The organism is Desulfovirgula thermocuniculi DSM 16036, assembly GCF_000429345.1.
Taxonomy (GTDB): Bacteria; Bacillota; Desulfotomaculia; order Desulfotomaculales; family Desulfovirgulaceae; genus Desulfovirgula; species Desulfovirgula thermocuniculi.
Genome location: NZ_AUBR01000017.1, coordinates 1 through 55,484, shown reverse-complemented (window position 1 = coordinate 55,484; position 55,484 = coordinate 1). Strand labels below are relative to the sequence as shown.

The following is a 55,484-nucleotide window of genomic DNA, read 5'->3' as shown; positions in this document are numbered from 1 at the left end:
TTAAAGAATGAGCGGGCTGGTTTTCGGCTGCGGGGGCTGGTATTGAGGACGGCGATGCGTTATAACCGGCTTTTTCTTTTAATAGCGTACGCCTACTACTTACTGACCGTAGTGGGTGATTGGGCCGAAAAACGGCAACTGCACCGGCGGCTGATGGCGAACACAGAGCGAAAGCGGACTCTGGGGCTTTGGCGTGTGGGGTACTATATTTTTCATTCCTGGTTGAGCGGACGACGGGGCCGATGCCCCTGGGTATTCGATGCCTGGCCCGAGATAGCTTACAGCGGGATGTAGGCATAAAAGGTGGGGATACCTGAGCCCGCTGACCAGTTGACAACCCGTCTTTTTGCTGATAAAATGTTGGGCGGACAAAAAAATAACGGCAGTGCAGGGTACTCTTATCAAGAGTGGTGGAGGGACTGGCCCGATGAAACCCGGCAACCGCCCCGGTAAGCGGGCCTCAATTACCGGGGAATGGTGCCAATTCCTGCAGAAGTTTTAAAGACTTCTGGCAGATAAGAGGACCTTATGAAAATAAGGCCTCTTCTGTTTAGAAGGGGCCTTATTTTCTGCGCCGTTGAGGCCTTTTGTTTTCGCATGACGGTATAACTTTTTTAAGGAAAGGGTGGGTGAAATTGGAGAGGAGCTACCAGGAGATTAACGCCCGCATTAAGAGCGGCAAGGTGGTGGTGCTTACGGCAGAGGAATTCATCGACTTGGTAAAGGAAAAGGGGCTTACCCGCGCGGCGGCGGAGGTGGATGTGGTGACCACCGGCACCTTTGCCCCCATGTGTTCCTCCGGCGTCTTCTTAAACTTCGGTCACTCCGCCCCGCGCATCAAGATGCAGAAAGTATGGCTGAACAACGTGCCGGCCTATGCCGGCCTGGCGGCGGTGGACGCCTACCTGGGGGCCACGGAGCTGCCGGAGAACGACCCCCTGAATACCAGTTACCCCGGGGAATTCAGGTACGGCGGCGGGCACGTCATTGAGGACCTGGTGGCCGGCAGGCCGGTGAAGCTGCGGGCCGTAGCCTACGGCACCGACTGCTACCCGCGCCGGGAAATCGAGACGTACATCACCCTGCAGGACATCAACGAGGCCATCCTCTTTAACCCGCGCAATGCCTACCAGAACTATAACTGCGCCGTTAACCTTTCCAACCGTACCCTGTACACCTACATGGGCGTGCTGAAGCCCAACCTGGGTAATGCCAATTATTCCACTTCCGGGCAACTGAGTCCCCTGCTTAAGGACCCCTATTTCAAGACCATCGGCATTGGCACGCGCATCTTCCTGGGCGGGGGTATTGGCTATGTGGCCTGGCACGGGACCCAGCATTTCCCCTCCATGCAGACCGACGGCACCGGCAAGGAGCTGGGGCCTGCCGGGGGGACGCTGGCGGTTATCGGCGACCTGAAGCAGATGAGCCCGCGCTGGCTGGTGGGCACCAGCTTCCTGGGGTACGGTGCCACCTTAACCGTGGGCATTGGGGTGCCCATCCCCATTTTAAACGAGGAAGTGGCCCGCTACGCGGCAGCCGCCGACGAAGACCTCTACGCGCCAATTGTGGATTACGGCGAGGCTTACCCCAACAGGAAGCCGGGCAACCTGGGTTACGTCAGCTACGCCCAGCTCAAGTCGGGTAAGATTGTCGTGCTGGGCAAGGAGGTCCCCACCGCCCCCCTTTCCAGCTACCCGCGGGCGCGGGAAATTGCCGGCATCCTGAAAGAGTGGATAAAGAAAGGGGACTTCCTGCTCACCGAGCCGGTGCAACTCCTCCCCTCCCCGCAGGAGAAAAGGAAGGCCAACGTGCTGGAAGTCAGGAAGGAGGGCTAAAGTGTCTCCGCGGAAGATCGTCCTGCGCTTTGGGCCGGAAATTTCCGATAAGCCCATCATCTACCGCCTGGTTAAGGATTACGACCTGGTTATTAACATTTTAAAGGCCAACGTCAACCCTCAAAAAGAGGGCATTATGGTCCTGGAAATTACGGGGGAAAAATACGAGGAGGGGCTGAAGTACCTGCGGGAGCAGGGGGTTGCCGTGCAGGCGCTCACCCGTGAGGTGGTGCGCAACGAGGAGCGCTGCACCATGTGCGGCGCCTGCACGGTCCTCTGTCCCACCGGCGCCCTGTACATTGAGCGCCCGGGCATGGAGGTCCGCTTTGAAAGCGATAACTGCGTGGTCTGCCAGCTCTGCGTAAAGGTGTGCCCCGTGCGGGCCATGGAGGTTAAGCTGTAAGTTGGAGCGCTTTTACCGCCTGAGCCACCGCCAGGAAGACCTGGTGCACTTCCAGGTGGTGGTCAAGGAGACGGACCTCGATATCGGGGTGCGGCGGGAGCGTTTCTCCCCGGAGCTGGTCAGGCGCGCCGAGGAAATAGTGCGGGCCTGCCGGGCCCCCCTGGAAGAGTACGTTAAAAGGGACCCGGCCTTCCTCAGGAGCCTCGTCCCTTACGACCCCCTGCCGGGTGCTCCCGAGATGGTGGTGGAGATGGCCCGGGCGGCGCGCGCGGCTGGCGTGGGGCCCATGGCGGCGGTGGCTGGGGCCATTGCCGGGCGGGTTGGGCGGGCGCTGGCCCGCTTTTCCCGGGACGTGGTGGTGGAGAACGGGGGTGACATCTACATATGCGGCACCCGGACCCGCCGGGTGGGCGTGTATGCGGGGTCATCCCCCTTTTCCGGAAGGCTGGCCGTTGAAGTCCGCCCGCAGGACATGCCTTTGGGCATTTGCACCTCTTCCGGCACGGTGGGCCACTCGCTGAGCTTTGGCGTGGCCGACGCGGTGGTCGTGCTTTCCCCCAATGCGGCTCTGGCGGACGCGGTGGCCACGGCAGCCGGCAACCTGGTCAAAGGACCGGAGCAGGTGCAGGAGGCCGTAGATTTTGCCGCCTCCATCCCGGGCGTAACGGGAGTGCTGGTGATTTGCCGGGACCGGCTGGCCGTCTGGGGCCGCGTGAGGTTGCTTCCCGTTTAGGGAAGCACCTCTCTCCGGTGGCGCAGGTGGCGCACGCAGGCAACGATGATGAATACCACCAGCGCCGCCGTGGCCACCAGGAGAAGGCGGGAGTGCACCAGGGAGAGTATGTGTCCCCAGTTATGCCCGAAGAAAATGCCCACGCTTAGGTTAAAGAGGATCCACGCCGCGGCAAAAAGGGAATTATAAATGAAAAACTGGGGGAAGGAGAGGCGGCTTATGCCGGCCAGGTAGGGGGTCAGGTTGCTGATCATGGGGATAAAGCGCCCGAAAAGGATGAAGGCGGGCGCCGAATGGTACATCCAGAAGCGGGCCTTTTCCAGCTTGGAGGGCGTTACCCGCAGGTACCTGCCAAAGCGGAGTAGGAAGGGCTCGCCCACGAAACGCCCGATAAAGTAGGCGGCGGTGGCCCCGGTGTTAAAGCCCAGGAGGGCGGCGGCAAAAATGTGGTAAAAGTCGAGCCGCCCCTGGTTGACCAGAATGCCGGCCAGAAGGGTCATGAGGCCGCCCGGAAAGGGTATGCCCAGGGCTTCGATGATCAGCCCCAGGAAGAGGCCCCCGGCTCCCAGGGTTCCCAGGAACTCCAGAATCCACTCCCAGCTGGCCATGGGGATCACCCTTCCCTTCACGGGCCTTTTCCTGCTGGTTTTAATATGCCCCGGAAGGGCGATCCCTAAGAAGGTGGTTGGTGGGCCGAGGCGTGGGTTACCTACAGCACCCTGGCGGTGCCGCGGTAAATGAGGCCTCTCTGCCCGTCCACGGTGATTATTTCTCCGTCCGTGAGGATGGAGGTGGCCCCCTCCACCCCGACGATGACCGGGATGCCCAGCTCAAGGCCCACAATGGCCCCGTGGGAGGTCAGGCCCCCCGCTTCGGTGATGAGGCCGGCGGCCTTTTCTATGGCCGGCATGAAGTCCTTATCCGTGGCCGTGGTGACCAGGATGTCACCCGGCGCTACTTTTTCCAGGGCCTCCTTGAGCGTGCGGCAGATCCGCGCCCTGCCGGTAACGGCGCGCGTGCCCAGGCCCTGCCCGCGGGCCAGGATTTCCCCTACCGTATGCACCTTGAGCAGGTTTGTGGTTCCGTGCACGCCGGCAGGCACCCCGGCGGTGATGACCACCAGGTCGCCGGGCGAAATTAAACCCGCCGCCAGGGAGGCCTCAATGGCCGAGGCAATCATGCCGTCCGTGTCCCTGGTGTAGCCTACCAGAAGGGGCTGTACCCCCCACACCAGGGCCAGCTTGCGCAGCACCTTTGCTTTGGGCGTGGCGGCAATAATGGGTGCCCGGGGGCGGTACTTGCTGACCATGCGGGCGGTGTAGCCGGTTTCCGTGGAGGTGATGATGGCCGCGGCCTTCAGATCGCGGGCGGTGGTGCAGGTGGCGTGGCTGATGGCCTCGGTTACGGTGCGGGCCAGCGCCTGGCCCCGCTGGCGCAGGATGTCGTCGTAGGGAAGGGCCTCTTCGACCCGGCTGGCGATGCGCGCCATGGTTTTTACCGCTTCCACGGGGTACCTGCCCATGGCCGTTTCGCCGGAGAGCATGATGGCGTCCGTGCCGTCCAGGATGGCGTTGGCCACGTCGCTGGCCTCGGCGCGGGTGGGCCGCGGGTTATGGATCATCGACTCCAGCATCTGGGTGGCCGTGATGACCGGCTTGCCGGCCAGGTTGCACCTTTCGATGATCTTTTTCTGGATGAGGGGGACCTCTTCCACCGGCATGACCACGCCCAGGTCGCCCCTGGCCACCATGATGCCGTCGGCCACGCGGATGATTTCGTCGAGATTTTCCACCCCCTCGTGGGTTTCTATCTTGGCAATGATGTCTATGTCCGCGGCCCCCTTTTCTTCCAGGATCTGGCGTATGGCCAGCACGTCGGCGGCCCGGCGCACGAAAGAAGCGGCAATGAAGTCCACGCCGTGTTCAATGCCGAATTCGATATCCTTTACGTCCTGCGCCGTAACGGAGGGCAGGTTGACCCGCACGCCGGGGACGATCACTCCCTTCCTGCTGGTCAACTCGCCCCCGTGGACAACCATGCACTCCACTTCCCGTGCACCGGTGGAAAGGACCTTCAGCTCAATGCGCCCGTCGGCAATGAGGATGCTGTTGCCCGGGGATACGTCCTGGGGGAGCCCAGCGTAAGTTACGGGCAGCAACTCGGCTGTGCCTTCCACGTCCTCGGTGGTGAGGATCACGCGCTTGCCGGGCTCAAGCCAGACCGGCTCCTCTTTCAGGCGGCCCAGCCTGATTTCCGGCCCCCTGGTGTCCAGGAGGATGGCCACGTTCTTACCCACCCGCCCGGCTGCCTCCCTGACGTTGGCTATCCGCCGGGCATGCTCTTCGTGGGTGCCGTGGGAAAAGTTCAGCCGGGCCACGTTCATGCCCGCGCGCATCATCTCCGCCAGCACTTCTACGCTCTCGCAGGCCGGCCCTATGGTGCACACGATTTTGGTCCGCCGCAAGGCCGCACCCTCCCCTTTCATATGGCCAGTATTTCCGCCAGGCGGTAAAGCTCCAGGTCCACCGTTTTCCGCTTGGCCAGCGCTTCGTCCAGTTCCAGGTCCACTATTTTCCCCGCCTGCATACCCACCATTTTGCACCTGGCGCCCTGCCTCAAGAGGTCGACGGCCCTGGCGCCCAGCTGGCTGGCCAAGATGCGGTCAAAGGCCGTAGGGGTGCCGCCCCTCTGCAGGTGGCCCAGGATGGTCACCTTGGTGTCAAAGCCGGTGCGCTCTTTTATCTGCCGCCCGATTTCCAGGCCGCTTCCTGCCCCCTCGGCAACGACAATGATGCTGTGGAGCTTGCCCCGCCGGTAACCGCGGAGGAGCTTGTGGCAGATCTCGTCGAGGTCGTAGGGCTGCTCGGGGATGAGGATGGACTCGGCACCGCCTGCCAGCCCGGCAGCCACGGCAATGAAGCCCGTGTCGCGGCCCATGACCTCCACAATGAAGGTGCGCTCGTGGGAGGTGGCCGTATCGCGGATTTTGTTTATGGCGTCCACCGCCGTATTTACCGCCGTGTCAAAGCCAATGGCGTAGTCGGTGCCGTAGATGTCGTTGTCAATGGTGGCGGGGACGCAGACCACGGGCAGCCCGTACTCGCGGTGGAAGGTGCTGGCCCCGGCAAAGGAGCCGTTGCCGCCGATGATCACCAGCCCCTCCAGGCTGAAGCGGTCCACGTTTTCCCAGGCCTTGGCCCGTCCTTCCGGGGTCTTGAATTGCTCGGAGCGGGCCGCGTGCAGGATGGTTCCGCCCCTCTGGATGATGTCGGCCACGGAGCCCAGCCGCATGGGTTCCATGTCGCCTTCGATGAAGCCGTTAAAGCCCCTCTTGATGCCGATAACTTCCATGCCGTGGTATATCGCTTTGCGCACTACGGCGCGGATGGCGGCGTTCATGCCCGGCGCGTCGCCGCCGCTGGTAAGGACACCGATGCGTTGCAAGCAAAAACACCCCCGCAAAAGGCATGCTAGAGGAAGACCCGGGGAGACAGGCGGCGGAAGCGCTCCTGCCGGCGGGCCAGAAGTTCCCGGATGGGGAGGCCGGTGACTTCGTTCAGGTGGCGCTCGAGGGCCTCGCCCAGCAACCTGGCGGCCTCACCGGCGTTGCGGTGGGCGCCGCCCAGGGGCTCGGGGATGACCTCGTCAATGAGCCGGTAGGCCAGGAGGTCCTGGGCGGTAATTTTCATTTTTTCCGCCGCTTCCCGCCCCCTGGCAGGGTCCTGCCAGAGGATGCTGGCGTAGGCCTCCGGTGAAATCACCGAAAAGATGGCGTGCTCCTGCATGAGGATGCGGTCGGCGGCAGCAAAGGCCAGGGCGCCTCCGCTGCCGCCTTCGCCCAGGATGACGGAGATCACAGGTGTTTTGAGCTCGAGCATGCCCGCCAGGCACCGGGCAATGGCGCAGGCCTGGCCCCTCTCCTCTGCCCCGATGCCCGGATAGGCGCCGGGCGTATCGATGAAGGTGATCACCGGGCGGCAGAATTTTTCCGCCTGGCGCATGAGGCGCAGGGCCTTGCGGTAGCCTTCAGGGTGGGCCATGCCGAAATTGCAGGCCAGGTTTTCCCTCGTGTCGTGCCCCTTTAGATGGCCGATGACGGTGACCGGCCGGTTGCGGAAGCGGGCAATGCCCCCCAGGACGGCAGGGTCGTCACCGGCACACCTGTCCCCGTGGAGCTCGAAAAAGTCCGTGAAGAGCAGGCTTACGTAGTCCCGCAGGTTCGGGCGCGCGGGATGGCGGGCGATGAGCAATTTCTGCCAGGGAGAAAGCTGGCTGTATATTTTTTTCTTCAGCTCCTCTGCCCGCGCTTTCAGGTGATTGATTTCCTGGCTCAGGTCGATTTCCTTTTCCCGCGCAAAACTTTCCAGGGCGGCGATTCTTTCTTCCAGTTCCAGGATCGGCTGCTCGAAGTCGTAATTCATACGCGTGCCTCACCTGCGTGGAGGGCTAAGATGCGGGCCAGGACCGGCTTTAACTGGGAGCGGGGGACCACCTCGTCAATCATGCCGTGCTGGCGGAGGAACTCAGCCCTCTGGAACCCCTCCGGGAGCTTCTGGCGGATGGTTTGCTCGATTACCCGGGGCCCGGCAAAGCCTATTAGCGCTCCCGGCTCGGCGAGGATAATGTCTCCCAGGAAGGCAAAGCTGGCGCTGACCCCCCCGGTGGTGGGGTCGGTAAGCACCGAGATATAGAGGAGCCCTTCCCGGGCAAAGGCGTTAACGGCGGCGCAGGTTTTGGCCATTTGCATGAGAGAGAAAACCCCTTCCTGCATGCGGGCCCCGCCGGAAGCGCAGAAAACGACCAGCGGCAGCCTCTTTTCCGCCGCCCTTTCCAGGGCCCGGGTGATCTTCTCCCCTACCACCACTCCCATGCTGCCCATGATGAAGCGGGAGTCCATGGCCGCCACGGCCACCCGGTGGCCGCAGATCTCTCCCTCTCCCGTAATTACCGCCTCGCGCAGGCCGCTTTCCTTTTGGGCCAGGGCCAGCTTTTCCGCGTAGGCGGGGCACCCAAAGGGGTTTACCGGCTCCATGTCGCCGTCCCACTCGCAAAAGGAGCCTTCGTCGAGGGTGATTTGCAGCCGCTCCCTGGCCCCCAGGCGGTAATGGTAACCGCATTTAGGGCAGACCTTTAAAAACTTTTCCAGCTCGCCGTCCAGGCGGATCTCGCCGCAGCGGGGGCACTTGGACCACCCGCCGCCTTCCTGGCGCCCGGCAGGCGGGCTGACGGTGGCGTAGCGCGGTTTAACCCTTAGCATGTCCCCTCCGCAGGACCCTGCTCAAATGCTGCTGATGATTTCCAGGGCCTCATCTGCTTCTGCTTCTGGTACCAGTATTTCCACCGAGCGCTTTTTATTATTGGTCCCGCTCGCCGAAAGTTCCTTTATTTTTACCAGGATGCCCTCTCTGGTGAGAATTTCTTGAATGCGGGTAGCCTCTTTTTTATCGGGAGTGATGTAGACTACGGCCCACAAAATTCCCACCTCTTGAGCCGGGTGAAGTTATCCCAGGAGGTCGTCGTTACGGATGATGCCGAAGCGGGTGAGCACCTCAACCTTACCCCGGATCTTTATGGCCGAGGTGTGCTCCGTGAACTGGGCAATCATGATTTCTCCCTTGTCCAGCTTTTCCGAGTGGTGAAAGCGCGTATCCTTGCCGCGGGTGAGGCCAATGATGGTGACGCCGTTTTCCAGGGCCTTTACCGCCACGTAGTCGGCATTTACCCAGTTATCGGCCATTTCAAACCCCTCCCTGCTTTATTTTTCCGGAATTTTGACGCCGGGACTTTTTTACCCTTCTTTAACCCTGACGTTTTCCGCTCCCAGGAGGCCGGTCAGCTCGGCGACGACCGGGGAGGAGAGGTTGGTCCAGTATTCCCGGGATGCCCTGGCCAGCTTCCTTTCCAGGGGAAAGTAAAGGTAGACCGGAGAAGGCCCGGGGTAGCTGCGCAGGATTTCCTGCACCCTTTTTAAAAGCTGCGGCGTGGCCTTTTTAAACTGCAGGTAAAGGCTGGCGCCCTGCCTGGGTGCAAGCGGGGACACTTCCTCGGCCAGGATCTTTACCTCCTCCCCCGAGTTGCTTACCCGCCCCCGCACGAGCACCACACCCTCGGGCCTGATGAACCTGGCGTATTCCCGGTAGGTACGGGGAAAGAAGACCACTTCCATGCTGGCCGTGAGGTCTTCCAGGGTGCCAAAGGCCATGGGTTCCCCGCTGCGGGTGTAGATCTTTTTCAGCGCGGAGAGGATACCTCCCACCGTCACCTCCTGCTCCTGGCCGCTTTCCGCGAGTTCGGCCAGGGTGGCGGTGGTTTTTTCCGCCAGGGCCAGGCGGTATTCTTCCAGGGGGTGGCCGCTGATATACAGTCCCAGGACCTCCTTCTCCAGGGCCAACATTTCCGCGCGGGAGTACTCCCTGACCTGGGGCAGGGCCAGGTCTTCCGCGCGGCCCTCCCAGAAGTGGTCAAAGGTTAACTGGCCTGCCCGGCGCTGGAAGTGCTGGGCCAGCTGCAGCCCCAGGTCTATGCCGGCCATTAGCTGGGCCCGATGGTGGCCGAGGGAGTCCAGGGCCCCGCTCTTAATAAGGTTTTCCAGGACGCGGCGGTTGATAACCCGCGGGTCAAGGCGGCGGCAGAAGTCGGCAAAGCTTTTAAAGGGGCCCTCCTCCCGGCGTGACTTGATGATGGCCTTTACGGCACCCTCGCCCACGTTCTTAATGGCCGCCAGCCCGAAGCGGATCTTCCCGTGGGCGATGGCAAAGCTTTCCTGGCTTTCGTTTACGTCCGGGGGCAGCACCTCTATGCCCATACGGCGGCACTCTTCCACGTAGGCGGCCACCTTGGTGGTATTGTTTTGCACCGAGGTAAGCAGGGCCGTCATGTACTGCAGGGGGTAGTTGGCCTTCAGGTAGGCCGTCTGGTAGGCTACCAGGGCGTAGGCGGCGCTGTGGCTCTTGTTGAAGCCGTAGCCGGCAAAGTACTCCATGAGGTCGAAGATCTGGCCGGCGGTGGCGGCGTCAATGCCGTTTCTCACCGCCCCCTCAATGAACTGGTGGCGCAGGCCGGCAATGATCTCCGGCTTCTTCTTGCCCATGGCCCGGCGCAGGAGGTCCGCCTCGCCCATGGTGAAGCCGGCCAGCTCGCTGGCAATGCGCATTACCTGCTCCTGGTAGAGGATGACGCCGTAGGTGTCCTTCAGGATGGGTTCCAGCCGGGGGTGGAGGTAGGTGATTTCCTTTTCGCCGTGCTTGCTCTTGATGAAGTCCTCCACCATACCGCTGCCCAGAGGGCCGGGGCGGTAGAGGGCTACCAGGGCCACCAGGTCTTCAAAGGCCTCCGGGCGCAGCTCCCTTAAAAGCGCGCGCATGCCGCTGGACTCCAGCTGGAAAACCCCTACCCCTTCGCCGCGGCAGAGCAGGGCAAAGGTGCGCGGGTCATCAAGGGGTATTTCGTCAATATTTATTTCCTTCCCTTCCGTCTCCTTAATGAGCTTTACGGTATCGGCAATTACCGTCAGCGTGCGCAGGCCCAGGAGGTCCATTTTGAGGAGGCCCAGCTCTTCCACCTGGTCCTTGGCAAACTGCGTGGTGATGGGGCCGTCGGCGGCCTTGTACAGGGGGAGGTAGTGCGTGAGGGGCTCGCGGGTAATGACAATGCCCGCCGCGTGGGTGGAGGCGTGCCGCGGCATCCCCTCCAGCTGGGAAGCGGTGTCGATGACCTTCCTCACGCGGGGGTCCTTCTCGTAAAGCTCCTTTAGCTCGGGAGATTCCTGGAGGGCCCTTTCGATGGTCATGTGCGGGTCTGGGGGGACCAGCTTGGCGATGCGGTCCACCTCGCCGTAGGGCATGTTGAGGGCCCGACCTACGTCCCGGATAGCCGCTCGGGCGGCCATGGTGCCGAAGGTGGCAATCTGTGCCACCCGGTCGGCGCCGTATTTTTGCACGATGTAGTTTAAGACCTCCTGGCGGCGCTCAAAGCAAAAGTCCACGTCCACGTCGGGCATGGAAACCCGCTCCGGGTTGAGGAAGCGCTCAAAGAGAAGCCCGTACTTCAGAGGGTCCAAATTGGTGATGCCCAGGACGTAAGCAACCAGGCTGCCGGCTGCCGAGCCCCGGCCCGGGCCCACGGGGATGCCCTGCTGGCGGGCGAAGTGGATGAAGTCCCAGACGATGAGGAAGTAGGCTGAAAAGCCCATTTCGCGGATGACCTTCAGCTCGTACTCCAGGCGCCGGCGCACCGGCTCGGTTATTTCCCCAAAGCGGCGGCGCGCTCCTTCCCAGCACAGCTCTTCCAGGTATGAGTCGGCGGTGTGCCCCGGAGGCACCTGGTAGTGGGGGAGGTGGATCTGGCCGAAGGCGAGCTCTACCCGGCACCGCTCGGCAATCCGCAGCGTGTTTTGCAGGGCCTCCGGTAGCTCGCCGAAAAGGCGGGCCATTTCCTCCGCGCTTTTCAGGTACAGCTCCTGGGAATCGAACCTCATGCGGGAAGGGTCGTCCACGCTCTTCCCCGTCTGGATGCAGAGCAGGATGTCCTGGATCTCGGCCTGGGAGCGGTTTACATAATGCACGTCGTTGGTGGCCACGAGCGGTATGCCCATCTCCCGATGCAAGCGCACCAGTTCCCGGTTGACCGTCTTTTGCTCGGGGAAGCCGTGGTCCTGGAGCTCCAGGAAGAAATTGTCTTTGCCGAAGATGTCCAGGTAGGTGATGGCCGCTTCCCGGGCCTTTTCCCCTTCCCCCCGCAGGATGCGGTCGGCTATTTCCCCGGCCAGGCAGCCGCTTAAAGCAATTAGACCCTTGCTGTGCCGGGCCAAAAGTTCCTTGTCCACCCTGGGCTTATAATAAAAACCTTCTATGTAGGCCAGGGAAACCAGCTTGAGCAGGTTCTGGTAGCCTTCCTGGCTTTCGGCCAGCAGCACCAGGTGGTAAAGGTGGTCGTCCACCTTGGGGGTGCGGTCCCGGCGGCTGCGGGGCGCCACATAAACCTCGCAGCCCATGATGGGTTTAATTCCCTCCTGCTGGCAGGCTTTAAAAAAATCCACCGCCCCGAACATGGCCCCGTGATCGGTCATGGCCAGGGCGGGCATGCCCATTTCCCTTGCCCTGGCCGCCGCTTCCTTAATGCGGGCCGCGCCGTCCAGCAGGCTGTACTCGGTGTGCAGGTGCAGGTGTACGAACATGCGCCCTTTCACTCCCGCTCCCGTTTAAAAAACAAGGGGTGAAATTACCTCACCCCTGTGTTTTTGGTTCCTCCCTGCTTTTCTGGCATTCGCGGCAGTAGCCGTAAAATTCCAGGCGGTGCCTCGTTACCTTCATGCCCGAGAGGCGGGCGGCCTCTTCCTCTATGCCGCTCAAAACAGGCATTTCCACGTCGAAGACACGGCCACAGGCGTCGCAGACAAAGTGGTAGTGGTTGCAGGGGTTGCCGTCGTAGCGGCTAAACGTGCTGCCGTAATTGAGCTCCATTATTTCCCCTGCCTGCTTGAGCTGGTTTAGGTTGCGGTAAACGGTGCCCAGGCTGATGTCCGGGATGTGCTTACGGGCCTGGTGGTAAATCCAGTCGGCGGTGGGATGTATGTCCGTGCTGCGTAAGATTTCCAGGATCAGCCTTCTTTGCCTGGTCATCCGCGTGGCCTTGGCCAAATCAACCACTCCTGATATAAATATAGCCCTAAAGTTGTTCCCTCATCAAGGATTTATTTGGGCCAGGATCAGCTCCGCCACGCGCCGCCCGGAAAGGAGCATACCGCCGAAAACGGGGCCCATACGGTGGCCACCGCGCACGGCACTGGCCGCCATGCCGGCTACAAAGAGACCCGGGTAGACCTCGCCGGTGTTGTCGGCCACGAAGTCCTCGCCCCGCGCGGCCCACATGGGCTTTTCCCCTTCAATGCCGCCGCTGGGCGTTTTGAGCACCGGCCCCAGCTTCTTGACCACCACGCTGGCCACCTGGGCGTCGTGCCCGGTGCAGTCGATAACGTAAGAGCAGCTGACCGCCAGGGGGTCCACATGAAGCCCGGCCATCTCTACGGGGGTCCAGTTAATTACCAGACCGGTAATGCGGTTTTCCCTGACCATCACGTCTTCCACCGAGATGCAGTTAAAAATTCTCGCGCCTGCCCGCACGGCCCCCAGGGCAATGGCCGCCACGGCCTCGACGGCGCTGGCCGTGTAATAGCCCGCGGTAAAGGTTCGACAGTTTACGCCAAATTCCTGCAATATGGGCAGGGCCTGATCCTGGACGACAATGTGGTTGAACATCATGCCCCCGCCCCACATGCCGCCGCCGATGCTGAGCTTGCGCTCAAACAGGACCACCTTCTTGCCGGCCCGGGCGAGATAATAGGCGGCCACCAGGCCTGCCGGGCCGCCGCCCACCACGGCCACGTCCGACTCCAGGGCTTCCAGCAGTTCCCGGCTGTAGGTTTCAATGATGGCTCTGGAGATGACCACGTCTTCAAGGTGCATTTTCCCTTCCTCCTTTGGCGGTGATTTATTTTAATAAAAGCAAGGGGCGCACCCCCCAAAGAGATGCGCCCCAGAGATGCGGTTTTTGAGCTGATGGCGGCTTCCCTTCGCGGGCATTACCCCGGGCAGGTTCGGCGGGTCAGGTGCTCACTAGCCCTTTCTCAGCCCCAAACAGGAGCTCCCCGAGCCCATCTTGTTCTTTTCTTTTTTCCGGTAGATTTAATTCGCGCAGGACGCGCCCGTTTCCTTCTTTTTATTCACCGATCCCGTATTGTTTCATTTTTTTGTACAGCCATGCCCGGGAGATGCCCAGGGCCCTGGCCGCCTTCATTTTGTTGCCGCCGGCCTTGGCCAGGGCTTCCAGGAGGGCTTCCTTTTCCACCTCCTGGAGCAGGTTCGTCAGGTGGCAGGGGCCGGAGTTCTTCTTTTTCTGCCGCCCGCTTGCTTTTTGCAGGTAGGGGGGCAGGTGGCTTACCTCGATGACATGGCCCTCGACCAGGTTAAAGGCCCGCTCCAGCACGTTTTCCAGCTCCCTGACGTTGCCCGGCCAGTCGTGGCTGCCGAGTATTTCCCACGCCTCCCGGGAGAGGTCCCTCACCGCCAGGCCGAAGCGCTGGTTTAGTTTTTTAATAAAATGATGCACCAGACAGGGGAGATCTTCCAGGCGCTCCCGCAGGGGAGGTATGTGCAGGGAGACAACGTTTAAGCGATAGTAGAGGTCCTCCCGGAACTGGCCCTGGCGGACGAGCTCTTCCAGGTTGCGGTTGGTGGCGGCTACGACCCTCACGTCCACCGGGCGCGGACGGGAATCTCCCAGGCGCTCCACCTCCCTTTCCTGGAGCACCCGCAGTATCTTGGCCTGCATGGCTAAAGGCATATCGCCGATCTCGTCCAGGAAAATTGTCCCCCCGTGGGCCTGCTCGAACTTGCCCACCTGGCCGCCCCTCCTGGCGCCGGTAAAGGCTCCCTCCTGGTACCCAAAGAGCTCGGATTCCAGCAGGTTTTCCGGCACGGCGGCACAGTTGACCCTGACGAAGGGTCCCCGGCAGCGCGGCGAGGCGTTGTGCACGGCGTGGGCCACCAGCTCCTTGCCCGTGCCGCTCTCGCCCTGGATGAGGACGGTAGAGGGGCCCTGCGCCACCCGCCGGATGAGGGATTTTAGCTGCTGCATGGCGTGGCTTTCCCCCACCAGGTCCTCTAGGGTGTACCGCGCTCCCGGGTAGGTAGAGGACCTGACCCGCAATGACGCACCCTCGCGCTGGCAGGAGCTTAACCTTTCCGGCGAGTGGAGCAACTGGTCTACGTCCTGGAAGATGACCTTACTGATGGCCCCGGCAATTTTCCCCTGGTTGTAAAGGGGGGCCCTGATGACCACCACATCCTGGCCGCGTATGTGCACCATCTCGCCGTATTCCAGCTTGCCCTTCCAGAGGAGCAGCTGCAGCCTCTTGTCGGGGATGACCTCCGTGATGTGCCTGCCGCTGGCACTTTCCGGCGATATTTCCAGGAGCTCGGCCATGGGGCGGTTGAGCATGATGATGCGCCCCTCGTTGTTGACGGCCAGGTATCCTTCCTGGGTGCTCTGCACAATGCTTTGCAGGAAGTTGTTCATTTCCCTGGCTTCCCGCAGCTCCTGGCCCAGCTGGTGCAGCTCGGTTATTTCCTGGGCCACGCCGATGGCCCCGACGACCCTGTTCTCGCGCACGATGGGCGTGCGGTTGACGATAAAGAGGGTGTTGCCCACGACGAACTTACGCCCGATGTGCGGCTTGCCCGTCTGCAGCACTTTGAGGAGCCCGGTGTAGGGGATGACCTCTTTGATGGGCCGCCCGAGGGCCTTCTCGGCGGGGTAGTTAAATACCCTCTCGCTGGCGGGGTTGAAGATGATCACGCGCCCTTTGGCGTCCACGGCCACCACGACATTGTAGAGGGAATTAAAGATGTAAAATTCCTCGCGGAGGAGGTCGGTATTTTTTAAATGGCTGCTTAAGGCCATGGTCCTCACCTTTCCCACTGGCGGATGATGGCTTCCAGGTGGTACAGCGAGCGGCATTCCTTCATTTTTACGTGGGGGGCAAAGGCCGCTACCCCCGGCAGGTGGTCCCATAATTCCTTAGGCACGGGGTTGAGCCAGAGGATCTCCCGCACCTGCCGGCGGAGCTTGGCTACTTCCCGGGCGGCTTCTCGGGGCGCCAGCGTCTTGGTGTCGCTGACCACCACTACCGTCGTCTCGGGGCCGGCCAGGTGGCTGTAGTGGCGCTGGAAGGTCAGCAGGGCGGCGTAAAAGTTGGTGGTCTTGCCCCACTGGGAGCTCCGGTTCATGACTTCGGCCATCACGGAGGCAAAGTCGCCCCCGTTAAAATGCGGCGTGACCCGCTCCAGGTCCTCGGAGAAAATGAGCACCTCGAAGTTTTTTACGGCGCGGCCAAAGCCGTACATGAACTGCAGGATAAAGCGGGCGTAGCGGGCCATGGAGGCGGAGACGTCGCAGATCAGGAGCAGGCACGGCAGCTTGCGGCGCCGGGAGCGGTAGCGCAGCTCAAGGGGCGCCCCGCCGTGGGCCAGGTTCTGGCGGATGGTGCGGCGCATGTCCAGGAACTTTTTACGGCGGCTCCTCCGGTAGCGGTTGGACAGCCGCCGCGCCAGCCTTGCGGAGAGGCGCTGGATGAGCCTGGAGACGGCCTCCAGGTCCTCACCGGCCACTTCCTGCAGGTCCTGGTGGAGCAGCCTTTCCTGCGGGTCCCGGTAAAACTCCGCCGGGATGCCCTCCGGCCAGCCTCCTTCGCCGTCCAGCTCCGCTTCCAGCTCTTCCCTCCCCCTCGCGCCGCGGGTTTTCAGGAGGTGGTAGCGCCAGTAGTTGAGGGCCGACTGCATGACCTGGGCGATGAGCCGCCCGGGGTCGTTTACCGGGTTTCCCCTCATGCGCCCGATTATTTCCATGAGCCTGGCCCTTTCCTGCGGGGGCATGCGGGCAAAGGTGCGGATGCCTTCCGCATCCGGCATCCGGCCTGTTTGCCAGGGCGAAAGGGCCCGCGCCAGTTCCTCCCGGGCAAGGTCCAGCGCCCGCTCCTCCCTTTCCCGCCGCACGGCGGCGGCCTCTTCCCGGCGCCTTTTTTCTTCCGGCGGAGCGAAGAACTGTGCAAAGGCCGCCTTGAAGATCTCCTGCTCGCACGGACTTTTGGCCAGCACCGCCTTTAAGGCGGCCTCCACCTCCTCCCGCGCCAGGAGGTTGACTTCTTTTAAGGCGCAAAGGGCATCCAGGGCCTCCGCCGTGCCCACCTTTAAGCCGAGCCGGCGCAGGTAGTGGATGAAGCGGACCAGGTTTTCTTCCAGCGTTTCCGGCATGACCTTCAAGCTCCCCGCCGGTGGTGGGCACAGGAGCAAGCAAAAGCCCCCGCGCCTTCCTGGAGCTCCCGCACCATTTCGTCCAGCTTCCCTTTGAGCATTTCCTGATCTTCGCGGTTTTTGAGGAGCACGCCCATGGTTTCCCCGATGAGCTCCGGCGTGAGGTCCCGCGCGTGCAGGGCCACCAGGGCCCGGGCCCAGTCCAGGGTCTCGGCAATGGAAGGCTTCTTTTTCAAGTGCTGGTGGGTGCGGATGTAGTTCACCGCGCGGGCAATTTGCCGCGCCAGCTCTTCTCCCACCTCCGGCAGCCTGGCTCGTAAAATGCGGGCTTCCTTTTCCACACTCGGGTAGTCAAGGTAGAGGTAAAGGCAGCGGCGCTTCAGCCCATCGGAGAGTTCTCTTTCCGCATTGCTGGTCAGGACCACCACGGGTATGTGTCTGGCCTTGAGGGTGCCCAGCTCCGGGATGGAAACCTGAAATTCGGCCAGCAACTCAAAGAGAAAGGCTTCAAACTCCGGGTCGGTTTTGTCCACCTCGTCGATGAGCAGCACTACCTTTTTTTCTGCCCGGATGGCCTTTAAGAGGGGGCGCTCCAGGAGGTAGTCCGCATCAAAGAGGTCCTTTTCTAACAGCTGGGAATTGCTGCTCCCCCTGGCCAGCTCAATTTTCAAGAGCTGTTTCTGGTAGTTCCATTCGTAGAGGGCGCGCGTTTCATCGAGCCCCTCGTAGCACTGCAGGCGGATGAGCTCCAAATCCAGGGCCCCGGCCAGGGCCTTGGCCACCTCCGTCTTGCCTACGCCCGGCGGGCCCTCCACCAGGAGGGGCTTTTCCAGCCTCAGGGCCAGGTAAAAGGTGAGGACTTGTTCCCGGTCGCAAATGTAACCCTGCTCCTGCAATGCTTTCTCCAGTTTTTCCACGGTAAGCATGATCTTTTCCGGACCTTCTTTCCCTGCAGGTGTCACCCTGTCAACTAATGTATTCGCCTGCGGGCAGGGGAACTCCTCTTAAATTTTTTGAAATTTATACAAAAACCTTCAACGCAGCCCCGGAAAATTCTGCTGGCGCAGGGCTTCGTAAAGGACCAGGGCTACGGAATTGGCCAGATTCAGCGAGCGGGTGGTGCCGGGCCGCATGGGAATGCGCAAGACGTACTCCCGGTTGGGGGCCAGGAGTTCCTCCGGCAGACCCTGCGTTTCCTTGCCGAAAACCAGGAAGTCGTCCGGGCCGTAAGAGACGTCGGTGTACAGGCGGCTTCCCCGGGTGGAGAAGAAGTAAAAGCGGTGGTGCGGGTAGAGCTGCCTCAGCTCATAAAAGGAGTCGTGGTAGTGAATTTCCACCAGGTGCCAGTAGTCCAGCCCCGCGCGCTTTAGGTGCTTGTCGTCGGTGGAAAAGCCCAGGGGGCGCACCAGGTGCAGCACGGCGCCGGTGGCCGCGCAGGTGCGGGCGATGTTTCCGGTGTTGGCGGGGATTTCCGGCTCCACAAGCACGATGTGCATGAGGTGGGCGACCCCTCCAATATACATGTTAACAATGATATGCATGTAACTTCATTCTCCCGACAGGGCGCTCGGTCCTGCCTGTTACCGTTCAGGACCCTTTCCGTGCATTTAGATAGGCCAAAACAACCTTTTGGGCTAAAGATTGCGAATATTACCACATTTCTTGCTTTGCCTCAAAAACAAGGCAAAAGAAACGGGGGTAATGGGCGTTGAAGGAGCAAAGGGGCAAGTACGTGCTGGAGATTACCCGGGGGCAGCGGACTTACCGCCTGGTCTTTCGCACGGAAGAGGACATGCTTAACTGGGAGAAGGCCTACCGCAAGAGCCGGCTCTACATGCCGTATTTCCTGCTGGGCGTGGGGATCAACCTTCTCCTTTACAAGCTGGGCCTGGACCTTTCCAAAAACCTCCTCCTGGGGGGCTTTGTGGGCCTGGCCGTCCCCTTGGCCAGCATGTTTCTCTTTACCGAGCTCCATTACCGCCTGCGATACAGCCGCGGGGGAGGTGAGAGGGAGGGGAAGGATTAGGCGCTCTTTTAGGTAGGGAGGCGAAAATTTTCCAAAAAGGAGGTCTAAAGCACGTGTTTAAGGGCATGCACCCCGTATTCTGGGTTGGGCTGGCCATCATGTACGGGCTGACGGCTATTTTCATGCTCTGGGAGATAAACACGCCGCAGTCCACCTTCCAGGTGAAAATGCTTGGCGTGCCCGCCCCCTTTGTCTACCACGCCGTCTTCATGCTTCTCATCGTCAGCCTGTTCCTCAGCTGGCTGTGGTACTATGTGCCCGAACAAATAACCAAAAAGCGCGAGCAGGAAAGGAGGTCTTAGACCGTGGGAGCCAGCCCCATTGTCGTTTTATTTGCCGTGGCCTACTTTGCCGTGCTCTTTGGCATCGGCTACTTCACCCGCAAGGCGGGCCTTAGCGCCGCGGACTACATGGTGGCCGGGCGCAAGGTGGGCGCCTTTGTCAACGGCGCCGCCCTGGCCTCCACCTACCTCAGCGCGGCCAGCTTTCTCGGCCTGCCGGCCTTCATCTTCCTTCTGGGCTACCCCTTCTGGTGGGCTCTGACTTCCATCATCCTGGGCATGCCCATTGCCTCCATGCTGGCCGCCGCGCCCCTGCGCAAGTATGCGCCGGTTTCCTTCACGGACTACTATGCCGACCGCTACGACGACCAGGTGGGCATGCGGGTGGTCATTAGCCTACCGGTAATCGTCTCCGGCATCCTCTACATCACCCTCAACCTTATCGGCACGGCCATCTTCCTCATGGCCATCCTTAAGATCCCCTACGTTTGGTCCCTGGTCATTGCCGCCGGCGTGGTGCTCTTTTACGTCTACCTGGGCGGCATGGTGGCCACCACCTGGTCCAACGCCTTCCAGGGGGTGGTCATGGCCGTGGCCGCGGTTGTTGCCGGCCTGGCGGCCATCTCCTTCTTTGGCGGCTTGAACGAGCTGGGCAACGCCATCTACCAGAACAACCCCAAGTTCTGGAATCCCCCTCACTCGCCCCTGGGCACGGCCAGCCCCCTGATGGCCACCTGGACGGGCATGGTCAGCTTCTTCTTTGTCTGGCACTTCGGTTTTGCCACCATGCCCTACACGGTGGTGCGCTTCTTCACCACCATGGACATCAACACCGCCCGGCGCAGCATTTTCTGGGCCACCCTCCTGGGCGGCTGCATGTACTGGGGCCTGATGGTTATCGGCAGCGCGGCCAAGGTGCTCATTGAAAAGTTCCACCCGCTGGCGCAGCAAATTGGAGCCAAGAGCGCCGTAGACGTGCTCAAGGCCCTGCAGAAGATGTTTGCCACCACCGCGGCCACGGCCAACGACTACTCCATGATTGCCGCCGTGGAGGCTTTAAGGAACGACTGGCTGATGGGCATCCTGGTGGCCGGGGGCCTGAGCGTGGCCATGTCCACCGTGGCCGGCTGGCTGGTGGTCATGAACGTGATCCTCGGGCGCGACTGGATGACCAAGATTTTCAAGGTCAAGTGGGCGCAGGAAAACCCGGTGGCCGTATTGCGCATGTGGTCGGTTATCCTCACCGTGCTCTGCTTCCTTATTGCCCTTAACCCGCCGGGCATGGTTTTAGACCTCTCCGGCTGGGCTTTCGTGGTCATCATCGCCACCATCGGACCGCCGCTCATTCTGGGCATCTGGTGGGACCGGGCCACCCGGGCGGCCACTTACGCCAGCGTGTTCATCTTCCTGCCGCTTACCCTCTTTTCCTGGATCTACGCCAGGAACGTGCTCAAGAGCCCGCACTGGTTCTTCCTGAATAACGCCTTTGGCTGGAAGATTGCCACGGCCCACCAGGACTACTGGATCTTCATCTCCTTCATTGTCTTCATCATCATCTCCCTCCTCACCAAGCCGCCGAAGCCCGAGGTCATCCAGAAGTACAGCCTGGACCTGCGCCAGGATTAGGCCCGGGAAAAATGTAAGGCTCCCGCTGGAAGCAGCGGGAGCTTTTAGTTTTGGCGGCCGGGGCAGAGGTGGCTTAGTGAGCAGGTGCCGCAGCGGGGCCTTACGGCCTTGCAGACGGCCCGCCCGTGGGCAATTAAGCGGTGATGGGCGTCTCTTCGCTCTTCTTCCGGGATGACGGCCAGCAGCTCTTCCTCCACTTTCTGCGGGGTCTTGCCCCGCGCCAGGCCCAGGCGGCGGGCCACCCGCAGCACGTGGGTGTCCACCGGGAGGGCGGGCCGGCCAAAGGCCACGTTTAAGACCACGTTGGCCGTCTTGCGGCCCACGCCGGGCAGCCTTTGGAGCTCTTCCAGGCTCTCCGGGACCCGCGAGCCGTACTTCTCCACCAGGATGCGGCTGGCGGCAATGATGTGGCGGCTTTTGTTCTTGTACAGGCCACAGCCCCTGATCTCCCGCGCCAGCTCCTCGGGCGTGAGGCGGGCAAAGTCTTCCGGTTCCCGGTAGCGGGCAAAGAGTTGCCGCGTGATGCGGTTCACCTGCCGGTCGGTGGTCTGGGCGGAGAGGATGGCCGCCACCAGGAGCTGGAAGGGCGTTTCAAAAAGAAGGGCGGTGCGGGCCTCCGGGTAGGTGCGGGCCAGGATGTCCAGGATCTCTCTCACCCGCCGTGCTTCTCCTGCTTCCTTCAACAACCACTTCCCCCCAGCAGGCGCCGGTGTTCCACCATGAGGCAGCGGTCCATGATTACCGTGGCTCCCGCCTGCCGGGCGGCAAGGGCCGCCTCCTGGTGGACGACTCCCAGCTGGAGCCAGATCACCGGCAGAGGGCTGAGCTTTAAAGCCTTCTCCACCACTCCCGGGACTTCGGATGGCTGCCGGAAGACGTTGACGATGTCCACCGGGCAGGGGAGGGATTCCAGGTCGGGGTACGCTTTTTCTCCCAGCGCTTCGGCAATGGTGGGGTTAACCGGTATGATGCGGTAGCCGTGATCTTTCATGTACGCGGCCACCCGGTAGCTGTCCCGCGTCGGGTTGTTGGAAAGGCCCACCACGGCAATGACCCTGCTTTTTTGGAGGATTTCCTTTATGCGCTCGTCGTCAGGATTAACAAACAATTTTGTTAACCTCCCGGCAGTACGTTTAAAAAAATTTTATCCTGCGCTGGGGCCGGCAAACAATAACCCCTGCCGCTTTTCCCTTTCCGGCGGCGGCGTTTATTAATGACGGGTCGGGGGAATATTTAAATAGAGCCTCTTGGGCTTGCGCCACAGAAAAATCCTTTTGCCCGTTAGCTTTCCGTGAGGGAGGGTGTTGCATGACCACCTTGTTTTTCCTTTTGGTGGGGGTTGCTTTGCTTGTGCTGGCCCTGGGCATTTTTTTATGGGCAGGTAAGGGGCGGCCTTCCCCACCGGCGGCAGGCGGGGAAGCCGTTTCTTTTCGCGAGGAAATGGCCGAGGAACTCGGCCTCTTTCCCGCCACACCACCGGAGGCGCCTGCCGTGCCGCCGCGGGAGCCGGAGCTCGTCCTGCCCCAGCGCTACGGGGTGGACCGCCTGGTGCTCATGGTGAGGGACCCCTACTGGCTGTATGCCTACTGGGAAATCAGCGCCACCCGCCAGGAAGAGTTTAACGCCGCCTTCGGCCCCCGCGCCTGGGAGTCCACGCGCCCGGTGCTCAGGGTGTACGACGTCACGGGGGTAAATTTCAACGGCTTTAACGCCGTAGGATACACGGACATCAACATCCAGGAGGAGGCCGACAGCTGGCACATCCCCGTGGGCCAGCCCAACCGCTCCTACTGTGTGGATCTCGGGCGCAAGTTTCCCGACGGGCGCTTTGTGACCCTCTTGCGCTCCAATGTGGTTACCACGCCGCGCTCTTCCCTGTCCGAGTGCCTGGACGAGGAGTGGATGTGGATTGAAGAGCTTTACCGCGGGCTGCGCTTCCCGTACGGTGTGAGCTCGCCCATGATGGCCGAAGAGGTGCGCAGGAGGGCAGAAGTTTTCCCGGTGAGCATCAGCTCGCCCGCCTTCGGGCCGCCGGCACAGGAGCCGGGGAAATGATACCACTAGAGCAGGAAGGTGCTTCCAGTGGCCAGAGGTTACTTGGCTTTGGTGCTTCATGCCCATCTTCCCTTTGTGCGCCACCCCGAACACGAGCATTTCCTGGAGGAGAGGTGGCTTTTTGAGGCCATCACGGAAACCTACGTGCCCCTCCTGCAGGTTTTCGAGCGCCTGGTGGCCGACGGTATACCTTTTCGCCTCACCGTTTCCCTTTCGCCCACGCTCATCTCCATGCTCACCGATGAGCTCTTGCAGGACCGTTACGCGCGCCACCTGGAGAAGCTCATCGAGCTGGCCGACAAGGAGGTCGGCCGCACCAGGCACACCCCCTTCCACGAGACGGCCCTCATGTACCAGCGCATGTTCCGCGACATTGCCCGCACCTATCACGAGACCTACGGGCGGAATCTGGTGCAGGGCTTTAAGCGTTTCCAGGATGCGGGACGCCTGGAGATCATCACCTGCGCGGCCACCCACGGCTACCTACCGCTGCTCATGATCAACCCGGAGGCCGTAAGGGCACAGGTGGCGGTGGCCGTGGACCTCTTTAAGCGCCACTTTGGCAGCCCGCCCAAGGGATTCTGGCTGCCGGAGTGCGGTTACGCCCCGGGCATCGACGAAATCTTAAAGGAATTCGGCATCCGCTACTTTTTTACCGATACCCATGGGGTCCTCTTTGCCTCGCACCGCCCCCGCTACGGCGTTTTTGCCCCCATCTACTGCCCTTCGGGGGTGGCGGTGTTCGGGCGGGACGTGGAGTCTTCCCGGCAGGTCTGGAGCGCCCAGGAAGGTTATCCCGGGGACTTCGACTACCGCGAGTTTTACCGGGATATCGGCTTTGACCTTGACTACGAGTACATCAAGCCCTACATCCACCCCGACGGCATCCGCGTGCACACGGGGATCAAGTATTACCGCGTTACCGGGAAGACCAACCACAAGGAGCCGTACGTGCCGGCCTGGGCCAAGGAAAAGGCTGCCGTCCACGCGGGCAACTTCATGTTTAACCGGGAGCACCAGATCAGGTACCTCTGCCGGCATATGGACCGCCCGCCGGTGGTGGTGGCGCCTTACGACGCCGAGCTGTTCGGCCATTGGTGGTTTGAGGGGCCCCTGTGGCTGGAGTTCCTCATCCGCAAGATCCACTACGACCAGGACACAGTGGAGCTGATCACGCCCGGCGATTACCTGCGGGCCTTCCCCTGCAACCAGGTGGCCAGGCCGTGTCCCTCCAGCTGGGGGAACAAAGGCTACAACGAGGTCTGGCTGTGCCAGGCCAACGAGTGGATCTACCGCCACCTTCACCTGGCCGCCTCCCGCATGGTGGAGCTGGCCGGGCGCTACCATGAGGCCGACGGCCTTTTGCGGCGCGCGCTCAACCAGGCGGCCAGGGAACTGCTGCTGGCCCAGAGCAGCGACTGGGCCTTCATCATGAGTACCGGGACGGCGGTGGAATACGCCGTGCGGCGCACCAAGGCCCACCTCCTGAATTTCCTGCGCCTCTACGAGGAGATCAGGAGGGGAAGCATAGACGAGGACCACCTCGCCTGGCTGGAGTGGCGCCACAACATTTTCCCCCACCTCGATTACCGCTGGTACGCTTCGGAGGCCACAGGCTCATAAAAAAGCTCCCCTAAATAAGGGGAGCTTCGTTCACATGCGCCCGGCGACGATTTCCTTTATTTTTTCAATGTAAAAGTCGCTTAAAGAGCGGGCAATTTCCATGGAGGCCCCTTCCGCAAACACGCGGCACACCGGCATATCCGGGTCGGGCAGCACCAGCGCCCAGCCCTGGGGATGGTATACTTTCACACCGTCTAAGAGCTCCAGCTGGTTCGTAGGGGGGTCTTCAATGAGGCGCCTGATCACCAGGCCCTTGGTCTCCCAGGGTACCGGCACCTCCCTTTGCTCTAAGTAAAAAGCGGGGATTTCGTCCACCAGCTGGCCCAGGGTGAGGCCGTTCCTGGCCGCGTAATCCAGCACGTAAAGGAGGGCCCCCAGGGGGTCCAGGTGCACAAAGACACGCAGTTCTCCCAGAGGCATGACCTTTTCCAGGAGGTCGTGGAGGGAGGCCTTGGTCCTCACCACCTTGCCCTGGTACTTTTGGGCCAGCAGCTCGACGGCCCTGGGAGCGGTAACGGGTACCGCCACCGGCTCACCGCGGGAGCGCAGGTCGACCAGGGCCAGGAGGGCGGTGAGCATTTCACCCGCTATGATGCGCCCCCGCTCGTCGACCAGCGCCAGGTAGCCGCCGTCCGTGCTTATGATTGCTCCCAGCGGGGCTCCTCTTTCCGGCACCTCGCGGCTGATCTGCGCGAGGGCCTCGGAAAGATCCGCTCCTACAGCTCCCAGCGCCTCCACCTGCAGGCCGAGCCGCTCGGCCAGGTAATCCACGAGGCGCCCCACGTCCTCCCGGTCGAAGGCCACCAGGAGGCGCAGGGCGCCGGGCTTCCAGAGGGCGGGCTGGCAGTAGCGCAGCAAAAATTGAAGATACTCTTCCGCAACCGGGGGCGCCTTCTGGGGAGAAAGGAGGTGCCCGGCGTCGACCCGGCGGTAGTCTTCCCTCCAGAGGAGGTTTTCCACTTTTCTCTCTAAGCTGTGGGAAATGTTGCCCCCCCGCTGGTCGAGGAAGGCGAGGTGGAGTGAGCCCTCGCGGGGGGAGTAATGCACGTGGACCCCGCCCTTTAGCCCCAGGTGGCGGACGGCAAAACGGTGGAGGGGCGCCAGGCATGTACCCAGATCGACCACCCGGGCCCCGGAGGCCTGCATACCGGCTACCAGCGCGTTTTTGATCATCACCGCCGCCGGGTGGCCGTCGCAGCCTGCGGAAAGCTGTACTCCCGCAGGTCCGGCGGCGGAGGCAAAGGCGGAGCCCAGGCGGCAGGCCATTTCCGGTGTTATTTCCAGGTTGGGTATCCCGGAAATGCCCTTTTGGCCGAAGATTTTTTTGGGCTGGCGCGTCCCCCAGACAAGGCTTTCCTGCACCACCGCCCCGCTTTCCACCAGCTTGCCGGGCCACAGCTTGACGGAGGGCTTTATCGTGGCGTGCTCTTTAACCAGGGAGTCGCTGCCCACCACGGCCCCCTCGTAAAGGGCGGCCTGCCTCAAAACCTGCACCCTGCTGGCCAGGACCGCCCCCCGCAGCGTTGCCCCCTCGCCGACGTAAACGTTGTTCCAGAGGACGCTGCGCTTGATGGAGGCCTTGTCCCGCACGATACAACCCGGGCCCAGCACGGCATAGGGGCCGACCTCCGCGCCGGGACCGATGCAGCAGCCGTCGCCGATGAGTACCGGTGGCCTGAGGCGGGCGGCGGCGCTTATGTCCGCGCCCTCGCCCACCCAGATCCCCGGCTCCACCTCCCGCGCGGGGAGACCAATCCTCACCTTTCCCTCCAGGACGTCGTGGTGGGACTGCAGGTACTGGGTGAGGTTGCCGATGTCGCACCAGTACCCCGGCAGCACCACCCCGTAGAGGGGCTTTTTCTCGCGCAAAAGGAGCGGGAAAAGGTCCTTGCTGAAGTCAAACATGCGGTCCGGCTCGATATACTCCAGCACTTCCGGCTCCAGCACGTAGATGCCGGTGTTGACCGTGTCGCTGAAGACCTCGCTCCAGGAAGGCTTCTCCAGGAAGCGGGCAATGCGCCCGTCCGGCCCGGTGATGACCACCCCGTATTCCAGGGGAAGGTCCACCCTGGTGAGGACAATGGTGGCCATGGCCCCGCTCCGGCGGTGAAATTCCACCGCCTTTGAAAGGTCGAGGTCGGTGAGGGCGTCGCCGCTGATGACAAGGAATGTTTCGTCCAGGAAGTCGCGGGCGTTTCTCACGCTGCCGGCCGTGCCCAGGGGGGTTTCCTCCACAAAGTAGCGCATTTCCAGGCCGAACCTCGCCCCGTGGCCGAAGTAATCCCTAATGGCTTCCGGCATGTACTGCAGGGTTACGGCCACTTCGTGAAAGCCGTGCTCCCGCAGCAGCTCTACAATGTGGGCCATCATGGGACGGTTGGCCACCGGCACCATGGGCTTGGGGCGGTCGCAGGTAAGGGGGCGGAGGCGGGATCCCTCTCCCCCGGCCATGATTACCGCTTTCATTGCACCCCTCCTTTTACCAGCATCTTGCTGAAGCGGCCCCAGATACCGCCGCCGGGGCGCGCGGGCAGCCCGCAGGACCAGGGCGTGCGCCGGTATTCTTCCCATACCTGCCGGTAAAGCTTCCTGGTTTCCAGAGCGATGTCCCGCCAGCTGAATTTTTCCTGTACCTTTTTGTAGGCCCTTTGGCGGAGGCTGTGGGCCAGCTGGCGGTCTTTTAAGAGCCATACCACCATGTCGGCCAGGGAGCGGCTGTTGCCGGGGTAAAACTTCAGGCCGTCCACGCCGTGCTCGACGATTTCGCTTAGGCCCCCGGTATCGGCCACCACCACCGGTACCCTGGCCGCCATGGCCTCCAGGGCCACAATGCCAAAGGGTTCGTAGAGGCTGGGAAATACGGCCACATCCGCCCAGCTGTAGAGGTTGTTGCGGGTTTCGTCGTCCACGTAACCGGTAAAGTACACCTTGGGCGCAATGCCCAAGGCGGCGGCCAGGCGCTGCAGTTCTTCCGCAAACGGGCCCTTGCCAGCAATGACGAATTTCGCCTGGGGGTGGCGGGCCAGGATCTGCGGCGCCGCTTCCAGCAGCAGCTGCACGCCCTTCTCCCGCACCAGGCGCCCCACGTAAAAAACGATTTGCTCCGAGGGGGCGGCAAAATGCTCCCTGCTCACCCTTACGGTGTGTACGGCAAAGCGGGTCGGGTTGACCCCGTTGTAGATGACCTCGATCTTGTCTTCGGGGAGGCTAAACACGTGGCGTACCTCGTTTTTCATGTAGTGGCTGCAGCAGATTATCTTCCAGGCCTCGTAGGTCAGCCACCACTCGATGTCGCTGATGTGCCGCTGTGTGTCGTTGTGCAGGCCGTTGTTGCGCCCGTACTCGGTGGCGTGAATGGTGGCCACCAGGGGCAGGCGCAGGGCGTGTTTCAAGGCCCTGGCCGCGTAGGCCACCAGCCAGTCGTGGGCATGGATGATATGTACCCTTTCCAGCTCGTTCAAGAGGGAGATGGCCTTTTCCAGCATGGCGATGTTGAACTGGGCCACCCAGGTGACAAAGTGGGGGGACGATACGCTGTAGGTATGGAAGCGGTGGACGTGCACGCCGTTGACCAGCTCGTACAGGGGGGAGCCCGGCGCGCTGCAGGTGAGAACGTGGACTTCCTCCCCGAGGGCCGCCAGGGCGGCCGATAAATCGTACACGTGCTGGGCCAGCCCTCCCACCACGCGGGGTGGGAATTCCCAGGAAAGCATGAGGATGCGCAAAAGCTTCCCTCCCGCTTTGTAAAAGGCCAGATTGGAGTTTGGTATTAAAGTAAATCCCTACCGGGCAGGTGAAATACGGTAGGGATCGGGTGCAATTTTAATTTGGCGCACGCTTACTCCCTGCGCCGCCCGTTGTGGATCTCGTAGGGCCAGTTGAGCCCGTTGTTGTTGTCCCAGTTATAGGCATTGTCGCGGAAGCAAAAGTTAAAGTGGCTTTCATCGGGCATCTCCAGCGTTTTCACCCAGCCGTAACCCGTACGGGACATCCGCAGGTCTTGGACGTTTTTCCAGTGGCGGGGGTCGCCAAAGCCGACGTGCAGGTAAATTTGCTCCGCCCCGCTCTTGGCCAAGAGGCCGTTGTAAAATACCGTGACCTCGTCAAAGGCCGTGATGGGGGTCGGGTCCACCACTACCCCGCCGGGGAAGTCGGCATCGCGCATGAGCCTTATCTTTTCCGCTCCCTCTCCGAAGTTGGTCGGATGCGCCAAGGAAGTTCACCTCCCGGCTGTTATTTATTTACACAACTTTATTATTATGAGCCGGCGTTTTTTTTATACGACCCCAGAAACATAAAAAGGCCCGGCACCTTTGGCCGGGCTCCTTTCAGGCCTTAGAGGCCCGCTTCCATTTTGGCCACTATGGCTTCCGCCATCTCGCCGGTGGTGGCGTTTCCTCCCAGGTCGTAGGTGAGGTGCCTTCCTTCCTCCAGCACGGCCAGCACCGCCCTGTAAATGCGCCCTGCCGCCTCCTCCTCCCCGATGTGCTGGAGCATCATGACCCCCGAGAGGATCATGGCCAGGGGGTTGATGCGGTTCTTGCCGGCGTGCTTGGGGGCGCTGCCGTGGACGGGCTCAAAGACGGCCACTTCATCCCCGATGTTGGCCCCCGGCGCAACCCCCAGCCCGCCCACCAGGCCGGCGCAGAGGTCGCTGATGATGTCCCCGTAAAGGTTGGGCATGACCAGCACGTCGTAGTTTTCCGGCGCCTGCACCAGCTTCATGCACATGGCGTCGACAATCATTTCCTCGTAGGCAATCTCCGGGTACGCCGCGGCCACCCTGCGGGCGCACTCCAGGAACAGCCCGTCGGTGAGCTTCATGATGTTGGCCTTGTGCACGGCGGTAACCTTCTTGCGCCCCTTGCTCCTGGCCAGCTCAAAGGCAAAGCGCACGATGCGTTCCGAGGCTTCCCGCGTGATGATCTTGATGCTCTCGGCGGCATCCCGCCCCACGCGGTGCTCCACCCCGGCGTATAGGTCCTCGGTATTTTCGCGCACGACAATTAAATCCACTCCCTGGTAGCGGGAAGGCACGCCCGGCAGGGTGCGGGCGGGGCGGACGTTGGCATAAAGGTCCAGTTCCTGCCGCAGGGCAACGTTAACGCTGCGCATGCCCCCTCCCACCGGGGTGGTAATGGGGCCTTTTAAGGCCACGCGGTTTTGCCTGATGGATTCCAGCACGTGCTCCGGCAGGGGGGTACCGTAGCGGGAAAGGGTTGCCTCCCCGGCCTCCACCACTTCCCACTGGATGCGGGCGCCGCTGGCGTCGATGACCCGGCGGGCGGCCCAGGCAATTTCCGGCCCCACGCCGTCCCCGGGGATAAGGGTTACCTTGCGGGTCACTATTCCTTCTCCTCCTCAAGCCTAAAGCCGCCGTGCTTGCGGAAGTGGGCGACCAGACCCCCATCGTTGAGGATCTTAATCATCACCGGCGGCAGGGGTTTGATGGGCAGGGTCGTGGCCTTGGTCCTGTTGGTTATAAGGCCGGCCTTTAAATCCACCTCCAGCTCGTCGCCGGGGTCGATCTGGTCCGTGTCGCACTCCACCACCGGCAGCCCGGTGTTGATGGCGTTGCGGTAGAAGATGCGGGCAAAGGACTTGGCCAGCACGGCGGAGATGCGGGCGTGCTTTATGGCCAGGGGGGCCTGCTCCCGGGAAGAACCGCAGCCGAAATTGCGCCCGGCCACAATGAAGTCGCCCGGCGCAATCTTATGGTAAAAATCCGGGTCCAGGTCCTCCATGACGTGCCTGGCCAGCTCGTCCATGTCCAGGGTTTTGAACTTATACTTGCCGGAAATGATATAGTCGGTGTTGATGTCGTCGCCAAACTTGTGGGCTTTTCCTTTCAGCAGCACGGGATCACCTGCTTTCCAGAAAGTGGCGCGGGTCGGTTATCTTGCCGGTTAGGGCGGAGGCGGCCACGGTGGCCGGCGAAGCCAGGTAGATGAAGGCCTTGTTGTTGCCCATTCGCCCCTTGAAGTTGCGGTTGGCGGTGGAAATGACGTTCTCCCCGTCGGCAGGAATGCCGTTGTGGGTGCCCACGCAGGGGCCGCAGCCGGGCGTGACCACGGCGGCACCGCTTTCCACCAGTGCCTGGATAATGCCCTCCCGCATGGCCTCCAGGTATACCTGCCGCGAGGCAGGGGCCACGACGAGGCGCACGTCCCGGTGCACGCGCCTGCCGGCCAGGATCCTGGCCGCCACGCGCAGGTCTTCCAGCCGCCCGTTGGTGCAGGTGCCGATGACGGCCTGCTGCACGGGCGTCCCGGCCACTTCCTCCACCGGGCGGACGTTGTCCACCCTGTGAGGGCAGGCCACCTGGGGGGAGAGCCGCGAGACGTCGTATTCGGCCACGCGGGCGTAGCGGGCATCCTCGTCGGGTCTTACGGGCACGAACTGGCGGCGGGTGTGGCGGGCCAGCCAGGCAAGGGTCTTGTCGTCGGCTTCCATAAGGCCGGCCTTGGCCCCCATTTCCACGGCCATGTTGGCTACGGTAAAGCGCCCTTCCATGGACAGCTGGGCGATAGCCTCCCCGGCAAACTCCACGGCCATGTAGGTGGCGCCGTCGGCCGTCAGCTGGCCGATGAGGTAGAGGATGAGGTCCTTGGCGTAAACTCCCGGGGGCAGCGTGCCGCGGCAGACGATCCTGAAGGTTTCGGGCACCTTAAACCACATCTGTCCGGAGATCATGGCCGCTGCCAGGTCTGTGGACCCGACGCCGGTAGCCAGGGCGTTTAGCGCCCCGTAGGTGCAGGTGTGGGAGTCGGCGCCGATGACCAGCGACCCCGGCCCCACGCGCCCGCTTTCCGGAACCACCTGGTGGCACACGCCTTCGCCGATGTCGTAGAGGTGGATGCCCTGCTCGCGGGCAAAGCGGCGCATGAGCTGGTGGAGGTTGGAAACCCCCTCGCTTGGGCTGGGAGCGCTGTGGTCGATGACAAAGGCGACGCGCTCGGGGTCGAAGACCCGCCTGCCGCCCATTTCCTCAAAGGAGCGGATGGCCAGCGGCGAGGTGCCGTCCTGGCCCATGATGAAGTCCACCCGGGCAACCACAATGTCGTGGGCGTAGGCTTCCTGGCCGCTGTGCGCGGAGAGGATCTTTTCCGCTATGGTCTGGCCCAAGTTTTTATCCCCTCTTTCCACCAAAGTAATCCTCGTAGATGTACATGAGCTCTTTGTCAAAGAGCGGGCGCTTGAGCTGCACGCAGTAGGCGCGGATCTTGGGCAAGAGCTCCCGGGCCTGGAACTCGCTTAAATGAATGCCGTACTCGGCAAACTTGGCCCTTAGGGCGGCGGTGCCCGAGTGCTTGCCGATGACGATCTGGCGCTCCAGGCCCACCTCCTCCGGATGGAAGGCCTCGTACGTCTTGGGGTTTTTCAGGGCACCGTCGGCGTGAATGCCCGACTCGTGGGCAAACATGTTGGAGCCCACAATGGCCTTCCAGGCCGGCAGTTCCCTGCCCGAAGCCCGGGAAACGTACTCGGCAATCTCCCGGAACATTTCCGTCTTAAAGCCCAGGTCGATGCCCATGATATGCTTTAAGGCCATGACCACCTCTTCTAAAGCGGCGTTGCCCGCCCGCTCGCCCAGGCCGATGACGGTGACGCCCACGTACTTGGCGCCGGCGCGCACGCCGGCCAGGGCGTTGGCGGTGGCCATGCCGAAGTCGTTGTGGGTGTGCATTTCGATGTCGATATCCACATGCTGGAGGATGGTGCGGACGCGCTCGTAGGTGAGGAAGGGATCCAGGATGCCCACCGTATCGCAGTAGCGTAGGCGGTCGGCGCCGGCCTCCTTGGCCGCCCGGGCGAACTGGATGAGGAAGTCCATATCGCTGCGGGAGGCGTCTTCTGCGTTTACCGAGACGTAGAGGCCGTGCTTCTTGGCAAACTCTACGGCTTTAACCATTTGCTCCAGAACCCACTCGCGGCTGGTTTGCAGCTTGTACTTGATGTGGATGTCCGAGGTGGAGATGGAGATGGCCACGGCGTCGACGCCGCAGGCCAGGGAGGCCTCAATGTCGGAAATCACCGGGCGGTTCCAGCCCATAATGCTGGCCCGCAGCCCGGAGCGCACGATCTCCTTGATGGCCTCCATCTCGTCCCCACCCATGACGGGGATGCCCGCCTCAATCTGGTGCACCCCTATTTCGTCTAAAAGCTTGGCAATGCGCACCTTCTCGCGGTTGGCGAAGACCACTCCTGCCGTTTGCTCCCCGTCCCGCAGGGTGGTGTCGACGATGAAGATTTGCCGCGCCGCCGGTTCCTGCATGAGAAGATCACCCCGTTTGTATCAGATTGCGACACCGGATATACAGTAAAAATAATACCACAAATGTTGGTTAACTGAAAAGTTTTTTGTTTTTGCTCGCTGACGGGCATTCTCCGGCTTTTAACGGTCAGAATTGTGCTTTTTCCTGCAGGGGGTCCTTGAAGGAAGCGCTACCTAACCGTTTGGTGGGGTGATTTGTTAATTGCCGGGATTTTCATATATGGATTTTGGCAGGCTTTATAAAATAAAAGCAGCAAGTAGCCTTTAATATGGGGGGGATGCCTTGGAGGAAGTGCGGATGGAGGTGAGCTTAAAAAGGGTAAGCAAATTTAAGGTACGGTATGGGAGGTGCCGTTTATGGCTCAGGTAAACCCTAACCAGCCGAGTTTGGCCAGGGCGTGGTCGGTTACCTTGGCAGGGATGGGCATAAACCTCTGCTTGGGGGTTCTCTACTCCTGGAGCGTTTTTGCCGCCGCGCTCATCGACAAACTGGGGTGGACCAAGACCCAGTCGCAGTTCCCCTACACCCTGGCCTGCGTCGTTTTCGCCCTGTGCATGGTACCTGCGGGGCGCATGGTCGACCGCTACGGGCCCCGCCTGGTGGCCACCATCGGGGGCATTCTGGCCGGTGCGGGCATGTTCCTTTCGGGTGCCACCCTCAGCCTGACGGGCATTACCATTGGCTTCGGCCTGCTGGCCGGCGCGGCCATGGGCTTCGGTTATTCCGCCCCCACCCCCGCGGCGGTGAAGTGGTTCCAGCCCCACAAGAAGGGCCTCATTGCCGGCCTGGTGGTGGCCGGTTACGGCCTGGCTTCGGTGTACATTGCCCCCTTGACCAAGTATTTCCTGGCCAACTACGGTATTGCCAAGGCCTTTATCTATGAAGGTATTATCTTCCTGGTAGCCATCATTGTTTTGGCCCAGGTGCTGGCCTTCCCGCCGGCAGGCTATGTGCCCTACGGGGGACCGCCCCCGGCCACCAGGGCGGCGGCGGCGGCCAGCTCCAAGTACGACTTTACGCCCGCCGAGATGCTTGGCACGGCCCAGTTTTACCTGCTGTGGCTCATGTTCTGTTTTGCCGCCTCGGCCGGCCTGATGATTATCGGGCACCTGGCCAAGATTGCCCAGATCCAGGCCGGCATCCAGTGGGGCTTTGTCTTCGTGGCCATCCTGGCCGTGGCCAACGCCGGCGGGCGCGTGCTGGCCGGGTGGCTATCCGACCGCCTGGGCCGCACCAACACCATGCTCCTGGTCTTTGCCATCCAGGCGGCCAACATGCTGCTCTTTGCCTCGTACCGGGATGCGGTGACCCTGACCATCGGGTCCATCCTCACCGGCATTGCTTACGGCGCCAACCTCTCCCTCTTTCCCTCGACCACCTTTGACTTCTTTGGCTTGAAGAACGCCGGCATTAACTACGGCCTGGTCTTTACCGGCTGGGGTGCGGCCTCCCTCCTCGGGCCCATCATTGCCGGGCGGGCGGCCGACCTCACGGGCGGCTACAATGCGGCCTATCTGATTTCCGCCGCCCTCCTGGTGGTGGCGGCCATCCTGAGCTTCATTACCAAGCCTCCGGTAAAGGCAGTGCCCGAGAGCGAGACGGTGAAGGCGTAAAAAAGGGGCGGTATAACTACCGCCCCTTCAAATTTTCCAGCTTTTCCCTCAGCAGGCGGTTGGCCAGCTCCGGGTTGGCCTTGCCCCGCGTGGCCTTCATAACCTGCCCCACCAGGAAGGCAAACACCTTCTCCTTGCCGCCCAGGTAGTCCGCCACCACCTTGGGGTTGGCGGCCAGCACCTCCTCCACCACGGCGGCGATGGCCCCTTCATCGGTAATTTGCACGAGCCCCTGCTCCCGCACAATTTCCTCCGGGTCCTTCCCCGTGGCAAACATCTCTTCGAATACCGTCTTGGCTATTTTCCCGCTGATGGTGCCTTTATCCATCAGACGCAGCAGGTCCACCAGCTGCTGCGGCCTGATCTTGCACCGGGTGATCTCCAGGTTGTGGGCATTTAAGAGCCGCGAGAGGTCCCCCATGACCCAGTTGCTGACGGCCTTGGCGTTGGGGTAAAGGGCCACGCACTCCTCAAAGTAGTCAGCCATCTCCTTGGTGGCGGTGAGCACGGCGGCATCGTAAGGGGGTAGCCCGTACTGCTTAATGTACCGCTGGCGGCGCTGGTCCGGCAACTCCGGGAGGCTGGCGCGGATCTCCTCCACCCACTGCCGGTCGATGACCAGGGGCACCAGGTCCGGCTCGGGGAAGTAGCGGTAGTCGTGGGCTTCCTCCTTGCTGCGCATGGAGCGCGTGACGCCCTCGGCCTCATCCCACATCCTGGTTTCCTGGACAATCCTGCCCCCTTCTTCCAGCACGGCCACCTGGCGCCTGATCTCGTAGGCCAGGGCCCGCTGCACGGCTTTGAAGGAGTTCAGGTTCTTTATTTCCGTCTTGGTGCCGAACTCCCGGCTGCCCTTTTTGCGCACGGAGACGTTGGCATCGCACCGCAGGCTGCCCTCTTCCATCTTGCAGTCGGAGACGCCGGTGTACTGGATGATGGCCTTGAGCTTTTCCAGGTAGGCCTTGGCTTCCTCGGGCGTGCGCAGGTCCGGCGCGGAAACAATCTCGATGAGGGGTACGCCCGTGCGGTTGTAGTCCACCAGGGAGTAGGGCGTGGTGGTGATGGTACCCTGGTGCAGGAGCTTCCCCGCATCCTCCTCCATGTGGATGCGGATGATGCCCACGCGCTTAACTTCCCCGTCAACTTCAATGTCCAGGTAGCCGTTTCTGGCCAAGGGGAGGTCGTACTGGGATATCTGGTAGTTCTTGGGTAGGTCCGGGTAGTAGTAATTCTTGCGGTCGAACTTGGAGTACGCGGCAATCTCGCAGTTCAAGGCCAGGGCGGCCTTGATGGCGTACTCCAGCACTTTTTTGTTTAAGACCGGCAAAACCCCCGGCAGGCCCAGGCAGACGGGGCAGACGTGGGCGTTGGGGTCCCCGCCAAAGGCGGTGGGGCACCGGCAGAAGATCTTGGTGTTGGTCTTCAGCTCCACGTGAACTTCCAGACCGATAACGGCTTCATAGTCGTGCAACGCTTTTCCCTCCTTACAGGGGCGGTCGGCGGCGGTGGTAGTCGGTGTGCTGCTCGAAGGTGTAGGCCACCCGCAGGAGCATGCCCTCGCCAAAGGGCCGCCCGATCAACTGCAGCCCCACCGGCAGGCCGTCCGCAAATCCCGCCGGCACGGAAATGCCCGGGACGCCGGCCAGGTTTACGGCCAGGGTGCAGATGTCGGACATGTACATCTGCAGCGGATCGTCCACCTTTTCTCCGCGCTTGAAGGCCGGTGAGGGGCTGGTGGGGGCCAGCAGCACATCAAACTTTTCAAAGGCCCGGTCAAAGTCCTGCTTGATGAGGGTGCGTACCTTTAGGGCCTTTAGGTAGTAGGCATCGTAGTACCCGGCGGAGAGGGCGTAGGTGCCCAGCATGATGCGCCGCTTGACCTCCGGGCCAAAGCCCCGGCTGCGGGTCTTCATGAACATATCCACCACATCGCGGGCGTCCTCGGCCCGATAGCCGTAACGCACGCCGTCGTAACGGGCCAGGTTGGAGCTGGCCTCTGCCGGGGCAATGAGGTAGTAGGTGGGCAGGGCGTAGCGGGTGTGGGGTAAAGACGTTTCCTCCACCTCCGCCCCCAGGGAGGAGAGCAGCTCGACGGCCCTGGCTATGGCCTCCTTTACGGGCGGCTCGATGCCCTCCCCCATGTACTCGCGGGGCACGCCGATGCGCAGGCCCCTTACGTCGTCCACCAGGAAGGAGGTGTAATCCGGGTGGTTGTAGGGCACCGAGGTGGAGTCCAGGGGGTCGTGGCCGCAGATGGCGTTGAGCATCAGGGCCGCATCGCGCACGTCCCGGGTGAGGGGCCCGATTTGATCCAGGGAGGAGGCAAAGGCCACCAGGCCGTAGCGGGAAACGGCGCCGTAGGTGGGCTTTAGGCCCACCACCCCGCACAGGGCCGCCGGCTGGCGGATGGACCCGCCCGTGTCCGACCCCAGGGCCGCCGCGGCCTCGCCGGCGGCCACGGCGGCGGCGGACCCCCCGCTGGAGCCTCCCGGCACCCTTTCCAGGTCCCACGGGTTGGCGGTGGGGAAAAAGCCGGAGTTTTCGGTGGAGGAGCCCATGGCAAATTCGTCCATATTGGTTTTCCCCAGGAAGACGGTGCCGGCGGCCTTTAACTTTTGCACCGCCGTAGCGTCATAGGGAGGGACGAAATTGTGGAGGATTTTTGAGGAGCAGGTGGTACGCACTCCCCGCGTGCAGATGTTGTCTTTAATGGCCACGGGTATGCCCGCCAGGGGAGGGACCTCCTCTCCGGCGGCAATCTTGCGGTCCACGGCGCGGGCCTGCTCTAGGGCCAGGTCTGCGGTGACGGTAACAAAGGCCTTGATCCTGTCCTCCACGGCCTCAATGCGCGCTAAGTACGCCCGGCAGATTTCCTCCGCGCTCACTTCCCTCTTGACCAGCAGCCGGTGCAGCTCGTAGGCGGTTAAGTAGCAGAGGTCCAAGTCCTTTTCCCTCCTCACACAATGCGCGGCACTTTGAAAAACTGCCCTTCCCTGTCCGGGGCGTTGGCCAGAACCTCTTCGGGTTCCAGCTGCCGGCCCACCTCGTCCTTTTCCCGCCACACGTTCTGCAGGGGCAAGACGTGGGCGGTCGGCGGCACGTCGGCGGTATCCAGCTCGTTGAGCATCTGCGCGTACTCCAGGATGGCCCCCAGTTGCCGGGCGTACATCTCCTTTTCTTCCTCGCTTAGCTCCAGGCGGGCCAGCAGGGCCACGTGCTCCACTTCCTTTATGGAAATCATTTCCCGCACCTTCCTTTTAAATTTGTTATTGGCCGATAAGCTTTATGAACTCGTCCTCGCGGATGATGGGCACGCCGAGGGAGAGGGCCTTTTCGTACTTGCTGCCGGGGTTCGCCCCCACCACCACGTAGTCGGTGTGGCGGCTCACGCTGGAGCTTACCCGCCCGCCCAGCCGCACGATTATTTCCTCCGCCTCCTTGCGCGTGAAGCGCTCCAGGGTGCCGGTAAGCACGAAGACCTTCCCGGCCAGCGGCTTTTCCTTTTCCTCCTCCTGAACCTCCCGGGTGTTTACCCCGGCGGCAACCAGCTTGTCCAGCACGCGGCGGTTTTCCTCCTGGGCAAAGAAGCCGGTCACGCTGGCGGCAATCTTGGGCCCGATCTCCGGCAACGCCACCAGCTCCTCGTAGGTGGCCCGGGAGAGCCTTTCCAGCGAGCCGAAGTGTGCGGCCAGAATGCGGGCGGCGCGCTCGCCCACGTGCCGGATGCCCAGGGCAAAGATGAGCCGGTGCAGGGGGTTGGACTTGCTCTTCTCAATGGCCGCCAGGAGGTTCTGGGCGGACTTGGGCCCGAGGCGCTCCAGCCCCACCAGCTGGTCGAAGCGCAGGTAATAGAGATCGGCAGGGTCCTTGACCAGGCCGGCGGCTACCAGCTGGCCGACGACGGCCTGCCCCAGGCCGGCAATGTCCATGGCGTTGCGCGAGGCAAAATGGATGAGGCCCTCCCGCAGGCGGGCCGGGCAGGCAATGTTGGTGCAGCGGGTGGCCGCTTCTCCCGGGGGGCGGACCGCCTCGGCACCGCAGGCCGGGCAGTGGCGGGGCATGACAAAGGGCGTTTCCCGGCCCGTGCGGCTCTTCACGTCTACCGCCACCACTTCGGGGATGATGTCCCCGGCCTTCTGCACGATTACCGTATCTCCGATGCGGATATCCTTTTCGCGTATGAAGTCCTCGTTATGCAGGGTGGCTTTGGTGACGGTGGTGCCGGCCAGGCGCACGGGTTCCAGGATGGCCGTGGGGGTCAGCACGCCCGTGCGCCCCACGCGCAGGATGATCTCCTTGACCCTGGTCCTGGCCTGCTCGGCGGGGAATTTATAGGCAATGGCCCAGCGGGGGCTCTTCATGGTGGCCCCCAACCGCGCCTGCTGCTCCAGGGAGTTGACCTTGACCACAATGCCGTCAATGGCGTAGGGCAGCTCATGGCGCTTCTCCTGCCAGTGCCGGCAGTAGGCGATCACCTCTTCTATATGGGGCAGAAGCTGCCAGTGGCGGTTGACGGGGATGCCCAGCTCCCGCAGGGCGGTGAGGGTTTCGGCATGCGTGCGCGCGGCAAATCCCTCGCTCTCTCCGATGCCGTAGGCGAAAAAGCTCAGCTGGCGGGAGGCCGTCACCGCGGGATCCAGCTGGCGCAGGCTACCGGCGGCGGCGTTGCGCGGGTTGGCAAAGAGCGGCTCTCCCGCCTCTTCGCGGGCCTCGTTTAAACGCAGGAAGGCCTCCTTGGGCATGTACGCCTCGCCGCGCACCTCCAGGAGGGGGACCTCCCGGCGCAGGCGCAGGGGGACGGCGCGCACCGTTTTCAGGTTGGCGGTGATGTCCTCCCCCGTTTCCCCGTCGCCCCGCGTGGCTCCGGTGACCAGAAGGCCGTTCTCGTAGCGCAGGGATACGGCCAGGCCGTCGATTTTAAGCTCCGCCACGTACTCCACCTTTTCCCCGCCCAAAAGCGTGCGCACCCGCCGGTCGAAATCGCGCAGCTCTTCCTCGCCGAAGGCGTTGGAGAGGCTGAGCATGGGCACGCGGTGGCGCACGGTGGCAAAGCCTTCCCGGGGACGCCCTCCCACTCTCTGGCTGGGGGAGTCGGGCGTGACCAGGGAGGGATACTGGCTCTCCAGCTTAAGCAGCTCCCGCATGAGGGCATCGTAGCGCTCGTCGGAAATCTCCGGGTCGTCCAGCACGTAGTAGCGGTAATTGTGGTACTCGATTTCCCGGCGCAGCTCCTCGAGGCGCTGTTTGACCTTTTCCAGATCGCGCTCCAAGAACCAGCCACCTCCTTTAAGGGAGGGTGTGCAGAATTAAGTGATCAGCTCGGCCACAAAACGGATGATTAAAGCTCCCGGCACAAAGAACAGCTGGGCAAGGAGGGTGCCGGCGAGCCTGGTTAAGGCCAGGTAAACGGCCATTTGCTTTACGTCTTCCTCCGGGCGTGCTCCCCGCATGGCCTGGTCGGTGATCATGGCCGCCGTGGGGTCCACCACCGTGGCGGCCAGCACGGCGGCCACGCCGTTGACAATGCCCGAAGTAAGGGTGGCGGTGGAGCGGTACTGGGGGATGAGCGCCCCCGCGTACAGGGCGGAAAGCACCCCGGTGGTCCAAATGCCGGTGATGAGCACGTTGGCCACCAGGAAGTTGACGGGTATGGCCAGGGGGCGGCGCAAGGCGTCGCGGAAGCGCCCGATGCTGGGAAGCTCCACCTGCCTGGCAATGGCCGCCAGGTAGCGGGGCGAAAGGAAGACCCTGAGTATCATGCGAGGTACCGAGCCAATTTCCTCCAGGAGGAAGATGCCCCTGGTAAAGAGGCGCACGAAGGTAGGTATGAGCAGCCCTCCCAGCAGGGTACCGGCGGTGGCGGCCAGGATGACCAGGCGTATGTCCGCGTTGAGGCGGGCCAGCTGGGCGCGGTAGTAAGGGTCGTCCAGGACGTTGCCTCCCCCGGCATGGGCAAGGCCGGCATTGATGGCGTGCTCCACAATGGCCGACATCAGGGGGGCCTGAATGAGGTTGGCCGTGCTGGCCACCAGGAAGATTACCTGGAACAGGGACAGGGCCGTGGCCAGGCGCTTGGTGCGCACCCCGGCCAGGCGCACGGAGTAAATGAGGGTGTTGATCATGTGGATGACGGCGGTGAGCACGGCCACCAGCAGCAAGCGGCTCATGTTTCCTCCGGAAGGCTTTGTTTACTATTATGGCCAGATCAACCAGAAATTCTTTCCAGGGGCGCGTAGCGGGCCAGGAGGGTTTTCACGCCCAGGTTGGGGAATTCCACCCACAGCTCGGCGTTTTCGCCCTGGCCTTTTATTTTCACCACCCTGCCGCGGCCCCACTTGCGGTGGTAAACGAGATCGCCGGGGGAGTACGGCTGGTGCGCCCGCGGCTGGATGGCGTCGTTTGCGGCGTCCTCGCAGCTTTCGTCCAGGGGGTCACTTGCGGCCACGAGGTGCGGCGGTATTTCCTCCAGGAAGCGGGAGGGTGGGTTGTGGCGGGTGACGCCGTAAAGCGTGCGCTGCCAGGCGTAGGTGAGGTAGAGCCTCTCCCGGGCCCTGGTCAGGCCCACGTAGCACAGCCGCCGCTCTTCTTCCAGCTCCGCCGGGTCGGCCAGGGAGCGGGCGTGGGGGAAAACCCCTTCCTCCATGCCCACCAGAAAGACCACGGGAAACTCCAGACCCTTGGCGCTGTGCAGGGTCATGAGCACCACCCGATCGGCCTCCCGGTCCAACGTGTCCGCGTCGCTTAAGAGGGCGATCTCGGCCAGGAAGTCGGCCAGCGTGCCGCCTTGCGCCCGCCGGTCAAACTCCTGGGTTACCGAGAGGAACTCCCGCAGGTTTTCCTGCCTGGTGCGGGCTTCCGGGGTACCCTCCTCCTCCAGCTCCTGCCAGTAGCCGGTTCTTGCGAGCACCTCCCGGGTTAGCTCGGTAATGCTCAGACGGTGCTGGTTTGCGTAAAACCAGGCAAACATGGCCGCCAGCTCGCGGCAGGTTGCGCGCACCCTGGCGGGAAGCCCGGGTACCTCCTCGGCCCTGCCCAGGGCTTCCAGCACCGGGATGTTTTTCTCGGCGGCAAAGAAGAGGAGGCGGTTTAGCGACGCCTCGCCGACCCCCCGCCGGGGCACGTTGATGATGCGCTTCAAGCTCACCGCATCGGCGGGGTTCACCAGGAGGCGGAGGTAGGCCAGCAGGTCCTTAATTTCTTTGCGCTCGTAGAAGCGCAGGCCGCCGACAATGGCATAGGGGATGCCGCGGTAAAGCAGGACCTCCTCCAGCACCCGGGACATGGCGTGGGTGCGGTAGAGCACCGCCATGTGGCGGTATGGTACGCCCTGCCGGTGCAGGCGGGCAATGCGCTCGGCCACAAAGAGGGCTTCGGATTGTTCGTCGCCGGCCATGTAGACCACCAGCGGGCTTCCCGGGCCGGCAGCTGTCCAGAGGCGCTTTTCCTTGCGGCGCCTGTTACGGCGTATGACGTGGTTGGCGGCATCCAGGATGTTTTGCGTGGAGCGGTAGTTCTGCTCCAGCAGGATCACCCGGGCGTCGGGGTAGTCCCGCTCAAAGTCGAGGATGTTCTGGATGTCCGCCCCGCGCCAGCCGTAAATGCTCTGGTCGGGGTCGCCCACGACGCAGAGGTTGCGGTGCTCGCGGGCCAGGAGGTTTACCAGCACGTACTGGGCGTGGTTGGTGTCCTGGTACTCGTCCACCAGAATGTAGCGGAAACGCTGCTGGTAGTGGCGCAGCACCGCCGGGTTTTCCCGGAAGAGGCGCACCGTGAGCATGAGCAGGTCGTCAAAGTCCAGGGCGTTGAGGCGGAAGAGCTTGTCCTGGTAGAGGCGGTAGACCTGCGCCGCCTTGAGGGAAAAGGCGTCGCCTGCCTGCTCGTAAAAATCTTGCGGGGTGATGAGCCTGTTCTTGGCCCGGGAGATGACGGCAGCCAGCGCCCGGGGCGGGAATTTCTTCTCGTCCAGGTTGAGTTCCTTTAAGCACTCCTTGAGCAGCGTTTCCTGGTCGTCCTCGTCGTAAATGACGAAGTTTTCGGCGTAGCCCAGATGGCGCGCCTGCTGGCGCAGGATCCTCAGGCAGGCGGCGTGGAAGGTCAAAACCCACAGGTCCCGGGCCGCATGGGGCACCAGGGCCTGCACCCGCTCCTTCATCTCCTGGGCGGCCTTGTTGGTAAAGGTGATGGCCAGGATGCGGTGGGGCTCCACGCCCTGCTGCAAAAGATAGGCAATGCGGGTGGTCAGCACGCGGGTCTTGCCGCTTCCCGCCCCGGCCAGCACCAGGAGAGGACCGTCGGTGTGCTTTACCGCTTCCACCTGGGCCTGGTTTAAGCCCTGCAGCAAATCCATCTCCTCACACCACATGCTATTATAGCACAAGCCCCTACTTTCTCCTCCTGGCCAGCTCGGCAAAAAGCTCCTCCACGGGAATGCCCTGCTCGGCCAGGACCACCAGCAGATGGTAGAGCACGTCGGCGGCCTCCTCCACCACTTCTTCCCTGTCCCGGTTCTTGGCCTCGATGATGAGCTCCACCACCTCTTCGCCCAGCTTTTCCAGCATCTTGTCCAGTCCCTTGTCGAAGAGCTTGGCCGTGTAGGATCCTTCGGGCCTCTTTTCCCGGCGGTCCTTGATGATCCCGTACAGTTCCTCGATGACGGCCGGGCCGGCGGCCTGGTCCCTTTCCCGTTTCTCCCCGTAAACTTCCCGGGGGTCGAACTGCCGCTGCTCGGTGACCTCCCATTCCCCCCCCTCTCCCACCCGGTGGTGGAAGCAGGAAAAGTAGCCCTCGTGGCAGGCGGCCCCCTTTTGCCTTACCTTGAGCAGGAGCGTGTCCCGGTCGCAGTCGGTGTACACCTCCACCACCTCCTGCACGTGGCCGGAGGTCTCTCCCTTGTGCCAGAGCTTCTGGCGGCTGCGGCTCCAGAACCAGGTTTCACCGGAAGCAAGCGTTTTGGCCAGCGCTTCCCTGTTCATGTAGGCCATCATCAGCACCCGACCGCTTTCCACGTCCTGGATGATGGCCGGGATGAGCCCGTCCCGGTCGAATTTCAGCGTTTCCGGGTCAAGCGTAAAGGGCACGTCCAAAACCCCCTCTAAAAAAGAAAAAATGTTAAAGCCTCACCGGTATGCCCCTCGCGGCAAGGTACTCCTTAACCTGGCGGATGGTGTACTCCCCGAAGTGGAAGATGGAGGCCGCCAGGGCCGCATCGGCCTCGCCCAGCGTCAGCCCTGCGGCAATGTGCTCTAAAGTACCGGCCCCCCCGGAGGCGATCACCGGGATGTTTACCGCCCGCGCCACGGCCAGGGTGAGCTCCAGGTCGTATCCGTCCTTGGTGCCGTCCCTGTCCATGCTGGTGAGCAGTATCTCCCCCGCCCCCAGCTCCTCCACCCTGCGGGCCCACCACACGGCGTCTATGCCCGTGGGGGCACGCCCGCCGTGGGTGTACACCTCCCACCTGCCCTCCCCCGCCCGCCGGGCGTCGATGGCCACCACAATGCACTGGCTGCCAAAGCGCCTTGCCGCTTCGGCCACCAGGCGGGGGTTTTTCACGGCGGCGGTATTAATGGAGACTTTATCCGCACCGGCGCTTAAAATGGCCCTGATGTCCTCCAGGGAGTCTATGCCGCCGCCCACCGTAAAGGGGATGAAAACCTCCCCCGCCGTGCGGTAGACCATTTCCAGGACCGTCTTGCGCCCCTGTGCGGAGGCGGTGATGTCCAGGAAGACCAGTTCGTCGGCCCCCTCGCGGTCGTAAAAGGCGGCCAGCTCCACCGGGTCCCCGGCATCGCGCAAATTTATAAAATTGACTCCCTTGACCACCCTGCCGTCGCGCACGTCCAGGCAGGGTATGATGCGCTTGGTCAGCATACCTTTTCCTCCGCCTTTTCCTTGAAAAGGGTTAGCGCCTCCTGCAGGTTGATGGCCCCGGTGTAAAGGGCCTTGCCGACAATGATTGCTTCCACGCCCAGCGGTTCCAGGGCCTTCAACTGGTGGAGGTCGTGCAGGCTGGAGACGCCGCCGGAGGCGATGATCTTAAGGTTCGTTACCCTGGCCACTTCTTCGATGGCCGCCAGGTTCGGTCCCTTTAACGTGCCGTCGCGCCAGATATCGGTAAAGACCAGGCGTTTCACACCCAGGTCCTTCATTTCCAGGGCCAGGTCCAGGGCCTTTTTCTCCGCCGTAACCCCCCAGCCCTCAATGGCCACCTTGCCGTTTTTGGCGTCTATGCCCACCACGATGCACTCGCCGTAGCGCGCGCAGGCTTCGGCCACCAGCCCCGGGTTAATGATGGCCACCGTGCCCAGGATGACCCTGGAAGCCCCCATCTCCAGGAGCTTCTCGATGACGGCCATTTCCCGGATGCCCCCTCCCACCTGCACGGGGATGCGCACGGCGCCGAGGATGCCGCGGATTATTTCCCAGTTTTTAGGGGAGCCGGTAAAGGCCCCGTCCAGATCTACGACGTGCAGCCAGGGAGCCCCCATGGCTTCCCAGAGCCTGGCCATGGCTACGGGGTCGTCGGAGTAGACGGTTTCCCTGTCCAGGCGGCCCTCTACCAGGCGCACGCACTTGCCCGCCCGCAGGTCAATTGCCGGGATGATTAACATTTAGCCACCAACTCCCCAAAATTTTGTAGAATCTTGAGCCCCAGGGCACTGCTTTTTTCCGGGTGGAACTGGATGCCCCAGACCTTTCCCCGGCCCACCAGGGCAGGGAAAACCCTGCCGTAATCGGTGACGCCGGCCACCAGGTCCTCGTCTGCCGGCTCCACGTAGTAGGAGTGCACAAAGTAAAAATGGGCGCCGCTGGGAATCCCCCGGGCCAGGGGGGTTTCTTTTTTAAAGTGTACCTGGTTCCAGCCCATGTGGGGGGTTTTCACTCCCCAGGATATGCGGCGCACCCGCCCGGGGAAAATGCCCAGGCCCCTGGTGGCCCCGAACTCCTCGCTTTCCTCGAAGAGCAGCTGGAGGCCCAGGCAGATGCCCAGGAGAGGCTTTCCTGCGGCAACGGCCCTCTTGACGGCCTGGTCCAGGCCGCTGGCGGCAAGGTTGGCCATGGCGTCCCCGAAGGCCCCCACGCCGGGCAGGATCACGCCCCGGGCCTCCTCTACCTCTGCGGGGTCCCGGGTAACCCTGGCCGGGATGCCCTCCCTCTCCAGGGCCTTGTGGACGCTGCGCAAATTTCCCATCCCGTAGTCGACTACGGCAATCACGAAGAGAGCACCCCCTTGGTGGAAGGGACGCCGCTTTCCCGCGGATCCAGGGCCGCGGCGGCCCGCAGGGCGCGCCCCAGGCCCTTGAAAATGGCCTCGGCGATGTGATGGGTGTTGCGCCCGGCTAAAAGCTGCACGTGCAGGGTAAACTGGCCGTTGGCGGCTGCGGCCCGCAGGAATTCTTCCACCAGCTCCGTTTCAAAGTTGCCCACCCTCTCCGCGGGCAGCTCGGCCCGGTAGCCCAGGTATCCCCTTCCGCAGAGATCCACCGCCACCAGCACCAGGGCATCGTCCATGGGGAGGAGGGCCTGGCCGTAGCGGGCAATGCCCTCCTTGGTGCCCAGCGCTTCCCGCAGGGCCAGGCCCAGGCAGATGCCCACGTCCTCCACCGTGTGGTGCCCGTCCACTTCCAGGTCGCCCCGGGCAAGCACGTGCAGGTCAAAGCAGGCGTGCCGGGCCAGGAGACAGAGCAGGTGATTAAAAAAGCCGATGCCCGTTTCGACCCGGTACCGGCCCGTGCCGTCCAGATCGAGGTGAACCTCCACTTCCGTTTCGCCCGTGCGGCGCTTGATGCTGGCCGTTCTCTTTATCTGGCACACCCCCCGGTTTGCAGGGCCTCCCTTAGCTTTTCCAGGAACAACCGGTTTTCATCCCTCTTGCCCACCGTCACCCGCAGGTATCCTTCCAGCCCGGGGCCGCCGAGCCTGCGGATTAATATACCATTCGCCAAAAGGTGACGGTGCACCTCCTCGGCCGGTAAAGGTGTGCGGAAGAGGATGAAGTTGGCCTCGCTGGGGTGGGCCTTTACGCCCGGCAGGAGGCAGAGCTCCCGGTAAAGCTCCTCCCTTTCCTCCTTTATGGCCGCAATCAGCCGCCGGTACTCTTCCCAGTGCTTGAGGGCTGCCCGGGCGGCCAGCTGGGAAAAGGCATTTAAGTTGTACGGCTGTTTAACGCGCTTGAGCTGGCGCACCACCTCCGGGCGGGCCAGGAGGTAGCCCACCCGCAGGCCGGCCAGGCCGAAGGCCTTGGAAAAAGTGCGCAGCACCACCAGGTTGGGGTAGCGCCCGAGCAGCGGCAGGGCGGTCTCGCCGCCGAATTCCTGGTAGGCCTCGTCCACCACCACCAGGGCGCGGCAGCTTTTCAGGACGGCCTCCAGCTCCGCCAGGCTGGTGGCGTTTCCCGTGGGGTTGTTGGGGGAGCAGATAAACACCAGGCGCGTTTCCGGCTGCCCGGCGGCGGCAATTACGCCATCTACGTCCAGCGCAAAGCTTTCCCCCTGCCGCGGCACGGCCACCGGCTTTGCCCCCGCGATGCGGGCGTGCACCTCGTACATGGGAAAGGTGGGCGGGGTGATGACCGCCTTTCCACCGGTGCCGAAGGCTAAAAGCAGGGTGAGGATCAACTCGTCTGAACCGTTGCCGGCCAGTATCCCTTCTGCCGGGACGCCCGTGTGCCGGGAGAGGTCCGCCACCAGCTCCCGCGCCAGGGGGTCCGGGTAGCGGTTAAAGGAGCGCACGGTAAGCTCCCGGCAGATCTCCTCGCGCACGGCGGCGGGGAGGCCGAAGGGGCTTTCGTTGGCATCGAGCTTTACGGTAAAGTCGGCGGTGCCTTGCACTTCGTAGGGAACCAGGTCTTGCAGGTCCCGGCGGAACAGCGCGCCGGGGTCAAAGGAGAAGCTCATCGGCGGTTCTTCCTTTCTGCGGTTCTCATCTCCACAGCCCGGGCGTGGGCTTCCAGGCCTTCCACGCGCGCCAGGGCGGCAATGTGGCCGGCCATGCTTAAAAGCGCCTCTTCCGAACAGGCGATAAGGCTTATTTTCTTTAAAAACGTCTCCACGCCCAGCGGGGAGCTGAAGCGGGCCGTACCCCCGGTGGGCAGAACGTGGCTGGGGCCGGCCAGGTAGTCGCCCAGGGGTTCCGGCGCATGGGGTCCCAGGAAAACGGCTCCGGCGGCGGTAATGCGCCCCAGCCAGAGGAAGGGGTCCCGCACCATTAGCTCCAGGTGCTCGGGGGCAAAGCGGTCGGCCAGCTCCACGGCCTCCCCCAGGTCCCTGGTAACGACGATGGCCCCGTGCCTGGCCAGGGCTTCCCCGGCAATTTCCCGGCGGGGGAGGTCGCGCAGCTGCCTTTCCAGCTCCTCCCTTACGGCCAGGGCCAGGGGTCTTTCCGGGGTAAAGAGCAGCGCCCTGGCCAGGGGATCGTGCTCGGCCTGGGAGAGCATGTCCGCGGCCACGTAGCGCGGCTCGGCCGTGCCGTCGGCCACCACCGCTATCTCGCTGGGTCCGGCCAGCATGTCGATGTCCACCTGCCCGAAGACCTGCCGCTTGGCCACGGTTACGTAGAGGTTGCCCGGGCCCACGATTTTTTCCACCGGCCTGATGGTTTCCGTGCCGTAGGCCAGGGCGGCAACGGCCTGGGCCCCGCCGAGGCGGTAGATTTCTGTTACCCCGGCCCGCACGGCGGCTGCCAGCGTGTGGGGGTTGATCCTCCCCCGGTGATCGGGCGGGGAGACCATGACGATTTCCCTCACCCCGGCCACCCTGGCGGGAAGGGCGGTCATGAGCACGGAGGAGGGGTAGGCCGCCCTTCCTCCGGGGATGTAAATGCCCACCCGCTTGAGGGGGCGCACCAGCTGTCCGACCAGCAGGCCCTGCCTGCCGGCTTCCAGCCATGAGCCGGCCAGCTGGCGGCGGTGGTAGGCGGTAATGTTTTCCGCCGCCGCCTCCAGGGCGGCCAGGAATTCCGCGCCCACCTCTTTTGTGGCCGCCAACGCCTCCTCGGGAGGCACCCTCAGCTCTTCCGGGCGGAGGTGGCACCCGTCAAAAAGCGCGGTGTAGCGGCAGAGGGCCTCATCTCCCTTCGCCCTGACGTCCGCGATGATCTCCGCCACTCGCAGTTCCACTTCCCTGTTTTCTTCCCGGCGGCGGGCGAGCAGTTCCTCCACCGCCTGCACCGCTGACGCCTCCAAAATCCTCACCACCGGGCACTATCCCCCCTTTGCCCCGAGCCTGGCCAGCACCAGCTTGTAACCGTCGGCGCCGTAGTTCAGGCAGCGCTTGACGCGGCTGATGGTGGCCGTGCTGGCCCCCGTGCGGGCGGCGATTTCCGCGTAGGTGCGGTTCTCCTGCAGCATTTTGGCCACCGCCAGCCGCTGGGCCATGGCTTTAAGCTCGGCTACGGTGCATATGTCTTCAAAAAACTGGTAGCACTCGTCTATATCCCGCAGGGTAAGGATGGCCGCGAAAAGCTCATCCAGCAGCGGGTCCCTGAGCTTACCGGTGTACGCCATTGGCCGCCCCCCTTCCGGTATGCACTTCGACGCCGGGCAAAAAAATCCTTTTTTACTTTAACAAAGAAAAGGGCACCAGAGGCGGCGCCCCTCAAATGCCCTGCCCGTACCGATGCTATTTTTTTCTCTGCAGGGCCTTTTGCCCGATGTCCCGCCGGTAGTGCATGCCTTCAAAGCTTATCTCGCCGACGGCGGCATAGGCGCCGGCGATGGCCGCTTCAATGCTTTCCGCGCGCGCCGTTACCCCCAGCACCCTTCCTCCGGCGGTGACGACCCTTCCCTCCGCCAGGGCCGTGCCGGCGTGAAAGACCACCACGCCCGGGTGGCGGGAGGCCGCTTCCTCCAGGCCGCTGATGGGGAACCCTTTGCGGTATGGCCCCGGGTAACCGCCCGAGGCCAGCACCACGCAGACGGCAGCCCCCTCGTGCCAGCGCACCTGCGTTTCGGCCAGGCGGCCCCCCAGCACCGCCTCCATGACCTCCACCAGGTCGCTGGCCATGAGCATAAGCAGCGGCTGGGCCTCAGGGTCGCCAAAGCGGGCGTTGAACTCCAGCACCTTGGGCCCTTGGGGGGTGATCATCAGCCCCGCGTAGAGCACGCCCCGGTAGGGGCGCCCCTCCCGGGCCATGGCGCGCACGGTGGGCCGGAGGATCTGCTCCTCCACCGCCCGCATGACCTCCGGCGTGCATACCGGGGCGGGCGCATAGGCGCCCATGCCGCCCGTGTTGGGGCCCCGGTCGCCGTCGTAGACCTGCTTGTGGTCCTGCGCCGGCAGCATGGGGATGACCGTTTCCCCGTCGGTGAAGGCCAGCACGCTGGCCTCCTCGCCCTCCAGGAACTCTTCCACCACCACCCGCCGTCCGGCTTCCCCGAAGACGCCCTTAACCATGATTTCCTCTACGGCGGATAGCGCCTCCTCCACCGTGCGGCACACCACCGCTCCCTTGCCGGCGGCCAGCCCGTCGGCCTTCACCACTATGGGGGCGCCCTTTTCGCTGATATAGCGGCGCGCGGCAGCGTGGTCGTCAAAGACGGCAAAGCCCGCGGTGGGGATGCCGTATTTGGCCATGAGCTGCTTGGCAAAGACCTTGCTTCCTTCAATGGCCGCCGCGCGGGCACTGGGCCCGAAGATGGCCAGGCCGGCGGCGGAGAACTCGTCCACAATGCCCAGGGTGAGGGGGGCTTCGGGACCCACCACGGTGAGGTCGATCTTTTCCCGGCGCGCAAACTCCACAAGGCCGCGCACGTCCTCCGCGCCTATGGGCACGCACCGGGCCAGGGAAGCAATGCCGGCGTTGCCGGGCGCGCAGAAAATCTCCTTTACCCGTGGGCTCTGGGCGATTTTCCACACCAGGGCGTGCTCTCGGCCTCCCCCGCCCACTACCAGTACCTTCATTGGCCCTGCACCGCCCCCCTGTTAGTGCTTGAAGTGGCGTATGCCCGTAAAGACCATGGCTATGCCGTGCTCGTTACAGGCCTCAATGGAATCCTGGTCCCGCAGCGAGCCCCCGGGCTGGATGATGGCGGCAATGCCGTACCTGGCCGCCTCGTCCACGGTGTCCCGGAAGGGGAAGAAGGCGTCCGAAGCCAGCACCGCGCCCCGGGCCTTTTCGCCGGCCTGGGCCAGGGCGAGGCGCGCCGCGCCTACCCGGTTCATCTGCCCGGCGCCCACGCCCAGGAGCTGGCGGTCTTTGGTAACCACGATGGCGTTGGACTTGACGTGCTTGACGATGGTCATGGCAAAGATGAGTTCGGCCATTTGCTCGGAGGTAGGCTCTTTGGCCGTGACCGTTTTTAGCTGCGCGGGGCGGATTACCTCCCGGTCCCTCTCCTGGACCAGCAGGCCGCCGCTGACCCGGCGCACCTCCCACCGCTCGGCGGAGGCTTCCTCCAGGGGGCCGGTCTTTAAAAGCCGCAGGTCGGGCTTTTGGGTGAGGATCTCCAGGGCCTCGGCGCTGAAGCCGGGCGCGATGACGGCCTCCAGGAAGATGCGGGACATTTCCCGGGCCGTTGCCGCGTCCACCTCCCGGTTGCAGGCCACAATACCCCCGAAGGCCGACACCGGGTCCCCTTCATAGGCGCGGCGGTAGGCGGTGGCCAGATCCGGCGCGCTGGCCACCCCGCAGGGGTTGTTGTGCTTGACGATTACCGCCGTGGGTTCGGCAAATTCCCGCACCAGGGCCAGGGCGGCGTCCAGGTCCAGGATGTTGTTGTAGGAAAGCTCCTTGCCGGCCAACTGCACGGCGCCGGCAATGGAGGGGCCGCGTGCGGTGGGGTCCCGGTAAAAGGCCGCCTTTTGGTGGGGGTTCTCCCCGTAGCGCAGGACCTGCCGCAGCTCGGCGGCCAGCACGTAGGCAGGGGGGAAGAGGTCCTCTTCCTGCAGCTGCCCCTGCAGGTAGGAGGCTATGGCGGCATCGTAGGCGGCGGTGTGGGCAAAAGCCTCGCGGGCCAGCTCCAGGCGCAGGCGGTCGTCTACCCGCCCTTGCCGTAAGGCCTCCAGCACCTGGGAGTAGCGGGCCGGGTTGACCACCACCAGCACGTGGCGGTGGTTTTTGGCCGCCGCCCGCAGCATGGCCGGCCCACCGATATCGATGTTTTCCAGGGCCTCCTCAAAGGTTACCCCGGGGCGGGAGACGGTTTCTCTAAAGGGGTAGAGGTTGACCACCACCAGGTCGATGGGCAAAAGATCGTGCTCCGCGAGCTGCTTTAGATGCTCCGGGGTGCGCAGGGCCAGGATGCCGGCGTGGATGGCCGGGTGCAGGGTTTTCACCCTCCCGCCCAGGATCTCCGGGAAACCGGTGACTTCGGAGACGTACTTAACGGGCAGCCCGGCGTCCTTTAGGGCGCGCGCCGTGCCGCCGGTGGAAATCAGCTCCGCCCCCAGGTCCACCAGCCCCCGTGCAAACTCCACGAGGCCCGTCTTGTCCGAAACGCTGATGAGGGCGCGCATGCATCAATCACGCTCCTCTAAGCATCTTTGATGTAAACCTTCCTCCCCCGGATCTCCAGGCGGCCGGCGGCGAAGAGGGCAATGGCTTCGGGATAAATGCGGTGCTCCTGCTCCAGGATGCGCGCGGCCAGGGTTTCGGGGGTGTCGTCGGGCAGGACCGGGACCACTGCCTGCAGGATGATGGGCCCTGTGTCCACGCCCTCGTCCACAAAGTGCACCGTGCAGCCGCTGTAGCGGACGCCGTACTCCACGGCCTGCTTCTGGGCGTTTAGGCCGGGAAAGGCCGGCAGGAGCGCCGGGTGGATGTTCATGATGCGGTTCGGAAAGGCCCGGAGCATGGTCTTGCCCACCAGGCGCATGTAGCCGGCCAGGCAGACCAGCTCCACGCCGTGCTTGTTTAGGGTTTCCACCACGGCGGCCTCGTAGTCTTCTTTGGAGGCAAAGGAGCCCGGGTCGATGTGCACGGCGGGTATGCCGCGGGAACGGGCCCTTTCCAGCGCCAGGGCCTCTTTCTTGTCGCTGACCACCACCGCCACCTCTGCCTCCAGCCTGCCCGCGGCGGCGGCGTCCATGATGGCCTGCAGGTTTGAGCCCCTGCCGGAGGCCAGGACTCCCAGGCGCAGCTTGCCCATTTAAACTCCCCCCTTTTTCAAAAACTTCCAGCGGGTGTGCGATGCCCCAGTTCGGCGGCCCTGCCTGGGAAAGGGTGCCGTTTAGACGTAACGCACTTTCCTTTCCCCGCTCACCACTTCCCCCACGATAAAGGCTTTCTCGCCCTGCCCGGCAAGAAAGGCCACGAGGGCGTCCGCCTCCTCTTGAGGCACCACCAGCACCATGCCCAGGCCCATGTTAAAGGTGCGGAACATCTCCCCTTCCTCCACCTTTCCCAGGCGCCGGATGAGCTCGAAAACCGGGGGCACCGGCCAGCTGCCGCGCCGCACGACCGCCTGCGTGCCGGGGGGCAGGATGCGGGGGAGGTTTTCGGTAATGCCGCCGCCGGTAATGTGGGCCAGGCCGCGCACCTCGAAGCGCTCCAGGAGCGGCAGGACCGCGCGCACGTAGATGCGCGTGGGCTCCAGCATCTCCTCTCCCACCGTGCGCCCGAGTTCCTCCAGGTAGGTGTCCACGCGGTAGCCGGCTGCCTCTAAAAAAACGCGCCGGGCCAGGGAAAAGCCGTTGGAATGCAGACCGGAGGAGGGCAGGCCCACCAGGCAGTCGCCCGGCCTGATGGCGGCGCCGGTAAGGAGGCGCTCCTTTTCCACCACCCCCACGGCAAAGCCGGCCAGGTCGTACTCCTCCGGGCCGTAAAAGCCGGGCATTTCCGCCGTTTCCCCGCCGAGCAAAGCGCAGCCGGCCCGGCGGCAGCCCTCGGCCACCCCGCCGACAATGGCCGCTACCTTTTCCGGCACCAGCCGGCCCACGGCCAGGTAGTCGAGGAAGAAGAGGGGCTCCGCCCCCTGCACCAGGATGTCGTTCACGCACATGGCTACGGCATCGATGCCGATGGTATCGTGGCGGTCCATGAGCATGGCCACCTTGAGCTTGGTGCCCACGCCGTCGGTCCCCGCCACCAGCACCGGCTGGCGGTAGCGGGAAACGTCTAGGGCAAAAAGCCCGCCGAAGCCGCCTATATCACCCAGCACTTCCGGGCGCAAAGCGTCCCGCACCTTTTCTTTGATCAGCTCCACCGCCCGGCCTGCGGCGTCAATGTCCACGCCGCAGGCGGCGTAGGTAAGGCCCTCGTTCTCGCGCAAAGCTTTCTTCCCCCTCACGGCTCAAAGGAAAACTTTCCCGTCCTGTCCACGGGCACCGGGTAGTCGCCGGTGAAGCAGGCGGTGCAGAAGTTATGGCGCTTGTCGCCGAAGACGCTTAAGAGCCCCTCAATGCTCAGGTAGTAAAGCCCGTCGGCATTGATCAGGCGGCGAATTTCCTCCGGCGGCTTCTGGGCGGCAATCAGCTCGGCCTCGTCGGAGGTGTCGATGCCGTAGTAGCAGGAGCGGATCACGGGGGGCGAGGCCAGGCAGAGGTGTACCTCCGCCACCCCGCAGTCGCGCATCATGGCCACCAGCTTGCTGCTGGTGGTGCCCCGCACCAGGGAGTCGTCCACCATGACCACGCGCTTGCCGGCCAGCACCTCCCGGATGGGGTTCAGCTTTAAGCGCACGCCCAGGTCCCGCAGGTCCTGGCTGGGCTGGATGAAGGTGCGCCCGATGTAGCGGTTCTTCATCAGGCCCTCCTCAAAGGGTATCCCTGCAGCCTCGGCATATCCCCGGGCGGCGGCGGTACCCGAGTCCGGCACGGGGATGACCAGGTCGGCCCTCACCGGGTACTCCTGCGCCAGCACCCGCCCCATTTCCCGGCGCACCCGGTTGACGTTGAAGCCGTCCATGGTGCTGTCCGGGCGGGCAAAGTAGATGTACTCGAAAATGCAGTGGGCGCGGCGCGGCGAAATGGCCCCCTGCAGGCTGGTGAGGCCGCCCTCGTCGATGATGACGATTTCCCCCGGATTGACGTCCCGCAGCCAGCGGGCGCCCACCGTATCCAGGGCGCAGGACTCCGAGGCCACCACATAGCCCCCCCCGGGCAGCTCGCCCAGGCATAAGGGGCGAAAGGCAAAAGGATCGCGCACGGCCATCAGGCGCTTTTCGGTGAGGATGACCAGGGAGTAGGCCCCTTTGAGGTCGATCATGCACTTCATGAGCGCGCCCACCAGGTCCGACTGGCCGTAGCGGGCAATGAGGTTGACGATGACCTCGCTGTCGGTGGTGGACTGGAAGACGGACCCCGTGGAAAAGAGGCGGCTCCGCAATTCGGCCACGTTGGTCAGGTTGCCGTTGTGGGCCAGGCCCAGCATGCCGCCGGCGTAGCGGAAGACCAGGGGCTGGGCGTTTAAGGGGGAACTGGCGCCGGTGGTGGAGTAGCGCACGTGGCCGATGGCCACAAAGCCCTGTAGCTCCTCGAGGTCCCGGCGGCGGAAAACCTCCGCCACCAGGCCCATGCCCTTGTGCAGGAGGATGCGCTGGCCGTTGCCCACGGCAATGCCGGCGCTTTCCTGGCCGCGGTGCTGCAGGGCGTACAGGCCGTAGTAGGTGAGCCGGGCCACATCCTTGCCGGGGGCGTAGACCCCGAAGATCCCGCAGCTTTCCTTTGGCTTGTCGCCGCGAAGCGCTCCTTTTTCCACCGCCGGCCCCCTCCTTTTGCCAAGATATTCTCGCTTTCTAGCCCACCAGCCGGCTCCATACCTCCCGGTAGGCTTCCTCCACGCCGCCCAGGTCGCGGCGGAAACGGTCCTTGTCCAGCTTCTCCTTCGTGCGGGCGTCCCAGAAGCGGCAGGTGTCGGGGGAAATCTCATCTGCCAGGATGACTTCCCCGTGGTGGCGCCCGAACTCCAGCTTGAAGTCCACCAGGATGAGGTTTCTTTGGGCCAGGTAGTCCCGCAGGATCTCGTTGACCGCCAGGGCCAGCCGCTTCATGATGCCCAGCTCCTCGGGCGTGGCCAGCCCCAGCACGGCAATGTGGTCCTCGTTAACCATGGGGTCGCCCAGCGCGTCGCTCTTGTAGTAAAACTCCACCACCGCGCGCGGGAGCTCCGTGCCCTCCTCCATCCCCAGGCGCTTGGCCAGGCTGCCGGCGGCTATGTTGCGCACCACCACTTCCACGGGGATGATCTCCACGGCGCGCACCAGCATTTCCCGCTCCCCCACCAGCTCCACGAAGTGGGTGGGGATGCCCTTCTCTCCCAGCAGGCGGAA

Annotated in this window: 52 protein-coding genes and 2 riboswitches; of the genes, 9 read left to right on the top strand and 43 right to left on the bottom strand. The window is 63.2% G+C overall.

The window, feature by feature from the left end; translation table 11 throughout:
• Positions 1-395 precede the first annotated feature (395 nt).
• Positions 396-522, top strand: a riboswitch (SAM riboswitch).
• 113 nt (positions 523-635) lie between these two features.
• The 3 genes from G454_RS0105800 to G454_RS0105790 are packed head-to-tail and all read left to right on the top strand — an operon-like array spanning position 636 to position 2,974.
• The gene (locus G454_RS0105800; protein ID WP_425387437.1) at positions 636-1,838 is read left to right on the top strand and encodes a homocysteine biosynthesis protein; all 1,203 of its coding nucleotides are present in this window, start codon (positions 636-638) and stop codon (positions 1,836-1,838) included.
• A 1-nt stretch (position 1,839) separates the two neighbouring features.
• The gene (locus G454_RS0105795) at positions 1,840-2,241 is read left to right on the top strand and encodes an NIL domain-containing protein (RefSeq protein WP_027717853.1); all 402 of its coding nucleotides are present in this window, start codon (positions 1,840-1,842) and stop codon (positions 2,239-2,241) included.
• 1 nt (position 2,242) lies between these two features.
• The gene (locus G454_RS0105790; RefSeq protein ID WP_027717852.1) at positions 2,243-2,974 is read left to right on the top strand and encodes a UPF0280 family protein; all 732 of its coding nucleotides are present in this window, start codon (positions 2,243-2,245) and stop codon (positions 2,972-2,974) included.
• Here G454_RS0105790 and G454_RS0105785 read toward each other — a convergent pair.
• The 14 genes from G454_RS0105785 to trmL all read right to left on the bottom strand — a co-directional run bounded on the left by G454_RS0105785 (position 2,971) and on the right by trmL (position 18,305).
• Entirely contained in the window at positions 2,971-3,603 is a 633-nt protein-coding gene (locus tag G454_RS0105785) for a DedA family protein (protein ID WP_027717851.1), read from the bottom strand. The two genes, G454_RS0105790 and G454_RS0105785, sit on opposite strands and share 4 nt — an antisense overlap.
• Positions 3,604-3,683: 80 nt before the next feature.
• A complete protein-coding gene (gene pyk, locus G454_RS0105780; RefSeq protein ID WP_027717850.1) occupies positions 3,684-5,438 on the bottom strand; it encodes a pyruvate kinase in 1,755 nt (584 codons plus the stop codon).
• A 17-nt stretch (positions 5,439-5,455) separates the two neighbouring features.
• On the bottom strand, positions 5,456-6,418 hold the full coding sequence (pfkA, locus tag G454_RS0105775; RefSeq protein WP_027717849.1) for a 6-phosphofructokinase: 963 nt from the start codon (positions 6,416-6,418) through the stop codon (positions 5,456-5,458).
• Positions 6,419-6,444: 26 nt separating this feature from the next.
• Positions 6,445-7,395 (bottom strand): acetyl-CoA carboxylase carboxyltransferase subunit alpha, encoded by a 951-nt coding sequence (locus tag G454_RS0105770; protein WP_027717848.1) that lies wholly within the window; start codon positions 7,393-7,395, stop codon positions 6,445-6,447.
• The gene (gene accD, locus G454_RS0105765; RefSeq protein WP_027717847.1) at positions 7,392-8,231 is read right to left on the bottom strand and encodes an acetyl-CoA carboxylase, carboxyltransferase subunit beta; all 840 of its coding nucleotides are present in this window, start codon (positions 8,229-8,231) and stop codon (positions 7,392-7,394) included. Before accD ends, G454_RS0105770 begins: the two co-directional genes overlap by 4 nt.
• Positions 8,232-8,252: 21 nt before the next feature.
• A complete protein-coding gene (locus G454_RS0105760; protein ID WP_245574328.1) occupies positions 8,253-8,456 on the bottom strand; it encodes a putative signal transducing protein in 204 nt (67 codons plus the stop codon).
• Positions 8,457-8,474: 18 nt separating this feature from the next.
• Positions 8,475-8,711 carry a trp RNA-binding attenuation protein MtrB gene (mtrB, locus tag G454_RS0105755; RefSeq protein ID WP_027717845.1) on the bottom strand — a complete coding sequence of 79 codons (237 nt, stop codon included), beginning with the start codon at positions 8,709-8,711 and terminating at the stop codon, positions 8,475-8,477.
• A gap of 51 nt (positions 8,712-8,762) precedes the next feature.
• Complete coding sequence (locus G454_RS0105750) at positions 8,763-12,149, bottom strand: DNA polymerase III subunit alpha (RefSeq protein WP_027717844.1); 3,387 nt, start codon at positions 12,147-12,149, stop codon at positions 8,763-8,765.
• Between the two features lie 49 nt (positions 12,150-12,198).
• Positions 12,199-12,612 (bottom strand): Fur family transcriptional regulator, encoded by a 414-nt coding sequence (locus G454_RS0105745; RefSeq protein ID WP_027717843.1) that lies wholly within the window; start codon positions 12,610-12,612, stop codon positions 12,199-12,201.
• A gap of 45 nt (positions 12,613-12,657) precedes the next feature.
• Positions 12,658-13,437 (bottom strand): sulfide-dependent adenosine diphosphate thiazole synthase, encoded by a 780-nt coding sequence (locus G454_RS0105740; protein ID WP_027717842.1) that lies wholly within the window; start codon positions 13,435-13,437, stop codon positions 12,658-12,660.
• Between the two features lie 85 nt (positions 13,438-13,522).
• Positions 13,523-13,632: riboswitch (TPP riboswitch) on the bottom strand.
• Positions 13,633-13,690: 58 nt separating this feature from the next.
• Positions 13,691-15,451, bottom strand: coding sequence for a sigma-54 interaction domain-containing protein (locus G454_RS0105735; RefSeq protein WP_245574327.1), 1,761 nt, complete (start codon positions 15,449-15,451; stop codon positions 13,691-13,693).
• Positions 15,439-16,782 carry a vWA domain-containing protein gene (locus G454_RS0105730; RefSeq protein ID WP_156896678.1) on the bottom strand — a complete coding sequence of 448 codons (1,344 nt, stop codon included), beginning with the start codon at positions 16,780-16,782 and terminating at the stop codon, positions 15,439-15,441. Before G454_RS0105730 ends, G454_RS0105735 begins: the two co-directional genes overlap by 13 nt.
• A 5-nt stretch (positions 16,783-16,787) precedes the next feature.
• Positions 16,788-17,708, bottom strand: coding sequence for an AAA family ATPase (locus G454_RS0105725; protein WP_211229975.1), 921 nt, complete (start codon positions 17,706-17,708; stop codon positions 16,788-16,790).
• Between the two features lie 108 nt (positions 17,709-17,816).
• Entirely contained in the window at positions 17,817-18,305 is a 489-nt protein-coding gene (trmL, locus tag G454_RS0105720) for a tRNA (uridine(34)/cytosine(34)/5-carboxymethylaminomethyluridine(34)-2'-O)-methyltransferase TrmL (protein ID WP_245574326.1), read from the bottom strand.
• A gap of 185 nt (positions 18,306-18,490) precedes the next feature.
• Here trmL and G454_RS0105715 point away from each other — a divergent pair, with 185 nt between their 5' ends.
• Genes G454_RS0105715 through G454_RS0105705 form a run of 3 tightly spaced genes read left to right on the top strand, consistent with a single transcriptional unit; the run spans position 18,491 to position 20,715 of the window.
• Positions 18,491-18,808, top strand: coding sequence for a PH domain-containing protein (locus tag G454_RS0105715; RefSeq protein ID WP_027717837.1), 318 nt, complete (start codon positions 18,491-18,493; stop codon positions 18,806-18,808).
• Between the two features lie 53 nt (positions 18,809-18,861).
• Positions 18,862-19,110: a hypothetical protein gene (locus G454_RS0105710; protein WP_027717836.1), complete on the top strand. Its 249-nt coding sequence runs from the start codon at positions 18,862-18,864 to the stop codon at positions 19,108-19,110.
• Positions 19,111-19,113: 3 nt separating this feature from the next.
• Positions 19,114-20,715: a sodium:solute symporter family protein gene (locus G454_RS0105705; RefSeq protein WP_027717835.1), complete on the top strand. Its 1,602-nt coding sequence runs from the start codon at positions 19,114-19,116 to the stop codon at positions 20,713-20,715.
• Between the two features lie 44 nt (positions 20,716-20,759).
• On the opposite strand, the gene nth is transcribed toward G454_RS0105705, so the two are convergent.
• On the bottom strand, positions 20,760-21,398 hold the full coding sequence (gene nth / locus G454_RS0105700; RefSeq protein WP_027717834.1) for an endonuclease III: 639 nt from the start codon (positions 21,396-21,398) through the stop codon (positions 20,760-20,762).
• Positions 21,395-21,823: a CoA-binding protein gene (locus G454_RS0105695; RefSeq protein ID WP_027717833.1), complete on the bottom strand. Its 429-nt coding sequence runs from the start codon at positions 21,821-21,823 to the stop codon at positions 21,395-21,397. The genes nth and G454_RS0105695 overlap by 4 nt, the downstream gene beginning before the upstream one ends.
• Before the next feature lie 200 nt (positions 21,824-22,023).
• On the opposite strand from G454_RS0105695, the gene G454_RS0105690 reads away from it, so the two are divergent.
• Both G454_RS0105690 and G454_RS0105685 read left to right on the top strand, forming a co-directional pair.
• Positions 22,024-22,770 carry a DUF4912 domain-containing protein gene (locus G454_RS0105690; RefSeq protein WP_027717832.1) on the top strand — a complete coding sequence of 249 codons (747 nt, stop codon included), beginning with the start codon at positions 22,024-22,026 and terminating at the stop codon, positions 22,768-22,770.
• Positions 22,771-22,821: 51 nt separating this feature from the next.
• On the top strand, positions 22,822-24,393 hold the full coding sequence (locus G454_RS0105685; RefSeq protein WP_245574330.1) for a glycoside hydrolase family 57 protein: 1,572 nt from the start codon (positions 22,822-22,824) through the stop codon (positions 24,391-24,393).
• A gap of 30 nt (positions 24,394-24,423) precedes the next feature.
• On the opposite strand, the gene G454_RS0105680 is transcribed toward G454_RS0105685, so the two are convergent.
• The 7 genes from G454_RS0105680 to nifV all read right to left on the bottom strand — a co-directional run bounded on the left by G454_RS0105680 (position 24,424) and on the right by nifV (position 32,668).
• Positions 24,424-26,859: a sugar phosphate nucleotidyltransferase gene (locus tag G454_RS0105680; protein ID WP_027717830.1), complete on the bottom strand. Its 2,436-nt coding sequence runs from the start codon at positions 26,857-26,859 to the stop codon at positions 24,424-24,426.
• The gene (locus G454_RS0105675) at positions 26,856-28,118 is read right to left on the bottom strand and encodes a glycosyltransferase family 4 protein (RefSeq protein WP_027717829.1); all 1,263 of its coding nucleotides are present in this window, start codon (positions 28,116-28,118) and stop codon (positions 26,856-26,858) included. The genes G454_RS0105680 and G454_RS0105675 overlap by 4 nt, the downstream gene beginning before the upstream one ends.
• 113 nt (positions 28,119-28,231) lie before the next feature.
• Positions 28,232-28,606, bottom strand: a complete 375-nt coding sequence (locus G454_RS0105670) for a carbohydrate-binding protein (protein WP_027717828.1) — start codon at positions 28,604-28,606, stop codon at positions 28,232-28,234.
• A 122-nt stretch (positions 28,607-28,728) separates the two neighbouring features.
• The gene (locus tag G454_RS0105665) at positions 28,729-29,739 is read right to left on the bottom strand and encodes an isocitrate/isopropylmalate dehydrogenase family protein (protein ID WP_027717827.1); all 1,011 of its coding nucleotides are present in this window, start codon (positions 29,737-29,739) and stop codon (positions 28,729-28,731) included.
• Positions 29,739-30,245, bottom strand: coding sequence for a 3-isopropylmalate dehydratase small subunit (locus tag G454_RS0105660; protein WP_483782831.1), 507 nt, complete (start codon positions 30,243-30,245; stop codon positions 29,739-29,741). Before G454_RS0105660 ends, G454_RS0105665 begins: the two co-directional genes overlap by 1 nt.
• A gap of 10 nt (positions 30,246-30,255) precedes the next feature.
• The gene (locus tag G454_RS0105655) at positions 30,256-31,518 is read right to left on the bottom strand and encodes a 3-isopropylmalate dehydratase large subunit (RefSeq protein ID WP_027717825.1); all 1,263 of its coding nucleotides are present in this window, start codon (positions 31,516-31,518) and stop codon (positions 30,256-30,258) included.
• Between the two features lie 4 nt (positions 31,519-31,522).
• Positions 31,523-32,668: a homocitrate synthase gene (gene nifV, locus G454_RS0105650; RefSeq protein WP_027717824.1), complete on the bottom strand. Its 1,146-nt coding sequence runs from the start codon at positions 32,666-32,668 to the stop codon at positions 31,523-31,525.
• 357 nt (positions 32,669-33,025) lie between these two features.
• Here nifV and G454_RS0105645 point away from each other — a divergent pair, with 357 nt between their 5' ends.
• Positions 33,026-34,282: an L-lactate MFS transporter gene (locus G454_RS0105645; protein ID WP_051275942.1), complete on the top strand. Its 1,257-nt coding sequence runs from the start codon at positions 33,026-33,028 to the stop codon at positions 34,280-34,282.
• Positions 34,283-34,298: 16 nt separating this feature from the next.
• On the opposite strand, the gene gatB is transcribed toward G454_RS0105645, so the two are convergent.
• From gatB to purC, 20 genes are all read right to left on the bottom strand, one after another.
• A complete protein-coding gene (gatB, locus tag G454_RS0105640; RefSeq protein ID WP_027717822.1) occupies positions 34,299-35,753 on the bottom strand; it encodes an Asp-tRNA(Asn)/Glu-tRNA(Gln) amidotransferase subunit GatB in 1,455 nt (484 codons plus the stop codon).
• Positions 35,754-35,766: 13 nt separating this feature from the next.
• Positions 35,767-37,224, bottom strand: a complete 1,458-nt coding sequence (gene gatA, locus G454_RS0105635; protein ID WP_027717821.1) for an Asp-tRNA(Asn)/Glu-tRNA(Gln) amidotransferase subunit GatA — start codon at positions 37,222-37,224, stop codon at positions 35,767-35,769.
• Positions 37,225-37,238: 14 nt separating this feature from the next.
• Complete coding sequence (gatC, locus tag G454_RS0105630) at positions 37,239-37,523, bottom strand: Asp-tRNA(Asn)/Glu-tRNA(Gln) amidotransferase subunit GatC (RefSeq protein ID WP_027717820.1); 285 nt, start codon at positions 37,521-37,523, stop codon at positions 37,239-37,241.
• Positions 37,524-37,548: 25 nt separating this feature from the next.
• Positions 37,549-39,552: an NAD-dependent DNA ligase LigA gene (gene ligA / locus G454_RS0105625; RefSeq protein ID WP_027717819.1), complete on the bottom strand. Its 2,004-nt coding sequence runs from the start codon at positions 39,550-39,552 to the stop codon at positions 37,549-37,551.
• A 36-nt stretch (positions 39,553-39,588) separates the two neighbouring features.
• Positions 39,589-40,449, bottom strand: coding sequence for a lipid II flippase Amj family protein (locus G454_RS0105620; protein ID WP_027717818.1), 861 nt, complete (start codon positions 40,447-40,449; stop codon positions 39,589-39,591).
• 38 nt (positions 40,450-40,487) lie between these two features.
• Positions 40,488-42,629 (bottom strand): DNA helicase PcrA, encoded by a 2,142-nt coding sequence (gene pcrA / locus G454_RS0105615; protein WP_027717817.1) that lies wholly within the window; start codon positions 42,627-42,629, stop codon positions 40,488-40,490.
• A gap of 34 nt (positions 42,630-42,663) precedes the next feature.
• Positions 42,664-43,359, bottom strand: a complete 696-nt coding sequence (gene hisIE, locus G454_RS0105610; RefSeq protein WP_027717816.1) for a bifunctional phosphoribosyl-AMP cyclohydrolase/phosphoribosyl-ATP diphosphatase HisIE — start codon at positions 43,357-43,359, stop codon at positions 42,664-42,666.
• 31 nt (positions 43,360-43,390) lie between these two features.
• Positions 43,391-44,149: an imidazole glycerol phosphate synthase subunit HisF gene (gene hisF / locus G454_RS0105605; protein ID WP_027717815.1), complete on the bottom strand. Its 759-nt coding sequence runs from the start codon at positions 44,147-44,149 to the stop codon at positions 43,391-43,393.
• Positions 44,143-44,889, bottom strand: coding sequence for a 1-(5-phosphoribosyl)-5-[(5-phosphoribosylamino)methylideneamino]imidazole-4-carboxamide isomerase (gene hisA / locus G454_RS0105600; protein WP_027717814.1), 747 nt, complete (start codon positions 44,887-44,889; stop codon positions 44,143-44,145). Before hisA ends, hisF begins: the two co-directional genes overlap by 7 nt.
• Positions 44,883-45,494, bottom strand: a complete 612-nt coding sequence (hisH, locus tag G454_RS0105595; protein WP_027717813.1) for an imidazole glycerol phosphate synthase subunit HisH — start codon at positions 45,492-45,494, stop codon at positions 44,883-44,885. The genes hisA and hisH overlap by 7 nt, the downstream gene beginning before the upstream one ends.
• Positions 45,491-46,084: an imidazoleglycerol-phosphate dehydratase HisB gene (gene hisB / locus G454_RS0105590; RefSeq protein ID WP_027717812.1), complete on the bottom strand. Its 594-nt coding sequence runs from the start codon at positions 46,082-46,084 to the stop codon at positions 45,491-45,493. The genes hisH and hisB overlap by 4 nt, the downstream gene beginning before the upstream one ends.
• Positions 46,081-47,175, bottom strand: a complete 1,095-nt coding sequence (hisC, locus tag G454_RS0105585; RefSeq protein WP_027717811.1) for a histidinol-phosphate transaminase — start codon at positions 47,173-47,175, stop codon at positions 46,081-46,083. The genes hisB and hisC overlap by 4 nt, the downstream gene beginning before the upstream one ends.
• Positions 47,172-48,473 carry a histidinol dehydrogenase gene (gene hisD / locus G454_RS0105580; RefSeq protein WP_027717810.1) on the bottom strand — a complete coding sequence of 434 codons (1,302 nt, stop codon included), beginning with the start codon at positions 48,471-48,473 and terminating at the stop codon, positions 47,172-47,174. Before hisD ends, hisC begins: the two co-directional genes overlap by 4 nt.
• 6 nt (positions 48,474-48,479) lie before the next feature.
• Positions 48,480-48,782, bottom strand: coding sequence for a YerC/YecD family TrpR-related protein (locus G454_RS0105575; protein ID WP_027717809.1), 303 nt, complete (start codon positions 48,780-48,782; stop codon positions 48,480-48,482).
• Between the two features lie 115 nt (positions 48,783-48,897).
• Positions 48,898-50,178 (bottom strand): phosphoribosylamine--glycine ligase, encoded by a 1,281-nt coding sequence (gene purD / locus G454_RS0105570; protein ID WP_027717808.1) that lies wholly within the window; start codon positions 50,176-50,178, stop codon positions 48,898-48,900.
• Positions 50,179-50,199: 21 nt separating this feature from the next.
• Positions 50,200-51,732, bottom strand: coding sequence for a bifunctional phosphoribosylaminoimidazolecarboxamide formyltransferase/IMP cyclohydrolase (gene purH, locus G454_RS0105565; RefSeq protein ID WP_027717807.1), 1,533 nt, complete (start codon positions 51,730-51,732; stop codon positions 50,200-50,202).
• A gap of 17 nt (positions 51,733-51,749) precedes the next feature.
• A complete protein-coding gene (gene purN / locus G454_RS0105560) occupies positions 51,750-52,364 on the bottom strand; it encodes a phosphoribosylglycinamide formyltransferase (RefSeq protein ID WP_027717806.1) in 615 nt (204 codons plus the stop codon).
• Positions 52,365-52,445: 81 nt separating this feature from the next.
• Positions 52,446-53,486, bottom strand: a complete 1,041-nt coding sequence (gene purM, locus G454_RS0105555) for a phosphoribosylformylglycinamidine cyclo-ligase (protein ID WP_156896677.1) — start codon at positions 53,484-53,486, stop codon at positions 52,446-52,448.
• A 14-nt stretch (positions 53,487-53,500) separates the two neighbouring features.
• On the bottom strand, positions 53,501-54,913 hold the full coding sequence (purF, locus tag G454_RS0105550) for an amidophosphoribosyltransferase (RefSeq protein ID WP_027717804.1): 1,413 nt from the start codon (positions 54,911-54,913) through the stop codon (positions 53,501-53,503).
• 37 nt (positions 54,914-54,950) lie between these two features.
• Positions 54,951-55,484: phosphoribosylaminoimidazolesuccinocarboxamide synthase (gene purC, locus G454_RS0105545; protein WP_027717803.1), on the bottom strand; the 534-nt coding region annotated here is incomplete at its 5' end.

Excerpts from the sequence above, each read along its gene's own strand:
- G454_RS0105750 (WP_027717844.1), bottom strand. The coding sequence starts at position 12,149 with ATGTTCGTACACCTGCACCTGCACACCGAGTACAGCCTGCTGGACGGC.
- pcrA (WP_027717817.1), bottom strand. The coding sequence starts at position 42,629 with ATGGATTTGCTGCAGGGCTTAAACCAGGCCCAGGTGGAAGCGGTAAAG.
- gatC (WP_027717820.1), bottom strand. The coding sequence starts at position 37,523 with ATGATTTCCATAAAGGAAGTGGAGCACGTGGCCCTGCTGGCCCGCCTG.
- nifV (WP_027717824.1), bottom strand. The coding sequence starts at position 32,668 with ATGCAGGAACCGGCGGCGCGGCAAATCTTCATCGTCGACACCACCCTG.
- G454_RS0105680 (WP_027717830.1), bottom strand. The coding sequence starts at position 26,859 with ATGAAAGCGGTAATCATGGCCGGGGGAGAGGGATCCCGCCTCCGCCCC.
- hisF (WP_027717815.1), bottom strand. The coding sequence starts at position 44,149 with ATGCTGACCAAGCGCATCATACCCTGCCTGGACGTGCGCGACGGCAGG.
- accD (WP_027717847.1), bottom strand. The coding sequence starts at position 8,231 with ATGCTAAGGGTTAAACCGCGCTACGCCACCGTCAGCCCGCCTGCCGGG.
- purD (WP_027717808.1), bottom strand. The coding sequence starts at position 50,178 with ATGAAGGTACTGGTAGTGGGCGGGGGAGGCCGAGAGCACGCCCTGGTG.
- mtrB (WP_027717845.1), bottom strand. The coding sequence starts at position 8,711 with ATGGCCGATAACTGGGTAAATGCCGACTACGTGGCGGTAAAGGCCCTG.
- purH (WP_027717807.1), bottom strand. The coding sequence starts at position 51,732 with ATGCGCGCCCTCATCAGCGTTTCGGACAAGACGGGCCTCGTGGAGTTT.
- hisA (WP_027717814.1), bottom strand. The coding sequence starts at position 44,889 with ATGTTAATCATCCCGGCAATTGACCTGCGGGCGGGCAAGTGCGTGCGC.
- G454_RS0105645 (WP_051275942.1), top strand. The coding sequence starts at position 33,026 with ATGGCTCAGGTAAACCCTAACCAGCCGAGTTTGGCCAGGGCGTGGTCG.
- G454_RS0105740 (WP_027717842.1), bottom strand. The coding sequence starts at position 13,437 with ATGCACCTTGAAGACGTGGTCATCTCCAGAGCCATCATTGAAACCTAC.
- G454_RS0105620 (WP_027717818.1), bottom strand. The coding sequence starts at position 40,449 with ATGAGCCGCTTGCTGCTGGTGGCCGTGCTCACCGCCGTCATCCACATG.
- G454_RS0105690 (WP_027717832.1), top strand. The coding sequence starts at position 22,024 with ATGACCACCTTGTTTTTCCTTTTGGTGGGGGTTGCTTTGCTTGTGCTG.
- purN (WP_027717806.1), bottom strand. The coding sequence starts at position 52,364 with ATGGGCAAGCTGCGCCTGGGAGTCCTGGCCTCCGGCAGGGGCTCAAAC.
- G454_RS0105730 (WP_156896678.1), bottom strand. The coding sequence starts at position 16,782 with ATGCCGGAAACGCTGGAAGAAAACCTGGTCCGCTTCATCCACTACCTG.
- G454_RS0105725 (WP_211229975.1), bottom strand. The coding sequence starts at position 17,708 with ATGCTTACCGTGGAAAAACTGGAGAAAGCATTGCAGGAGCAGGGTTAC.
- G454_RS0105770 (WP_027717848.1), bottom strand. The coding sequence starts at position 7,395 with ATGAATTACGACTTCGAGCAGCCGATCCTGGAACTGGAAGAAAGAATC.
- hisC (WP_027717811.1), bottom strand. The coding sequence starts at position 47,175 with ATGAGCTTCTCCTTTGACCCCGGCGCGCTGTTCCGCCGGGACCTGCAA.
- trmL (WP_245574326.1), bottom strand. The coding sequence starts at position 18,305 with ATGTATATTGGAGGGGTCGCCCACCTCATGCACATCGTGCTTGTGGAG.
- G454_RS0105575 (WP_027717809.1), bottom strand. The coding sequence starts at position 48,782 with ATGGCGTACACCGGTAAGCTCAGGGACCCGCTGCTGGATGAGCTTTTC.